At 37.8% G+C, this 57,671-nt stretch carries 56 protein-coding genes and 4 tRNA genes (2 of these 60 cut by a window edge); 18 read left to right on the forward strand and 42 right to left on the reverse strand.

From position 1 onward, the window contains the following. The 4 genes from AW165_RS00510 to AW165_RS00525 all read left to right on the forward strand — a co-directional run. Positions 1-380, forward strand: the 3' end of a protein-coding gene (locus AW165_RS00510; RefSeq protein ID WP_060464678.1) for a methionine ABC transporter ATP-binding protein. Its footprint begins 646 nt before the window's first position; 380 of the gene's 1,026 nt are visible here — the last part of the coding sequence; its start codon lies beyond the left edge, outside the window; its stop codon occupies positions 378-380. Continuing rightward, positions 377-1,072: a methionine ABC transporter permease gene (locus AW165_RS00515; protein ID WP_002119707.1), complete on the forward strand. Its 696-nt coding sequence runs from the start codon at positions 377-379 to the stop codon at positions 1,070-1,072. The genes AW165_RS00510 and AW165_RS00515 overlap by 4 nt, the downstream gene beginning before the upstream one ends. A gap of 151 nt (positions 1,073-1,223) precedes the next feature. Next, positions 1,224-1,955, forward strand: a complete 732-nt coding sequence (gene gloB / locus AW165_RS00520) for a hydroxyacylglutathione hydrolase (protein WP_060464679.1) — start codon at positions 1,224-1,226, stop codon at positions 1,953-1,955. Between the two features lie 361 nt (positions 1,956-2,316). After that, complete coding sequence (locus AW165_RS00525) at positions 2,317-2,520, forward strand: hypothetical protein (protein WP_002119766.1); 204 nt, start codon at positions 2,317-2,319, stop codon at positions 2,518-2,520. A gap of 165 nt (positions 2,521-2,685) precedes the next feature. Here AW165_RS00525 and AW165_RS00530 read toward each other — a convergent pair whose 3' ends face one another. Both AW165_RS00530 and AW165_RS00535 read right to left on the reverse strand, forming a co-directional pair. After that, positions 2,686-3,984: a dicarboxylate/amino acid:cation symporter gene (locus AW165_RS00530; RefSeq protein WP_002119617.1), complete on the reverse strand. Its 1,299-nt coding sequence runs from the start codon at positions 3,982-3,984 to the stop codon at positions 2,686-2,688. Between the two features lie 457 nt (positions 3,985-4,441). Then, entirely contained in the window at positions 4,442-5,002 is a 561-nt protein-coding gene (locus tag AW165_RS00535) for a TetR/AcrR family transcriptional regulator (protein ID WP_014207150.1), read from the reverse strand. Positions 5,003-5,139: 137 nt separating this feature from the next. On the opposite strand from AW165_RS00535, the gene AW165_RS00540 reads away from it, so the two are divergent. Further along, positions 5,140-6,342, forward strand: a complete 1,203-nt coding sequence (locus AW165_RS00540) for an MFS transporter (RefSeq protein ID WP_060464680.1) — start codon at positions 5,140-5,142, stop codon at positions 6,340-6,342. 39 nt (positions 6,343-6,381) lie between these two features. Here AW165_RS00540 and AW165_RS00545 read toward each other — a convergent pair whose 3' ends face one another. The 5 genes from AW165_RS00545 to AW165_RS00565 form a co-directional block, all read right to left on the reverse strand. Beyond that, on the reverse strand, positions 6,382-7,533 hold the full coding sequence (locus tag AW165_RS00545; RefSeq protein ID WP_060464681.1) for a sterol desaturase family protein: 1,152 nt from the start codon (positions 7,531-7,533) through the stop codon (positions 6,382-6,384). A gap of 224 nt (positions 7,534-7,757) precedes the next feature. Continuing rightward, positions 7,758-9,104: a PQQ-dependent sugar dehydrogenase gene (locus tag AW165_RS00550; RefSeq protein WP_060464682.1), complete on the reverse strand. Its 1,347-nt coding sequence runs from the start codon at positions 9,102-9,104 to the stop codon at positions 7,758-7,760. Positions 9,105-9,276: 172 nt separating this feature from the next. Beyond that, on the reverse strand, positions 9,277-9,696 hold the full coding sequence (locus AW165_RS00555) for a PH domain-containing protein (RefSeq protein ID WP_017480817.1): 420 nt from the start codon (positions 9,694-9,696) through the stop codon (positions 9,277-9,279). A gap of 66 nt (positions 9,697-9,762) precedes the next feature. Continuing rightward, entirely contained in the window at positions 9,763-11,592 is a 1,830-nt protein-coding gene (locus AW165_RS00560; protein ID WP_081410502.1) for a DUF1302 domain-containing protein, read from the reverse strand. 101 nt (positions 11,593-11,693) lie between these two features. Beyond that, entirely contained in the window at positions 11,694-12,299 is a 606-nt protein-coding gene (locus AW165_RS00565) for an RBBP9/YdeN family alpha/beta hydrolase (RefSeq protein WP_081410479.1), read from the reverse strand. A gap of 290 nt (positions 12,300-12,589) precedes the next feature. Here AW165_RS00565 and AW165_RS00570 point away from each other — a divergent pair, with 290 nt between their 5' ends. Continuing rightward, positions 12,590-13,600 carry an AraC family transcriptional regulator gene (locus tag AW165_RS00570; RefSeq protein WP_033847517.1) on the forward strand — a complete coding sequence of 337 codons (1,011 nt, stop codon included), beginning with the start codon at positions 12,590-12,592 and terminating at the stop codon, positions 13,598-13,600. A 92-nt stretch (positions 13,601-13,692) separates the two neighbouring features. On the opposite strand, the gene AW165_RS00575 is transcribed toward AW165_RS00570, so the two are convergent. The 8 genes from AW165_RS00575 to AW165_RS00610 all read right to left on the reverse strand — a co-directional run bounded on the left by AW165_RS00575 (position 13,693) and on the right by AW165_RS00610 (position 20,985). Next, positions 13,693-14,703, reverse strand: a complete 1,011-nt coding sequence (locus AW165_RS00575) for a YeiH family protein (protein ID WP_060464684.1) — start codon at positions 14,701-14,703, stop codon at positions 13,693-13,695. Beyond that, positions 14,696-15,004 carry a Rieske (2Fe-2S) protein gene (locus tag AW165_RS00580; RefSeq protein ID WP_081410503.1) on the reverse strand — a complete coding sequence of 103 codons (309 nt, stop codon included), beginning with the start codon at positions 15,002-15,004 and terminating at the stop codon, positions 14,696-14,698. Before AW165_RS00580 ends, AW165_RS00575 begins: the two co-directional genes overlap by 8 nt. 14 nt (positions 15,005-15,018) lie before the next feature. Further along, a complete protein-coding gene (locus tag AW165_RS00585) occupies positions 15,019-15,675 on the reverse strand; it encodes a DsbA family oxidoreductase (protein ID WP_060464686.1) in 657 nt (218 codons plus the stop codon). Further along, entirely contained in the window at positions 15,672-17,021 is a 1,350-nt protein-coding gene (locus tag AW165_RS00590) for an MFS transporter (RefSeq protein ID WP_060464687.1), read from the reverse strand. Before AW165_RS00590 ends, AW165_RS00585 begins: the two co-directional genes overlap by 4 nt. A 116-nt stretch (positions 17,022-17,137) precedes the next feature. Next, positions 17,138-18,190, reverse strand: a complete 1,053-nt coding sequence (locus AW165_RS00595; protein ID WP_060464688.1) for a 3-keto-5-aminohexanoate cleavage protein — start codon at positions 18,188-18,190, stop codon at positions 17,138-17,140. A gap of 59 nt (positions 18,191-18,249) precedes the next feature. Beyond that, complete coding sequence (locus tag AW165_RS00600) at positions 18,250-19,098, reverse strand: TauD/TfdA dioxygenase family protein (RefSeq protein WP_060464689.1); 849 nt, start codon at positions 19,096-19,098, stop codon at positions 18,250-18,252. 11 nt (positions 19,099-19,109) lie between these two features. Further along, positions 19,110-20,096: a quinone oxidoreductase family protein gene (locus AW165_RS00605; RefSeq protein ID WP_032055584.1), complete on the reverse strand. Its 987-nt coding sequence runs from the start codon at positions 20,094-20,096 to the stop codon at positions 19,110-19,112. A 136-nt stretch (positions 20,097-20,232) separates the two neighbouring features. Next, the gene (locus tag AW165_RS00610; protein ID WP_060464690.1) at positions 20,233-20,985 is read right to left on the reverse strand and encodes an aspartate/glutamate racemase family protein; all 753 of its coding nucleotides are present in this window, start codon (positions 20,983-20,985) and stop codon (positions 20,233-20,235) included. A 137-nt stretch (positions 20,986-21,122) separates the two neighbouring features. On the opposite strand from AW165_RS00610, the gene AW165_RS00615 reads away from it, so the two are divergent. The 4 genes from AW165_RS00615 (at position 21,123) to AW165_RS00630 (ending at position 23,532) form a co-directional block, all read left to right on the forward strand. Beyond that, positions 21,123-21,617 (forward strand): GNAT family N-acetyltransferase, encoded by a 495-nt coding sequence (locus AW165_RS00615; RefSeq protein ID WP_032055581.1) that lies wholly within the window; start codon positions 21,123-21,125, stop codon positions 21,615-21,617. 168 nt (positions 21,618-21,785) lie between these two features. Then, positions 21,786-22,358 carry a nuclear transport factor 2 family protein gene (locus AW165_RS00620; RefSeq protein ID WP_060464691.1) on the forward strand — a complete coding sequence of 191 codons (573 nt, stop codon included), beginning with the start codon at positions 21,786-21,788 and terminating at the stop codon, positions 22,356-22,358. Further along, positions 22,325-22,819, forward strand: coding sequence for a chalcone isomerase family protein (locus AW165_RS00625; RefSeq protein ID WP_060464692.1), 495 nt, complete (start codon positions 22,325-22,327; stop codon positions 22,817-22,819). Before AW165_RS00620 ends, AW165_RS00625 begins: the two co-directional genes overlap by 34 nt. A gap of 17 nt (positions 22,820-22,836) precedes the next feature. Then, positions 22,837-23,532 (forward strand): response regulator transcription factor, encoded by a 696-nt coding sequence (locus AW165_RS00630; protein WP_000526530.1) that lies wholly within the window; start codon positions 22,837-22,839, stop codon positions 23,530-23,532. On the opposite strand, the gene AW165_RS00635 is transcribed toward AW165_RS00630, so the two are convergent. The 10 genes from AW165_RS00635 to AW165_RS00680 form a co-directional block, all read right to left on the reverse strand. After that, entirely contained in the window at positions 23,529-24,857 is a 1,329-nt protein-coding gene (locus AW165_RS00635) for a sensor histidine kinase (RefSeq protein WP_057085375.1), read from the reverse strand. The two genes, AW165_RS00630 and AW165_RS00635, sit on opposite strands and share 4 nt — an antisense overlap. A gap of 32 nt (positions 24,858-24,889) precedes the next feature. Further along, complete coding sequence (locus tag AW165_RS00640) at positions 24,890-25,936, reverse strand: SAM-dependent methyltransferase (RefSeq protein ID WP_060464693.1); 1,047 nt, start codon at positions 25,934-25,936, stop codon at positions 24,890-24,892. An 8-nt stretch (positions 25,937-25,944) separates the two neighbouring features. Next, positions 25,945-26,724 carry a DUF1295 domain-containing protein gene (locus AW165_RS00645; protein ID WP_060464694.1) on the reverse strand — a complete coding sequence of 260 codons (780 nt, stop codon included), beginning with the start codon at positions 26,722-26,724 and terminating at the stop codon, positions 25,945-25,947. A 29-nt stretch (positions 26,725-26,753) separates the two neighbouring features. Beyond that, on the reverse strand, positions 26,754-27,953 hold the full coding sequence (locus AW165_RS00650; protein ID WP_060464695.1) for an SAM-dependent methyltransferase: 1,200 nt from the start codon (positions 27,951-27,953) through the stop codon (positions 26,754-26,756). After that, positions 27,950-28,741 (reverse strand): DUF1365 domain-containing protein, encoded by a 792-nt coding sequence (locus tag AW165_RS00655; RefSeq protein ID WP_060464696.1) that lies wholly within the window; start codon positions 28,739-28,741, stop codon positions 27,950-27,952. Before AW165_RS00655 ends, AW165_RS00650 begins: the two co-directional genes overlap by 4 nt. Before the next feature lie 21 nt (positions 28,742-28,762). Continuing rightward, entirely contained in the window at positions 28,763-30,025 is a 1,263-nt protein-coding gene (locus AW165_RS19600; protein WP_060464697.1) for an NAD(P)/FAD-dependent oxidoreductase, read from the reverse strand. Further along, positions 30,022-30,993 (reverse strand): acyl-CoA desaturase, encoded by a 972-nt coding sequence (locus AW165_RS00665; RefSeq protein WP_060464698.1) that lies wholly within the window; start codon positions 30,991-30,993, stop codon positions 30,022-30,024. Before AW165_RS00665 ends, AW165_RS19600 begins: the two co-directional genes overlap by 4 nt. A 119-nt stretch (positions 30,994-31,112) precedes the next feature. After that, positions 31,113-31,676, reverse strand: coding sequence for a lipocalin family protein (locus AW165_RS00670; protein ID WP_060464699.1), 564 nt, complete (start codon positions 31,674-31,676; stop codon positions 31,113-31,115). A 96-nt stretch (positions 31,677-31,772) separates the two neighbouring features. Further along, positions 31,773-33,176 (reverse strand): heavy metal sensor histidine kinase, encoded by a 1,404-nt coding sequence (locus AW165_RS00675; protein WP_060464700.1) that lies wholly within the window; start codon positions 33,174-33,176, stop codon positions 31,773-31,775. Further along, positions 33,173-33,844 carry a heavy metal response regulator transcription factor gene (locus tag AW165_RS00680; protein ID WP_044100947.1) on the reverse strand — a complete coding sequence of 224 codons (672 nt, stop codon included), beginning with the start codon at positions 33,842-33,844 and terminating at the stop codon, positions 33,173-33,175. Before AW165_RS00680 ends, AW165_RS00675 begins: the two co-directional genes overlap by 4 nt. 125 nt (positions 33,845-33,969) lie before the next feature. On the opposite strand from AW165_RS00680, the gene AW165_RS00685 reads away from it, so the two are divergent. Both AW165_RS00685 and uraH read left to right on the forward strand, forming a co-directional pair. Beyond that, a complete protein-coding gene (locus AW165_RS00685) occupies positions 33,970-34,437 on the forward strand; it encodes a GlcG/HbpS family heme-binding protein (protein ID WP_081410505.1) in 468 nt (155 codons plus the stop codon). A gap of 10 nt (positions 34,438-34,447) precedes the next feature. Then, entirely contained in the window at positions 34,448-34,849 is a 402-nt protein-coding gene (uraH, locus tag AW165_RS00690) for a hydroxyisourate hydrolase (RefSeq protein WP_060464702.1), read from the forward strand. Positions 34,850-34,909: 60 nt separating this feature from the next. Here the strand turns inward: uraH and AW165_RS00695 are convergent, their stop codons facing one another. Genes AW165_RS00695 through AW165_RS00710 form a run of 4 tightly spaced genes read right to left on the reverse strand, consistent with a single transcriptional unit; the run spans position 34,910 to position 38,696 of the window. Continuing rightward, complete coding sequence (locus AW165_RS00695) at positions 34,910-35,617, reverse strand: PqiC family protein (protein WP_032052267.1); 708 nt, start codon at positions 35,615-35,617, stop codon at positions 34,910-34,912. After that, positions 35,607-37,274, reverse strand: coding sequence for an intermembrane transport protein PqiB (locus AW165_RS00700; protein WP_081410506.1), 1,668 nt, complete (start codon positions 37,272-37,274; stop codon positions 35,607-35,609). Before AW165_RS00700 ends, AW165_RS00695 begins: the two co-directional genes overlap by 11 nt. Positions 37,275-37,281: 7 nt before the next feature. Beyond that, positions 37,282-38,091 carry a paraquat-inducible protein A gene (locus tag AW165_RS00705; RefSeq protein ID WP_060464704.1) on the reverse strand — a complete coding sequence of 270 codons (810 nt, stop codon included), beginning with the start codon at positions 38,089-38,091 and terminating at the stop codon, positions 37,282-37,284. Further along, a complete protein-coding gene (locus AW165_RS00710; RefSeq protein WP_060464705.1) occupies positions 38,088-38,696 on the reverse strand; it encodes a paraquat-inducible protein A in 609 nt (202 codons plus the stop codon). Before AW165_RS00710 ends, AW165_RS00705 begins: the two co-directional genes overlap by 4 nt. Positions 38,697-39,700: 1,004 nt before the next feature. On the opposite strand from AW165_RS00710, the gene aspT reads away from it, so the two are divergent. Together aspT and AW165_RS00720 are read left to right on the forward strand one after the other, a co-directional pair. Next, positions 39,701-41,386 carry an aspartate-alanine antiporter gene (gene aspT / locus AW165_RS00715; protein ID WP_060464706.1) on the forward strand — a complete coding sequence of 562 codons (1,686 nt, stop codon included), beginning with the start codon at positions 39,701-39,703 and terminating at the stop codon, positions 41,384-41,386. 56 nt (positions 41,387-41,442) lie between these two features. Further along, on the forward strand, positions 41,443-43,041 hold the full coding sequence (locus tag AW165_RS00720; protein ID WP_002116631.1) for a bifunctional aspartate transaminase/aspartate 4-decarboxylase: 1,599 nt from the start codon (positions 41,443-41,445) through the stop codon (positions 43,039-43,041). Positions 43,042-43,118: 77 nt separating this feature from the next. On the opposite strand, the gene AW165_RS00725 is transcribed toward AW165_RS00720, so the two are convergent. Together AW165_RS00725 and AW165_RS00730 are read right to left on the reverse strand one after the other, a co-directional pair. After that, positions 43,119-43,673 (reverse strand): TetR/AcrR family transcriptional regulator, encoded by a 555-nt coding sequence (locus tag AW165_RS00725; protein ID WP_060464707.1) that lies wholly within the window; start codon positions 43,671-43,673, stop codon positions 43,119-43,121. 633 nt (positions 43,674-44,306) lie between these two features. Beyond that, positions 44,307-45,533, reverse strand: a complete 1,227-nt coding sequence (locus AW165_RS00730) for an oxygenase MpaB family protein (protein ID WP_060464708.1) — start codon at positions 45,531-45,533, stop codon at positions 44,307-44,309. Positions 45,534-45,644: 111 nt separating this feature from the next. Between AW165_RS00730 and AW165_RS00735 the strand changes: the two genes are divergently transcribed. Continuing rightward, positions 45,645-46,703 (forward strand): AraC family transcriptional regulator, encoded by a 1,059-nt coding sequence (locus AW165_RS00735; protein ID WP_005306915.1) that lies wholly within the window; start codon positions 45,645-45,647, stop codon positions 46,701-46,703. Between the two features lie 130 nt (positions 46,704-46,833). Here the strand turns inward: AW165_RS00735 and AW165_RS00740 are convergent, their stop codons facing one another. Next, positions 46,834-47,925 (reverse strand): DUF6670 family protein, encoded by a 1,092-nt coding sequence (locus AW165_RS00740; RefSeq protein WP_060464709.1) that lies wholly within the window; start codon positions 47,923-47,925, stop codon positions 46,834-46,836. A 412-nt stretch (positions 47,926-48,337) separates the two neighbouring features. Here AW165_RS00740 and AW165_RS19915 point away from each other — a divergent pair, with 412 nt between their 5' ends. Next, a complete protein-coding gene (locus AW165_RS19915; RefSeq protein WP_032005361.1) occupies positions 48,338-48,571 on the forward strand; it encodes a hypothetical protein in 234 nt (77 codons plus the stop codon). Between the two features lie 148 nt (positions 48,572-48,719). Here AW165_RS19915 and AW165_RS00750 read toward each other — a convergent pair whose 3' ends face one another. Then, positions 48,720-50,555, reverse strand: a complete 1,836-nt coding sequence (locus AW165_RS00750) for a monovalent cation:proton antiporter-2 (CPA2) family protein (protein WP_060464710.1) — start codon at positions 50,553-50,555, stop codon at positions 48,720-48,722. 195 nt (positions 50,556-50,750) lie between these two features. Further along, entirely contained in the window at positions 50,751-51,986 is a 1,236-nt protein-coding gene (gene gltS, locus AW165_RS00755) for a sodium/glutamate symporter (protein ID WP_014207191.1), read from the reverse strand. Between the two features lie 431 nt (positions 51,987-52,417). Between gltS and AW165_RS00760 the strand changes: the two genes are divergently transcribed. Next, positions 52,418-53,569 carry an alpha/beta fold hydrolase gene (locus tag AW165_RS00760; protein ID WP_060464711.1) on the forward strand — a complete coding sequence of 384 codons (1,152 nt, stop codon included), beginning with the start codon at positions 52,418-52,420 and terminating at the stop codon, positions 53,567-53,569. Between the two features lie 707 nt (positions 53,570-54,276). Beyond that, positions 54,277-54,600, forward strand: coding sequence for a hypothetical protein (locus tag AW165_RS19605; RefSeq protein WP_060464712.1), 324 nt, complete (start codon positions 54,277-54,279; stop codon positions 54,598-54,600). Here AW165_RS19605 and AW165_RS00770 read toward each other — a convergent pair whose 3' ends face one another. The 8 genes from AW165_RS00770 to AW165_RS00805 form a co-directional block, all read right to left on the reverse strand. Continuing rightward, the gene (locus AW165_RS00770; protein WP_060464713.1) at positions 54,601-55,071 is read right to left on the reverse strand and encodes an AnBLUF65 family BLUF photoreceptors; all 471 of its coding nucleotides are present in this window, start codon (positions 55,069-55,071) and stop codon (positions 54,601-54,603) included. A 277-nt stretch (positions 55,072-55,348) separates the two neighbouring features. Beyond that, the gene (locus tag AW165_RS00775) at positions 55,349-55,558 is read right to left on the reverse strand and encodes a cold-shock protein (protein ID WP_002115279.1); all 210 of its coding nucleotides are present in this window, start codon (positions 55,556-55,558) and stop codon (positions 55,349-55,351) included. A gap of 436 nt (positions 55,559-55,994) precedes the next feature. Further along, a tRNA-Trp gene (locus tag AW165_RS00780) sits at positions 55,995-56,068 on the reverse strand. 66 nt (positions 56,069-56,134) lie between these two features. Then, positions 56,135-56,219, reverse strand: a tRNA-Leu gene (locus AW165_RS00785). 27 nt (positions 56,220-56,246) lie between these two features. Then, positions 56,247-56,320: transfer RNA gene (locus tag AW165_RS00790), tRNA-Trp, on the reverse strand. Between the two features lie 55 nt (positions 56,321-56,375). After that, positions 56,376-56,460, reverse strand: a tRNA-Leu gene (locus AW165_RS00795). Between the two features lie 92 nt (positions 56,461-56,552). Next, positions 56,553-57,368, reverse strand: a complete 816-nt coding sequence (locus tag AW165_RS00800) for a protein kinase domain-containing protein (RefSeq protein ID WP_060464714.1) — start codon at positions 57,366-57,368, stop codon at positions 56,553-56,555. Continuing rightward, a protein-coding gene (locus AW165_RS00805) for a DUF3336 domain-containing protein (protein WP_005073515.1) crosses the window boundary here: on the reverse strand, positions 57,355-57,671 show its 3' end. It continues 1,192 nt past the right edge of the window; 317 of the gene's 1,509 nt are visible here — the last part of the coding sequence; its start codon lies beyond the right edge, outside the window; its stop codon occupies positions 57,355-57,357. The genes AW165_RS00800 and AW165_RS00805 overlap by 14 nt, the downstream gene beginning before the upstream one ends.

Below are 57,671 nucleotides of genomic sequence, written 5' to 3' on the forward strand. Positions count from 1 at the left end.
CTGGTAAAGTCATTGAACAAGGTTCAACGATTGATATCTTTAGTAATCCTCAACATCCGACGACTAAAAACTTTATTCAAACTGTGTTACATCAACAGTTGCCTGTGAATATTTTAAATCAACTCGAAAATCAGCATCACCATAGTATCTACTGTTTACAGTTTTTGGGCCGTTCTGCTCAAGAACCTGTAATTCAGTCACTTATTAAACAATATGATATTAGTTTAAATATCTTATTCGCCAACATGACTGAAATTAACGGTACTGTCATTGGTCAAATGTTTGTACAGCTTCTAGGTGAGCCACAGTTGATTAAGCAGGCTATCGAGTTTTTAGAAAAAAATGAAGTGAGTGTAGTTCAATCAGGAGATCAAGTATGAGAGATTTAATCGTACAGTGGTTAACTGAACTTACTCAACCTTTCTGGCACAGTTCTCTTTCAATTGACCAGTTTGTAACAGCTCTACAAGAAACATTTCACATGGTGTTTTTTGCGCTTTTATTTGGTGGTATTTGGGGTTTCATTCAAGGGGTTATCCTGCTTGTAACTCGCCCAGAAGGTATTTTGCCAAATAGATTCGTCTATCATTTACTCAACCCAATTGTAAATGCGTTACGCTCTCTCCCATTTATTATTTTACTTATTGCAGTGATTCCTCTTACCAAGTTATTGGTAGGTACTTCAATTGGTACATGGGCTGCGATTGTCCCTTTAACAATTTACGTTGGTCCATATATGGGACGTTTGATTGAAACTTCCCTACTCGAAGTAAATGAAGGAATTATTGAATCTGCTCAGGCGATGGGTGCTACACCTTGGCAAATTATTTACCGCTTTATTTTGCCAGAAGCACGCAGTTCACTCATTTTAAACCTCACAACAGCCACAATCAGTTTGATTGGTGCAACAGCAATGGCTGGTGCAGTTGGCGCAGGTGGTATTGGTGACTTAGCAATCTCTTATGGTTACCAACGTTTTGATACAAGCGTTGTAATTTTAACAGTAATTGTTCTATTGCTCTTAGTACAGATTGTACAGACGCTAGGTAACTGGCTCTCTAAGATCCGTTAAATTACTCATATAAAAAGCTCCCTAAATGGGGGCTTTTTTGTTTTATATACATCATTTTCATAAAAGGTTGAGTGAGTGGCTTAATACCATTTTCTGTTATTATCAAAAACAGTGATTACTTACTCTTTGGATTTGGTTTTAGGATAAAACAATGCGTTATAGAATTCATTTTATTGATGTACAGAATGCCCTCCAAAACTATATCTGGATTTTAGAAGATACTGAAACCCAAGAGGCTGTTGCAGTTGATCCAACAGAAGCTGATCTTGTGACCCAATTTTGTCAAAATCATCAACTCACTTTAAAACAAATCTGGCTCACTCATTGGCATAAAGACCATATCGGTGGTGTAGCAGATCTGACAACAGCTCAGAATATTACTGTCTATGGTCCACGTGATGAGCTCACAAAGATTCCGGGAATTACTCACCCCTTACAACATGACGATCATTTAAAATTTAATGATTTAAAAGTAGAGATTATCGCGACCCCAGGTCACACCTTAGGGCACATTGTGTATTTTATTGAAGAGTTAGAAGCTGTATTCTGCGGTGACACTTTGTTTGCAATGGGATGTGGACGATTATTTGAAGGTACGGCTGAACAAATGTATCACTCAATTAGTCGTTTAGCAGCGCTACCAACACAAACCAAAGTTTATTGTACGCATGAATACACGCTTTCAAATGCCGAATTTGCCTTAACGGTAGAACCGCATAACCATGCCTTATCTGAACGAGCTGAAAAAGTTCGTGAGCTACGTAAACAAGGATCAATCACTCTTCCGAGTACGATTGAACTAGAATTAGCCACCAATCCTTTTCTTCGTGCAGAAAGTGCTGAAGACTTTGCTCATTTACGTGCACTTAAAGATAACTTTTAAAGTTAAAGCTTCTTCTTTTAAGAGATACAGTTTCATTTTAAGAACTGTATCTTTTTGCATAGCGCACGTTGATCGTAATTATTTTTTACATTTACTTTCTTCATATTTATTCATCTTTTTAAAAATTCCCTCAAATTTATATTTTCTTAAAAACACGCCAATAAATAACCTATTAAGTAAAAAGTTTTTATTTTTTAGTTACATAACACCACCATATTTTTATAAAAATGAAAACTGTTCTTTCTCTATCTTACTTTTTTTACAAGTTGCAAAATAAAACAAAGTTTTCCCCCTTTAAAAAATCTAATTAAAACCCTATTAATAAATAAGATGTAATGCCACGGATAGAAGGAGTTCTCACGTGAAAAAGGTTGTTAAAGCTAAAAATTTGATTGCGTTTCGTATTTGGTTAGAAAAGTTAGGGTATTCAGTTAAAAATCTTGCTGATGGAAAAGGTTTTACTTTTAGTTTTAAAAAAGAATATGGTTTAGTGACCTGTGATTTAGCAGGTAATTCATTAGCGATGCAATTAGGTGAAGAGTTTGAGGATCACTTAAAAGCATAATTTTTTACGACTCGATTTTAATTACAGTATGGTCTTTTTTGAAAGATAAGTAATATTGCAGAACTTTAGAATGGTTTAATTAAAATATATTGTTAGATATTAAACAAAAAATCTGTAGCGGGGCTACTCTCCCAAATTGCCCTCAGCTACAGATTTTTTATAAGATTATTCTGCTTTAGGATTCTTTAAAGCTTTATCTAAAAGATCTTTATCTAAAGCTTTATCCCATCGTGCTACAACAATTGTTGCGCAAGCATTACCAACTAAATTTGTTAATGCACGGCACTCCGACATAAAACGGTCAATACCAAGAATTAAAGCCATACCTGCTACAGGAACCGCTGGTACAACCGATAGAGTGGCAGCCAGAGTAATAAAGCCTGCACCAGTCACCCCTGCTGCACCTTTAGAACTTACCATTGCCACAAGAAGCAATGCAATTTGTTCACTAATTGATAAGTCAACATTACACGCTTGTGCGATGAATAGAGCCGCCATAGTCATGTAGATATTTGTACCATCAAGGTTAAATGAATAACCTGTCGGAATCACCAAACCTACCACCGATTTTTCACAACCTGCTTTTTGCATTTTATCCATTAAAGATGGTAAAGCTGCTTCAGAAGAACTTGTTCCTAGAACCAACCAAAGTTCATCTTTGATATAACGGATTAAATGAATAATTGAGAAGCCATTGTAACGGGCTACAGCTCCTAGGATCACTATGACAAACAATACCGCTGTAATATAGAATGTCATAATTAATAGTAATAAATTACCAATTGACTCGATTCCATACGCACCGATGGTAAAAGCCATTGCACCAAAAGCACCGATTGGAGCCAGCTTCATTAACATACCAACAAGGTAAAAAACTGGAGCTGTTAAGTTATTTAAGAAGTCGGTAATTGGACGTGCACGGTCACCCAATGCAGCCAAAGAAATACCAAATAATACCGCCACAAACAGAACCTGCAAAATCTCGCCACCTGCCAGAGGGCTAACTAGAGTTTGCGGGATAATATTCATGAAGAAGTCAGTAATATTTGTTGCATGCGCCTTTTCAACGTAAGTATTTACTTTATCGTTGACTAAGGTAGCGGGGTCAATATTAAGACCTTTACCTGGTTGGATAATATTTGCCACAATCATACCAACCACAAGCGCCAAGCTTGAGAAGGTAAGGAAATAAAGCATCGCTTTACCAGTTACACGGCCGACTCGGCTCATGTTTGTCATACTGGCAATGCCTGTAACAACTGTTAAAAAGATGACGGGAGCAATAATCATTTTAACGATCTTGATGAATGCATCACCAAGCGGTTTTAAACTTTCGCCAAGTTCTGGGTAAAAATGACCAATTAAAATGCCCAAAATAATTGCAAAGATGACCTGTACATACAAAATTTGGTGAAACTTCTGTTTTTTCTGTACTGTTTCTTGGTCAAGGGTATTGAAATCCATTATCTAAATACCTTTTCGATGGGGATAAAAAAATAAAATATAAAGCGTGCACCACAAGCTGCTTTATCAAGGAAAAGCCATTGTAAAGAATAAAAAACGGCCTGTGTTATAAATTTAAAAAATGTCAAATTCAATAATCATTCAATAAATTATATAAAATGATTTTAATTTTCTAGTTTTAAAAAATAAAAAAACAACCAAAATTCGCTATAAAGCATTATTTAATCTTAATATTTTAAGTAAAAACATGCACAAAAATGGCTGTAGAAGTTTAATTGTCTTATACCAGCACAACATTTATTAAATAAATGATTTTATAAAAAACATGTAAATTATAAATTATGAAAATTTAGTTTAAAAATAATAAGAAAAATTGATATATAATTTTTTAACAAGATAAAGTGTCTCGTTCTTGTTAAAAAAATCTCACTAATAGGCTTTAATAAATTAATTCAAATTAGGGAGCGTTAAATAACCGTTCCAATAAAATGTGGACGTAATCTAAGCTTAAGGTACGTTCAGTGAATAAGATGCGAAATAGCATAGGGGCAATAACAGCTTCGATAATTTCTTCATTATTTATAGTGGGTTCATTACGCGATTTAGCTCTGGCTTGAATAATATCAAGTTGTTGAATAATTAAGGTTTCACATTTTCTTGCATTTGAAGAGTCGGCTGTATATAGCACATCACGCAATAATGTTTGACCAACTTCAGAAGAATACTCCTCAAAATATTGTTCAATCCATGCAGTGATATCTAGCTGAAATGAACCTAAATCTTTCGGTTCCATATCAGGTTTAAGTTCATTTAGGGCTACATCTGAAAATAGCTGATTAATATCGCCCCAACGGCGGTAAATTGTCGAAGGTGTTACTCCTGCCTCATGAGCGATCATAGGTATGGTAATTTGGCTCTGCTCTAAGGTTTTTTGAAGCTCTTTTACCGCTTGATGCACCGCAGTTTGAATTCTTTCACTACGACCACCAGGACGTAAGCCAGTAACAACTTTTGCCATTTATAAACTCTGTAAAGGGATCAAAAAATTTATAAATATTTATATCTATATACAAAATACACTAAAGCTAAGGATTTGCTTTAGTGTGAAAATAATGTATAAAAGCTAAATATTCGCTTTTATGTTATTCATCTTATATGAACAATTCAAGTTCAAAACGGTCTGGATCAGTTTTTCAGTTAGATAGTGCAAGTGCATTGACACTCAATACAATCACGCTCATGACCTTTATGGCGGCGTCTAGTGCACCGACTCCACTTTATCGTCTATACCAACAGCTTTGGCAATTTTCACCTGTCACTTTGACTTTAATTTTTGCAACTTATGCTTTTACTCTGCTGGGTTCATTACTGATTATTGGTTCTTTGTCTGACTATATTGGACGTCGTCCTGTCATTATTGCAGCCATTTTTCTGCAAATTATTTCGATGAGCTTTTTCTTATTTGCTTCAGATGTTTCGATGTTATTTATTGCACGGGGCTTACAAGGAATCGCAACAGGGCTTGCTGTCTCGGCTATAGGCGCAGCAATTTTAGATTTTAGTAAGCTTCAGGGTTCGCTTATTAATAGTATCGCACCAATGGTCGGCATGGCTGTTGGTATATTTCTAACTTGTTCTATTTTGCAATTCTCTGCCCAACCGTTACAGCTTGTTTTTGAATTTTTATGTCTTCTTCTTATTTGTGAACTCATTTTAAGTTTTTTTACCCCTGAAACAGCCCAAAAAAGATCAGGTGCACTTGCCTCTTTAAAACCCAATATGGCTATTCCCCCACAAACAAAAAGTGCTTTATTGAGTATTAGTCCTATTAATATTGCGCTTTGGATGGTCAGTGGTTTCTTCCTATCACTTATGCCTTCTTTACTGGCAAAAATTTTCCATACTTCATCTGCATGGCTAAACGGTATTATGTTTATGGCGCTAGCACTCTCAGGTGCGGCAGGTATATTAACGCTTAGAAAGTCGACAAATTATCGTATTTTATTAATAGGTACTCTTTCAATTGCTATTGGTTCAACTGTTTTATTTTTAGCAATTAATCTTACAAATGCAGTAGTTTTATTTCTTGGTTCTATTATTACGGGTGTGGGTTTTGGTACAGCTTTTATGGGCGCAATCCGCACAGTAATGCCGCTAGCTTTACCAGAAGAACGTGCAGGTCTTATGGCTGCATTTTTTGTTGAAAGTTATTTAGCATTTAGTATTCCTGCAATTTTAGCTGGCTATTTTGTTGGGAAAATTGGGCTAATGAGTACAGCAAATAGTTATATTTGTTTTATTATCCTACTATCGTTTGTTGCCCTTCTTTTGATTTTTAAAAACTTTAAAAGTAAATAAGCCTAAAAAAAATAGCCTCTATAGAGGCTATTTTTTATTTCATTGGTCACGCCAAGGTTTTAAAAATCGCTTTACATATTTTTTAAATGGCCATGTAAATTGTTTTATAAAACTATTTGGAATTTTATAACCCACCGTGCCATACACGCTTGCCAGATGATTTGGCATATATACACTTTTGAAGATGACATCATATAGAGGAATAAAAGCTGCGTAATTTTTATCAATCGCAGGTTTTTCTGAAGAGTGATGCCAATGGTGGAATTCTGGTGTAGCGATAATCCAGCGCAAATATGGAAAACGAAAACGCACATTGGAATGAATAAAAATAGCGTGAAACGAAATAAAGATTAAATAAGCAAAAACAGCTGAAGTATGAAAACCTAACAGGAAAATCGGTAAAGTCGCAATAAAGCGAGTCATGAGCACTTCAATGACATGCAAACGAGAAGAAGCTAACCAATCCATATATTCAGTTGAATGATGAATCGCGTGAAAGCGCCATAAGAAATTAACCTCATGCATGGCACGATGTAACCAATACACCGTAAAGTCGACCACGATGAGCAACTCAATAAATTGCAGCCAGATCGGCTGAGCTTGTACATAAGGTACAATTGGATTATCAGGTAGATGTGTAATCCAATATTGAATTGGCATAACTGTTAAAAAACTGAATAATTGGATTCCAATATGGCTGACCATGAAATATTTCATATCGGTCACCCACCCTACTCTTAATATTTTTTGTTCAGGATTTTTAGCAAAAAAGCCTTCAAGCGGAATAAAAATGAACGCTAAAATGAATAAGGTCAGTACAAAATAATCGATACCTGCATAAAACGGTACACTTGGCAAAACGGGTGCTTCAATTACACCACAGCCCAAAACTGCTGCTACAAGTGAAAAACACAGCCCGTAAAATCCATATCGGTTTTGACGGATAATGGCACTAAAAGCTCCAAAACCTGCACTAACAATAATGCCTGTGATGAGGCCATAATAAAAAAGATGATAGTGTTTTGCGTAAATAGGACGGAGTTCTGGGGTAGTTAATACACTGGGAAATAAAAAACATAATGCACCAAATAAGCAAAGTAAGCTGAGTGACATGGAAATAAAGGCGCTAATTTTCCCTAAACCTGCGTTAAGTTCTAAATTCTCAAATTTTGCTCTTAATTGATCGGTCATAATTCATATACAGTTCTTATTGTGTATAACGCGAATGCTATCAAAATTTAATAATAAATTGTAAAAAGAACCAGATTTAATTCAGACTAAAATAGATAGATAAAGGAAACTAACTAATTCACCAAATCTCGGGCAAATTAGTCAGTTATTTTAAAATATTTATTTATCTCATACCGTTGAAATAAAATAAAAATAATGAAGTCATGAAATGAGATTTAGACCATTTATTTTTTATATGGAGTCTCATAAGTCGTCTCTGCAACTGGCGAAACGCGCCAAATCGTATTGCCCACATCATCTGCAACTAACACGGCACCTGAGAAATCAATTGCTACACCTACAGGACGACCATACGCTTTACCTTGGTCGCTGAGGAATCCAGTCAAAATATCTTGCGGTGGACCAGAGGGCTGACCACTTCGAAATGGTACAAAAATGACTTTATAACCACTGTGAGGCTTCCGGTTCCAAGAACCATGTTGACCGATCAATGCCCCACCTCTAAATTGTGGTATCAGTTCGGCTGCATAAAATGCAAGGCCTAAAGAAGCCGTATGGTTACCTAGCGCATAGTCGGGTTTAATTGCACGAGCAACCATTTCAGGATTTTGCGGTTTTACTCGCACATCTACATGTTGACCATAGTAGCTATAAGGCCAACCATAAAAAGCACCGTCTTGAACCGATGTCATATAATCGGGTACTAGGTCACTACCAATTTCATCGCGCTCATTAACAACCGTCCAGAGTTTACCGCTTTGAGGTTGCCAAGCCATACCATTCGGATTACGCAGTCCTGTTGCAAATGGGCGTGACTGGCCACTTGCGATGTCAAACTCCGTAATTTGTGCTCGACCTTTTTCTTGATCTAAACCATTTTCAGCAACGTTACTGTTAGAACCAACGGTAATGTACAGCTTGGTTCCAGCTGGGTTAGCAATTACATTTTTTGTCCAATGATGGTTTAAGGCACCACCCGGTAAGTCCAATACTTTGGTTCCACTGGCTGTAATTTGAGTTTCTCCTTCTTGGTAAGGAAAACGCACCAGTGCATCCGTATTAGCGATATATAAGTTGTTACCGACCAATGCCATACCAAATGGAGAATTTAAGTTTTGAAGAAATACCGTTTTCTGATCGGCAACTCCGTCTCCATTAGTGTCACGAAATAAGCTAATACGGTTTGCACTTGGATGAGATGAGCCTGCTCGTCTCATCACAAAAGACATGATTTTACCTTTAATACCTTTGCTGTCTTCTGGTTTAGGCGGAGCATCTGTTTCGGCAACCAATACATCGCCATTTGGTAACACATAAAGCCAACGCGGATGCTCAAGTCCTTTGGCAAATGCTTTGACCTTTAAACCTTCTGCTGTTTTTGGCATTACCCCACTCGGCCAGCCTTCTGCTGGGGCTATATTAACGGTTGGTAATAGGCTTGATTTAGGCTCAGGAAGTTTTGGGTCTGGCCCATAACTATCAGTAATTGGATATTGAGAGGATGAAGCACATCCTGCAAGTACACATACAACCGTAATGCCTAAAGTTGGCTTCAAAAAATCGTTAAGCATCTTTTATCTCCATTTTATTTATTCGCAATAAATACAGGTTAATGCTTTAGAAGAGAGACTTATAGTTGATTTATTTAACTGTGCTGAGCATTACAGACCGTATTTTTCAAAAATCTAATACATAACTGAGTATTTATTAGGCACTTAATTTACTTTCTTCATTAACTATCAATTAGAACTTGGTCCCAGAACTATTGTTTAAAGTATTTAAAAAGCTCTCTTTATCTTTGGGCGAGATCATTACTGTAGCCATTCTTCCATCTTTCATATAATAAATTTTAAGTCGATCTAGCGATAATGCTGGAGAAGAAAGTGGATTATGGGTAGGTTCTATTTGAGTAATATCATTGATATTAATTTTCCATCGAAATACCAAGCTCTTAATGATTAATGTGTTGTTTTCTACTACGTAATACGTGTTAAAGACCGGAAGCCAAATAACCAAAATGACTAAACTATAAATGACGAGGTGTGGAAAATTTGAAGCTAAAGAATAATGATAATTTGCTTCATAAATTTTCATAACGATATTGGCAGTGATCACAACAAATATTAATAAAAGCCACCAATCAATTTTTGATCTAAATTTCAAAGTTATCCTCCACGTATAAATATCATTTATAACGAGCCTTTCTATATTTTTTATAAAATAATTGAACTAAAAATTAGCTTTAAATGTTAATGATACAAAATCTCGATCATCTATCGTGCTAAATTCATTAGAACCAAAAAAGTTATTATAGGCAATCTCTGTTGTATATTTTTGCTGATAAGTCATAGATAACGCCGCAGTTACACTCATTTGCCCTTCTTGAAAGTTTTGGCTATACCCATAAACATCGTGTCTAAAACTAAGACTTGGCGTAATCACGGTAGAAGGTAAAATATCTTGGTAATTTAATGCTCCACGTAATCGGTAGCCAAATGACCATTCATTAAAAAAACCGTTTTTATTACAAAAGCGTTCATTTAAATTGTCTATTTCTGCATTGGTAAGATGGGCTGTACCATACGGCGTACATTTAAAGTCGCCTGTTTCAGGATTATAAGCACCTGTTGAAAGCTCACTACGGCCAAATGCACCAGTCCGACCAATCCGATGATTACCAATATCTGCAATATGGTTTAAGGCAAACTCTGTAGACCATGTCATCGAATTCGCGCCCCAAATATTGAATATGCTATCAGTTGCTCCAACCGAAAATTGTGTTACGGGTAAACGTACATATCCTTGGATATATTGACCCAATCCAACAGTTTTTCCCGGCGGCGCAAATGGTGTTCCTTCCAATAGCACTTGAGCATAGACAATGTCTGTGCCGTTTAGCTGCAAAGGTTGATTAGGTTTGTGGGTTAATTCACTAAAAATGGTTGTTGTTCCAACTTTCCCAGACAGACTTAATCCAAACATTTTGATATTTTCAGGATAGATAGAAAAATAACTTGCGCTATTAAAATGTTCGGGTCCTGCTGCTGTTACAGCCGTTCCATCAAAGTTTGCATTACGGCTATGGTAGTTCGCATAGTAAATACCTAACTCAGCATTATTTAAACTGGCTAATGTCTGTTTTAAAGCAATACCATATTGGCCATTATCCTTTGCTTTTCTACTTTCTGCACGTGGAATATAGGTACGTAAACGAATTGCGGTATCTGATAATTTATCTCCACCTCCAGCAATCAGAACTGGACCTGCGTTTTCGGGGACAAAGTCTGAAATCTCAAAAAAAGTTCCGTTACCATCAACAACTGAAGGTCTAAATTTAAATTGATAGAACCCTTCTATTTTCAAATTTTTATTAATGCTTGTGTCGAACGAAAACATTTCGGTTGGAATGATTCTTTCTTTTGCATCACCACCCGGTCGGTTAATTGCAGCAAAATCAAAAGCACTCACCGAATTTAAACCGTTTTGAAAAAACTGAGATTTCCCCCAATTTAAAGTCTGTTTGCCTAATTTTAAATTGATGCTTTTTCCATCGTCTAATTCACAATCTTTCCATATATAGGCATTCCATAAATCGATACCTTTGAACTTTGCGAGCCTTGGCCACGCTGAATCATTAAAAGGTTTAAAGTCTCCTTGCCCTGTCTCATAGGCATGGTCATACCAGTATTTAGTGCTAATAACCGCACCCTGCTGTTTTCCATTTAGCTTAACTTCAGTTATGCCTCTGATGATCTGTGAAATGGCATCATATTTACTAAAATTCATACGCCCATCATCACCATTTACATCAATGCTAGCGCCTTGTTTGCCTATTTCGTTTGTATCTGGCCGATAAAGTAATGAAACGGATGGATCTTGCGTACTCCAACTGGCTCCTAAGCTTAATGTCGTTTTTGTATTAACCTTCCAGTCTTTATCAATATCAAAACTGGCTGTATTTGCTTTAGACATAAATAAAATTAGGCTTAATGAAACACCTATTTTTTGAATATATAAAACGTGATTATTTCTTTGTTTTAAATAGACGTAATGACCCATCATATTATCTCCCTATAAATATGATTTTTTTATTTATTGCTTATTACTCAAAGCCATCCATTGGCTTTTAAATGGTTTACATAAGCAGGTATTTTTTTGCACTAGGCTGGTTGTTCGACCTGATCTAACTGTTGAATGAATTGTTCAGCTAAAGGCCAATAGCCAAAGCCAGATGCAGGGTTTAAATGTCCCACTTCACCTAAATTTACGAGTCGACTACCCCACTTTTCTGCCATTTCACTGACAGCTTCATAACGAGCTAAATGGTCATTGGTGCTTGCAACCAAAATGCTGGGAAAAGGTAGTTCTTGATCTGGTAAAGGACTCCATCCTTCTTGATGAAGTACAGTTGGGCTTGGATAATTTTCTGGCCAGCTTTCGTTTAAGTCAGGTGGAGCCACAAGTAGAGCTCCTTGAATTGGTCGTTGATATTTTGCAGCCCAGTGTATTGTCATCAGCACACCAGCGCTGTGTGCGACCAAAATGACAGGCCCTTGTATTTGTTCGAGTTGTGCCTGAATAGCAGCAACTCTATTTTCACAATTGAGTTTATTAGTTTCTACAGGTGGTACAGAGCGAACCTTTGCTAGCTTTGTTTCTAAGATCGTTTGCCAATGCTCGGGAACATGATCGCGTAACCCCGGAATAATTAAAATTGTTGCTTTGGTTTGTATTTTTTCCATTTCGACGCCTGTGAATTTTGCCATCTAGGATGCATAAGAATTTTTATAAAACTCTATTCACAATAAAGGCTCATTTCAGTTAATGGTGTACATAAGGCGTCACGGACTTTTCATTTGACGACACATCTTTTTAAAATTTCGTAAATTAATTAAAATAGTTTTTGTAATTACAAATGCATTAAGAGAACAGCTTTAAAATTAAATCGACATCATGATTAGGCGCTTAAATAAAAGCTTTTGTAATGTGGATATTTTAGTTATAACTAGATATGAGCTGTAAGGAATATGGCTGATTAAGAACAGGAGATAATAAAATGGTGCCTCTTGCGCATACCGCCTCTTTAAAAAATTATTTGGCAGTTGCTCAGCAATTAGATCTAAATCCCTACCATTTATTATCACGTGTTGGGCTTAGCCAAACTCAATTGAATGATCTTAAACAACGTATTCCTGTAGATAAAGCCATTACCTTGCTTGAAGACTCAGCCCAAATGAGTAATTGCGATGTTTTCGGTTTACATATGGCAGAGCAACGCGAAATCGCGGATTTTGGTGAACTGAGCTTATTATTAAGCTACCAATATACCTTGAGAGAAGCGCTACAAACGATTGTTCGTTATAGGAATTTACTCAATAACTCACTTGAAATATATATAGAAGAAATTGACGATACAGTAGTTATTCGAGAAGAAGTTGTGACAACAACTTGCGGATATAGTCGCCAAGCGACGGAACTTGCTTTAGGAATCACCCATCGTTTTTGTGCAGCACTCATGATGCAAAAATGGCGGCCGTTAAGTGTACACTTCACTCATAACTCGCCTAGTGATTTAACTTTGCATCGGCGGATTTTTGGCTGTGCACTAGAGTTTGGCAGTGACTTTAATGGCATTGTTTGTACAGCAGCCGAACTTGATACAACAAACCCTCAAGCAAATCTGGCGATGGCTAACCATGCACAGCGTTATTTAGATATTTTGCAGAATAGTAATGAATCGACCATGATTTTTGATATTCGTAAAAGTATTTATCTTCTTTTGCCAATGGGCCGCGCTACGATTGATCAAGTCGCTCAAACACATGGTATTCACGTGCGGACTTTACAGCGTCGATTAGAAGAAGCTCAGACGAGTTTTAGTGATTTAATGAATGAAGTACGCAAAGATCTCGTATTTCGTTATTTAAAAAATCTAAATTATTCACTTGCTCAAGTGTCTGATATTTTAGGTTACTCAATGCCGAGTTCTTTTACCCGTTGGTTCATTAGCCAATTTGGTATGTCACCGAATATGTGGCGTAGTCACAATAAAGCCCTGCTCAATTAATTTCTCTTTATGTGAAGCCAAATGAAGTCATTTAAAATATAAGGAAGCTGGAGAACCATTCCACAGCTTCCTTAAAAATCTAATTTTTAAAATTAAAACCACAAGCGCATAAGCCCAAGAACCAATATCACTAAAAAGATGCTTTCACCGATCATTAAAAGAATCGGTTTAATGCCGACCGATGCTAATTCTTTTAACTGAGTTTTCATCCCTAAAGCACTAATTGCAATGACTAAAAACCAGCGTGATAAATCATTGATTCCATTTTGAACCATCGCTGGTACCCATCCTGTACTGTTAATACAAGCGAGTAGTAAAAAGCCAACGGCAAACCAAGGCAGCAATGGTGGCCGCTCCCCTGTTGAATCTGCACCTTGCATACGGGTAATCATGGCTGCACAAACAATTACTGGAAGCAGCATTGCCACACGCATGAGCTTAACTACAGTCGCTGTATCACCTGTTTGAGTGGACATGCTATAACCAGCGCCGACCACTTGCGCCACATCGTGAATCGTAGCACCAAGAAACACACCAGCCGCTTGTGGCGATAACTCTAGCCACTTCGCAATCATCGGATAGACAATCATTGCAAAGGTTGAAAGTGCCGACACGCCAATCACGGTAAACAAAGTCGCCTTTTCTTTTTGCGGATGATTTGGAAAAGCAGCCGATAGCGCCAGTGCGGCTGAGGCACCGCAGATTGCCGTTGATCCACCAGTGAGCATGCCAAATAGTTTTTGGAAGCCTAAAATTTTAGCGGCAATAACAGAAACTGTAATTGTGACAACAACCAAAGTGATAACTAACGCAACTGGTTGCCAACCTAGTGCGGTAATTTGTCCTAAAGTTATACGCATGCCGAGTAACGCGATGCCCATCCGCAGCACACTACGTGCGGTAAACTCGATACCTGCCTTACATTTACTTTCAGCAGCTAAAAAATTCACGCTCATGCCGAGCAGTAGTGCAAATAGCATAACTGGCGCGCCATAGTGCTCTGATAAGAAACAGGCGGCCGCTGCAACGACCGAACTGACCACAAAGCCTGGTGCTAATTCTCTTGTACGCTGGGAAAAATTTTTCAAAACTAAACTACTCATGATTTTCCCCACAACCCATCACAATAAATACTTTGTCCTCGATCACTTCTATGGGATAGGTTGCAACTTTGAGATGAGCAGAATTAACTAAACAGCCATTTGTTAAATCAAAGCGTAGACCATGGGCACAGCACTGAATCACTCGTCCTTCTAGACGTCCACTAAATAGCGATGCGCCCTGATGAGGACAGCTGTCATCGATCGCATAAAATTGAGTCGCAATGTTAAATAGTGCGAGAGTTTTATCTCCAATTTTTAAAAAAGCCCGCTCACCTGAATTGGGAATTTTTTCAAAAGGCACTTCAAATCGGTTGGTCATATCAACTCTCCTTGTGCCAGCATTGCCTCTTGCATCGCTTGATAAAGTGCATCTGCTGACTGCGCGCCCACTAAGGCAGAAGCCCTATCAAAAATAAAGTAAGGCACGCCATTACCTCCTGTACTTGCAGAGATAAAATCTTGATGATCTTGAATAAGTAAATCTTTGATAAGCTCAGGTGAGAAGCCACAACGTTTCGCGATTTTGTATAAAGTAGTGGTATTTCCGATGTCTAACCCATCATAAAAATATGCAGCAAAGAGTTGTTCTAACAATGCATTACACTGCTCAGGAGTTCCTATCTTTAAAGCTTTATCAAATAAGCGATGAGCTTTGGCCGTATTTGGCATCCGTTTAATTTGATCAAAATCGATCTTAAGCCCAACTTTATTTGCAGCTTTATTGACTTGTTCTTGTCTCATACGAACTGCTGTCACGCTACCTAACCGTTTCAAATAAAACGTTTGAAAAGGTACCCCTTCAATTGCCAAGTCGGGTATGAGCTGAACACCTCGCCAGCGCACGATAACTTTGACTTTGGGGTGAAGCTGATAAAATCTATTTATAGCGATCAGTAACTGACGTTTTCCGATCAAACACCAAGGACAAATAAAGTCAAAAAATACATCAATATGTAATTGCCGAATCATCATTTGTTATTCATCCCGCATTTTTGTATTTGGTTATCTGAATGATTTTTAAGCTCAGTTATTACTTGCTGCTCAAAGCGTGAGATATCTTTGTGATAATGGCGTTTGGCATAAAAAAATACGGCTGCAGCTGCAATACTGACCAACGGCATGAGTTGAAATGCGCTGTGTAAACCAATCACATCAGATACTTTGCCAACCACCAAAGGACCAAGCGCTAAACCAAGAAAATTGTTAGCTAAAGTGAGTGTTGCAAATGCAGAGCCATGAACTGAGTTATGTGTGAGATTGGCCACCATGGCACTAGATGGCCCATTGGTTCCTAGGGCAATAAACATTCCTAAGCAGATGAGAAGTAACTGATTAAGTCCCGCAGGCGCAGCAAAAGCAATTAATAAAAGAACACAACCGAGCAAGCAGTATGTAATCGCTAAACTGACCTTACGATCTGGACAGTTACGGCCCAAATAATCACACAACATGCCGCATAGAATTGTGCCTACTGCACTACATAGCAAAATGATCGCTGCCATTACGCCTGCTTTGTCGGTACTCATGCCGTAATAGCGATTGAGATAACTCGGCATCCAGACAATCACTGTGCCACCAACAAATAATTGCAGACCACTACCAATGTAAGTGGCAATGACTGAACGACTTGAATATAAAGTTTTTAAAGGGCTTTTTATGTGCTGGGTTTTACTACGAATTTTATTTTGAGGTGTTGCGTTTATTCTGTTTTCTTTCACTAAAATTGGATATAGAAAAGCCAAAATGAGACCAAATAAAGCAATGCCTCCAAAAGCCCAACGCCAACCGAAATGCTGTGCGAGTACACCACCTAAAGCCACACCCAAAAACGAGCCAAATACGCCACCCGCCATAAAAGCACTGGCAAGTGTTGCACGCATTTCTCGTGGAAAAACAGCCACAACCACTGCTATTCCAACGCTGCCATAAGCAGCCTCACCCACACCAACCATAAAACGAGCAATAAACATCTGCTCATAATTTTCAGCAAGCGCACATCCTAAAGTCGCTAAACTCCATAACGTCGCCATAATGGCCAAGCTTTTAACTCGTCCAAAACGGTCTGCCATTAAAGACAACGGCAGAGTCAATAAACCCACCATTAACGCCACAATGCCACTGAGCAAACCTAACTGGCTATCGCTGAGCAACCACTCATTTTTAAGTAAAGGAAAAACTGCGTTTAAGACTTGTCGTGACATGTAATCTGAAATGAGCAGACCAAATGTCAAAGCAAAAACAAGCCATGCATAACGACGAGGTATACTGATTGACGTATCAACATCGCTCATCTGATCTGAATACTGATGTGCATTCATACGACCTCCTTGTATTTTTATAATTTCTATTTAGCTAGTGCAGCAACGCACTTTTAAAATCAAAATGAATAAGCTGCACTACAATTGAGGTCTAAATTCCGTTAGACCCTGTCACATTATTTACGCTGCGGCACGCCCTTTTGCCCAGCTTTACGGTTGGGTGCCATACCATTTGCGATTAGGGTTTCTTCAATACTGTTGTATTGCACCCCAATACGATAAATTTCACGGGCTTCTTTTCCTGAGGCAATTTCACGGCCTAGTTCATGAGCGATTCGAACGGTTTGCTTAATTTGCTCTACAGATGAAAAACGACGTCCATGATGATCAATGATCGTGTCTTCATTACCTACACGCGCATGTAAACCCATTGCCATCGACATGGTGTTAAAAGGCAACACATTTTTGAGTAGAGATTCTGATGTCAAAGTACACCCATCAGGTACACGATGAATAAAATTAAAGAAATTAAATGGATTTGGACCATCAAAACCACCGCCGATTCCAATCCAAGTTAAGTTTAACGGCCCCATGTACAATCCTTTACGTACCATACGTTCTAACGTCTCAAGGCCATGCATACCCGTTAACTGAAAGTGCGGTTGAATATTGTTTTTACATAAGCGCTTGATGTGTTCAGTGACCCATGCAGGACCTGCTGGCACAGTCATCTCTGCATATGCTGCCTGAGTCGCAGGATGTGCCAATGAAGTCCCTTCTAAATATTCAGGATAGAGCAATTCCATAATATTCATTTGTGTGGTGTTAATTGCCACCGTAACCTGATCGGGCTTTGGAGTGAGTTCAGCCAACATATGTCGAGTGTCATCACTTAGCCATAGAGCCGCTTCACCTTCACTCTCTGGTGCAAATGAAATCGAACCACCCACCTGAATAATCATGTCAGGCACAGCCTCACGAACACCTGCGATAAGCTCATTAAACTTTGACAAGCGTTTAGAGCCTTTGCCATCAAGCTCACGGACATGTAAATGCAGCACCGTCGCGCCCGCTTCATAGCACTCAACCGCTTTTTGTATTTGCTCATCCATGGTCACTGGAATATCTTCGGGAAAGTCTTCTGGCATCCATTCGGGACCATACGGTGCAACCGTGATTACTACTTTTTCCATATTTTCTGGGTGCATTGAGTCGTCAAAGAATTGCATGTGCATCTCCTGATATATTTATAGAATTTTCATTTAGATAAAATTATTAACCTATAGATTTAATAGGTTGCGTCACCAATAATGCCGGCCCGTTCCATTTTTCGGTGGCAAGGTGGATAATCCATGACTGCATAATGTTGTGTGCTGCGGTTATCCCAGATGGCAATGCTGTTAGGCTTCCAACGCCAACGCACTTGAAACTCAGGAATATAGGCTTGAGAAATTAAGTAACGCAGTAGTTCAGCTGCGCCCGGATTGGCATCTTGTCCAAATCTGACTCGCTCTTTGGTGTGATAGTTACTGAAGTGAGTTGTGAACGCGTTGACGTATAAAATTTTCTCTCCCGTTTCAGGATGAGTACGTACCACTGGGTGCTCAGCATCGGGAAACTTTGCTTTTAAGTCCAAGCGTTTTTCAAGTGGCATAGCCGCACCAAAACTCGCTTCTATGCTGTGGTAGGCACGTAAGTCTGCAATCTTAGCCTTAATATCGTCGGGTAAAGACGCATAGGCCATGACCATATTGGTCCACATGGTGTCACCACCTACAGGTGGGCATTCGACACAGTGCAGCACACATCCCATCGGTGGAACCTTGCGCCAGCTTGCATCGCTGTGCCAAGCATTTTCATAACGATCGACAGGACTTTCAGGATGTTTATAGATCTGCACCAAACCCGGATGATCAGGATGGCTGCCTACCGCGGGATGATCTTCTAATTGTCCAAATTTTTCTGCAAATGCGACATGATCCTGACGGGTTAAGTGCTGATCTCGTAAAAACAACACACGATGTTTAAGTAGTTGTGTGCGAATTTTAGCAAATAATCCATCATCATAAATCGCATCAGCAAGTTTGACGCCACTGAGCTCTGCACCAATATTGCAAGTTAACTGTTCAATTTGCATAAGAAATCCCTTCAAATTACAAAGATTGATGAACCTATTGTTTTACGTGCTTCCAAATCACGATGAGCTTGCACGGCATCCTTTAGCTCATAGCGCTGATTAATTTCAATTTTGATTCGCCCATGTCGAACATGATCAAATAATTCATTTGCCAGTTCTTTCTTCTCAGCAGGATCTGCAATGTAATCTGCCAAAGCTGGACGTGTGACAAACAATGATCCTTTCACGGCGAGTAATACCGGATCAAAAGCAGGGATTGGACCAGACGCTGTTCCCACGCAGACCAACAAACCACGGCGTTTGAGAGAGTCTAATGAACTCATGAAAGTGGCTTGGCCAACACTATCGAAAACGACATTTACACCCACGCCGCCTGTTAACTCACGTACACGCTCAGCAACATTTTCATGACTGTAGTTAATGACATGATCACAACCATGAGCTCGCGCTACGGCAGCTTTTTCTTCTGAAGATGTGGTCCCGATAACAGTTAGGCCAAGTAATTTAGCCCATTGAGAAACGATCAGCCCAACACCACCTGCGGCTGCATGTAATAAAATTGAATCGCCCGCTTTAAAGTCATAAATGCGGCGCATTAGATAAGCAGCGGTCAACCCTCGCATGGTCATGGCTGCCGCTGTTTCACAAGAAATTTCTTCGGGTAATTTAATTAAAGCATTTGCTGGAATTAAACGGTGGGTGCTATATGCACCTAACGTATTTAAAAAACCTGTATAGGTAACTCGATCACCTACTTTAAGCTGAGTTACTCCTTCACCTAAAGCTTCGATAACACCAGATGCTTCGACGCCCATGCCATTAGGCATTGGAATTTGATAGGTTCCATTACGAAAATATGTATCGGCATAATTTAAACCGACTGCCACATGACGTAGGCGTACTTCCCCTGCTTTTGGATCTCCTACTTCTACATCTTCATAGCGCAATACTTCTGGCGTTCCTGTTCCATAGAAACGTATAGCTTTCGTCAACGTCATGTCCTATTCCATATTTTGGTTTTTTATTGAGTGCCTATAAAAGCAATAACCAAAATTACAACAGTTAGGATATGGGCCACTTTACATTTGACGACACAAGCTTAACGTTTAATGACAAAGGATATTCCAAATATTGCTAAACAGTATTCCCAGAAATTGCAGCAGATATATTTAAATTGGTGCTATGAAAATTCTTATTTTCATTCAAGCTAAAACTCACCGCCTCTTTTGCATGAATGGTGGTCGTATCAAATAAAGGAACCGAGAATTTAAGCTCACCAATTAACATACAAATTTCGGTACAACCTAAGATAATTCCTTGGGCACCTTCAGCTATAAGCCTCTCTACAATAGCAATATACTTTTGCTGAGAATCGGGGTTAATCACACCTAAACAAAGTTCTTCATAAATAATGCGATGGACTGTCTTTCGATCTTCTTCATTTGGAATAACAACATCAATTCCATGATCTTGTAATCGAGCTTTATAAAAATCTTGCTCCATTGTAAAAGCAGTCCCTAACAATGCAACTTTACCAATGTTTTGACTCAAAATTTCTTTTGCAGTTGCATCAGCAATGTGTAAGAAAGGAACCGTAATTGAATCTTCAATCTGTGCAGCAACTTTATGCATGGTGTTAGTACACACCAAAATACAATCTGCCCCTGCTTTTTCTAAATTTTGTGCTTGCTCAGCTAAATATGTGCCAGCTTCTTGCCATAAACCCTTCGCTTGCAAGGCTGCTATTTCTTCAAAATCAACACTATTAATAATGACCTTAGCTGAGTGCAATTTTCCTAATTTATGATGAACCATTTTATTAATTTTCTGATAATAAAGCGCTGTCGATTCCCAACTCATTCCACCTAATAAGCCGATTGTTTTCATTATTGAATCCTTCTATTTATGTAAAATTTATCTATATCTCTTATGGGTAAAGCGCAGCTAGAATAAAATTGCTTTCTTTATTGAATTATTATTCATCTTATAAGCTATAATTTTTTAAACTATTTAATAAGAACTCTATGTTAGAAACAGAACGTTTAATTTTACGGCCATTCCTTGAAGAAAACTTACCTATTATGTTGGAGATGTTTCAAGACAAAGATTTTATGGCTTTTTCACCTCATGGTGCCTTATCAACTGAGGCAGCAACTGATCGTTTTTTAGAAATTTTGGAGCACTATAAAAATCATAATTTTGGCAAGATGGCTATCGTTTTAAAAGATACCCATAAAATTATTGGTTATTGTGGTTTTGAAACTTGTGAGGTTGATAGCAAGACAGAAGCTGAACTAGGTTTTAGACTTATTAAAACTGAGCGAAATAAAGGTTATATTGTTGAAGCTTCACTTAAGTTACTAGAAGACATGCAAAGTCGAAAATTTAAGCATGTGATCGCTTTTTCAGAAAAAGATAATTTACCTGCCCACAACCTATTAAATAAACTTGGTTTTGAAAAAACAAATTCATCTAGTTACATGAATATGGATGTTATCTTTTTCAAAAAAGATCTGTAATTTCTTTGATAAAAAGTAAAGCATTACTATAAAAAACTTTAAGTTAGTGAAGATCTATTTGCCTCAAAGAAACCAGCATTAAATCCCAAATCATAAAACATAAGAATTCACGCAAAATTCACGACCAGCTCTTTAATTTGATCTTATAAAGTTGGCTTGGATATCGACATGAAAATTATAACTATAGCCCTAGGGTTGGTTACTTTGGTAGGTTTAACGGCGTGTAAAAGTGTGCCTAGTTACTCAGGTGACTATGGCAAAGCTGAACAAAAAATTACTGGTATAGAATTAGATGATCAACAGGCGTTAGATATCGGCAATCGTTTTGTCGCTGCATTTAATACGCTCGGCACCCCTTCTTTTGTAAATAATGCCAGTAATCTTTACGCTGATCAGCTCTATATCAACGATACACTCTCACAGTTCTCTCAAAAGAAAGATCTCATTAAGCATTTTGAAGGCATGAATGCCCGAGTGAGTAATGTCACTGTAAAACTCATTAGTGCAACTCATCACCAAGATACAGCCTACATCCATTGGTACATGACCTATGACTTTAAAATGCTAGGTCGCTCAAAAACCATGGCTTCTTATGGAATTAGTCAAATTAAGATTAATGAACAACAAAAAATTATTTTCCAGCAAGATTATTGGGATCCAGCGAATGGCCTCTACCGTTCTTTACCCATATTCGGAGGAGTATATAAATGGGTATTACCGTTCAAAAAAGTCAAATCTTGATATTTCTGGGAATCTTAATCGTATCTCAAGCGCATGCGGCTGAACTAAAAAAATGCAGTTCAGCTCCTTTAATGGTGACGGGCAAGAAAGTGGGAAATGTCAGTTACTTTGCTGAAGATTGCCTAAAAAATTGGCAGAGCCAAAGCATCAAAATGGACTTTAGCTATAACCGCGATATTCCCGAGTGGGCATTTAAACGCGCAGCAACCCACTTTTTGAAGAAAAATGTTAGCGGCTTTGATGCGAAATCCCCGCTTAATCATATTAATGAACTATATAGGCCAATTAAGAGTGGAGATCTCTATAGTCTCTACTATCAACATGAAAATCAAAAACTAGAATTAAAATTAAACCAGAAGCTGCTCGGCTCTTTGAACAATCCGAATGCAAATCAATATTTTAAAATCTGGTTTGGTAGTGAACCGTTTAATGCTAAATTAAAACAACAACTATTAAATTAATGGCTTAATAAAATCTCATGGGTAATCACTTTATCCTCATGGTTGAGGACCATTTTGAACTTGCAGCAACAGTCTGCGAATTTCTTGAAGTGCATGGTTATGTTGTCGATCATGCACGTAATTTAGATGCTGCACGAACTTTTCTCAAATCTCAGCATTATCATCTTTTGTTGCTTGATATAAATTTGCCCGATGGCTCGGGTTATGACCTATGTAACTGGCTACGTACCGAACAAGGCGTTGATATTCCCGTTCTTATGCTCACAGCAAGAGATACTTTAGATGACAAACTTAAAGGTTTTACTGCTGGCACAGATGATTATTTGGTAAAACCTTTTGATTTTAATGAATTAGTGATGCGGATTCGTGCATTAATAAAAAGAGCAGCTGGCGAAGTCACTCACCATAAAATTCAAATTCACGACTTAATTCTTGATAGCGCAACTCAAACCGTGGTTCGTGCCGGAAATAATATCGAGTTACCCCCTATTCAATTTAAACTATTAAAAATTTTGATGCGCCAGTCTCCAAAAGTGGTGACCAAGCAAGAACTGATGATGGAATTATGGGGTGATGAAGAGCCTGAAAGTGATGCGTTACGCAGTCACATTTATAACTTAAGAAAAATGGTTGATAAACCTTTTGACCCAAAGCTATTACATACAGTGGCAGGTGTCGGTTTAAAAATTGCTTTGGAAGATTCCGCGACTTAACTTAAATAGACCACAACAATTAAGCCTGTGGTTGGCTCCAAATCGAGTTCAGGATGAGTGGTTAAATAATATTGTCGATCAAACAGCTCCACTCTCCATCCTAGTTGTTTGCAAAGCTTTTGTACCAATTGCAAACCAATTCCATGGCCTTTAGCCTTTAAGGAAAGTTGTGTGTCGCTTAGCTCTTGCACCTTTACATCGTTAGGTAAAGAAATTCCAATTCCATTATCTGCAATAATCAGGCTGTTTTTTTGTTGAATAATGTCGATTTGTGAGCCTTGAGAATAGTTCAGCGCATTACGTAAAATATTACCTAAAACCATTTGAGTCATCGAAGGATATAACCAACGTGGCTGCTCAGAAACATCAGGTTGAATATTAATTTGTATCCCTTTACCTGCACTTACCGCTTCTAAACTTTCAACAAGATCCTTTACCGTTTTCGATAATAAATTTTTCTCAGATGGCAAGCTCTGTACCGTATTACGTGCAATCGCAAGTAAGGTATCAACGAGCAGCTGCATATCTTCAATTGTGTTATGAAGACGGACTAAAGATTTATCGTCTCCATATTTCGCCTGACACAGTTGCACATTACCTTTCAAAATGGTGAGTGGAGTGCGTAACTCATGACTCACATCTCCAGTAAATTCTCTTTCACGTCGAATAAAATCACTTAAAACTTGATGATATTTTTCTAAAGCTTGTTTGAGATATTCGGCTTCCATATTGCCATTGGTATTAATATCTCTAAAAGGAGATGCCTGAGTATCTTGATGTGCCCAATCAATATTTTCTAAAGCGTTCGCTAAGCGCGTAATTGGAGAAAAATAGCGTCTTGCTCTTCGGTTTGACCACCACAAAAAGCTATATAGAACAGATAAGCTGAACATGAGTGGAGCAAGGCCAAATAACCAGATCAGCTTATTAACATTGCTTTCGCCAAATACCAATAGAACATGTTGACCATTACGCTCACCATAGACCGTCATTCGTTCTTTACCATCAACGAATACTCGGTGTACGCCGCTTTCTAAATGCATGCCGCGAAAAGGTTGAGGCGCGACCTGTGTATTCCACCGATATCCATATAAATTTTTAGTATCTGGTAAGTCTGCATTTGGATTACGTTCTATGCGTAACCAGTAATGCTCCATTTCCTGTTCTAAAGCGGTTTTAAGTAAAGAGCCTTTAATTACCCAAGCACTACAAGCCAACCCGACCACGATCGATAATGCAATCAGACCAATCTGCAACCAGTAATATCGATTGAACATTTGGGCTAATGGATGACTCGCTTTGCCATCATGTCGAGTTTTTATCATATCTTTATCGCCGGGATAGGCTATAGAAATTACTATGATCGCTTTTTAAATAAAAAGTGACCAATGACCCATTCTTGACCTTGCTCAAAACCAAATAACTCAGCACAAGCCATGAAGAAAATACGCCAGCGTTGCCACCAAATATTGGCATCTTTTCCATAGATTTTTTTAAACAGTGGCTTCAGTTCGACTTCTTGGTTATCCATGTTATCAAGCCAAGCATTTGCCGTTCTCATATAGTGCTCACCCGACCACTGCCACTGTTGAGCCAACTCTAAATGCTCTTGAAAATGCAAAAAAGTCGAAGTCGAAGGCATTAAACCGCCAGTAAAGAAATACCTGGACATCCAATCATAATCTGATTTCACTTCAAAAGGATAATGTAAAAAGCGATGGCAAAAAATATGACACCAAAGTAAGCCGTCTGCTTTTAACCAGCCCTGAATTTTTTCAAAAAGACGTTGGTAATTACGAACGTGTTCAAACATTTCGACCGATACAACACGATCAAACTTGTCTTGGTCTAATTCAAGTACATTCACATCACAGGTAAGCACTTCAACATTGGTTAAACCCCTCAACTCTGCTTGCCGAAGAATATGCTTTTTCTGAGTAGCAGAATTTGAAACAGCCGTAATCTGTGAGCGTGGATAGTTTTCTGCCATCCACAAAGTTAAAGAACCCCAACCACAGCCTAACTCTAAAATGTGTTGACCGTTTTTAAGCTGTGCTCTTTCACAATAAAGCTGAAGAGCCAGCTCTTCTGCCTGATCTAAAGTTGTGGTTTTAGTCGGGAAATAGCACGCACTATATTTAAGTCTTTTTCCAAGCACCGCCTGAAAAAACTCGGTCGGCAATTCATAGTGCTGCTCGTTTGCCTTATCCGTTTCAACCGCGATTTCGCTCTTCTTCAGCATATTAAGCACATCCATGTAGCGCTGTGCCCCTTGTTCAGGGTCATAACGGCCTTCTTGGATTAAGCGCTTTTTACTTAAAGCACGAATTGCAGCTCGAATTGCATGATCTGGAATCACACCACTTTCAACAATTTTTAAAGACTGATGAACAATAAAATCCATATGCGCACCTATTTTTTGGGTTTTCGCGGAATAAACATTGACGTTTTTTGTTGATAATCAAGATAATTTTGACCGCGACTTTTAATTGCTTGTTTTTCACTAAATGGAATACCCGTGACGTAATATAAAAATAGCCACATCAGTAACGGATAAATCCACAATAAATATTGGCCTGCCGCTAAACCAATAATTGGATAGGCAAACCAGTGTAACCATTCAAAAAAATAATTGGGGTGACGTGAATAACGCCATAAACCCTGATCCATCGTTTTGCCATGATGATCTGGATTTAATTTAAATCGGTATAACTGCTGATCAGCGAGTTGTTCTCCAATGAAAGCAATTGCCATGATGACAGCAGCAATTACTAAAGCGACTTTATATCCACTACTCCATTCAGTTGCCTCTACATTGAGGAGCATCCACATCGGCAAAAAGAACAAAAGCACTAAAAGTGTTTGAAAGATAAAAAAGAATAAAAAGCCAATATGCTGAAACTTACCCATCGCTTTACGCATGCTCGCGTAACGGCCATCTTCTTTTTGTTCAGATTGATAACGTCTTAACAGGTGCCAAAATAATCTTAAAAACCATAAGCCGCTAAAAATACCGATAAAAAGACGCACTTCAACTGGGGCAACTGAAATGAGTAAAGAAGACACGATAATGTTTACTGCCAGACAGAAACTCCATGCAGCATCTACAATTCCAGCTCGGCCATTTAGAGTGGCAAGTAGCCAGCTCAGCAACATGATCATTAAATCTAGAATCAGTAAATTCCAAAACATGAGCAGTCTCCTTACTTGAGCTGTTTGATTTAGTAACTAGTACTTTCAAACAACAAGTGAACATTGCTTATCACGCCTTCTTTAAAACCACCTTCGCAATAACATAAATAGAAATCCCACATGCGAATGAAACTTTCATCAAAACCTAGAGCCAATACTTGTTCCCGCGCTGCTAAAAAACGCGCTCGCCAGTGATGAAGTGTTTGTGCATAACTTAAACCAATATCATTTAAATGTTTTAACCTTAAACCACTTTCAGAAGCAGTTTGAGTTAATACACTTATGCTAGGAATGAAGCTACCCGGAAAAATATAGCGCTTAATATAATCAACTGTATTTAATGCTTTTTTATATCGGAAATCTTCAATGGTAATGGCTTGAATAAATGCCAAACCTTTCGGTTTTAAGAGTGCTTTACATTGATCAAAGTATGTCGATAAATATTGCGCACCAACGGCCTCAACCATTTCAATTGAAACCAGCTTATCGAACTTTCCTTCGAGCAAGCGGTAATCTTTCAGTTGCACATCAATTCGATGAGCTAAGCCAGCTTCATTCACACGAGTAACGGCTTCATCATATTGAGCTTGTGAAATGGTAATGGTGGTTACTCTACAGCCATAATGTTGAGCTGCATAAATGGCAAAACCACCCCACCCACTTCCAATTTCAACTAAATGATCTAGTGGTTTTAAATCTAACTTTTTACAAATGATCTCTTTTTTTAAATCAGATGCTTCTTCGAGGGTCATGCTTTCATTTTCAAAAACTGCGCTCGAATACATTAAAGACGGATCTAAAAATAATTTAAAAAAGTCGTTGCTTAAGTCGTAGTGTTCGGCAATATTTTTACGGCTACCACTTATAGAATTCTTTCGATTTTGATACCAAGCTTTAAGAAAAAACTGGCTCGCTTGAGCAATAACATTCTGGTTGATTTGGTCCAATACAGCTCGGTTGCGCGCCAAGATCTGGATCAACTCGACAAGGTGCTCGCTGCTCCAGTCACCACGGATGTAGCCTTCTGCTGCTCCCAAAACACCATTTTTTAAAATAAGATCCATCAATAAAGGATTGTGAACTTCAATCACAGCATGTAAGTCTGAAACTTCACCGACCGTCCCATTCCACGTGCCCTGAAAAGTGATTTGTCCATGACGTAGTTTGAGAAGACTCTTGAGCAGTAACGGTAGTGAGTCATCTTCACCATAAAGAAATGTTTTTATCATGTCTTATCTACCTTGATCTTTTTAGGATGACGATAAAATGGAACTTTTTTTCGCCACAACTTAAATGCCTCTAAATATATTGAAAACAACATTTTAAAAGGCGCTAGGCTGTTTATAAGAGCATATCGATATTGCTGTGAAGGAAATGTGATGGGCACAAGCTCAAAACGCATAGTGGCATCAAAGACTTGTTTTTGCTCTTCAAAAAGCTGCATGTGAATGACATTCTGCTGATCTGAAAAACTAAATCGCCAACGGTAAGTCAGCTGTATGGGCATGAACGGCGAAACATGAAATGATTTTTCAAAGTTAAAATCGAAACTTTGATAGTCACCTACCTGACCTTGTTGTTTTATACAGTCATGTGTATAGACTTTTCGTTCATTCCACGGGGTATTGGTAATTTCACTAAGAATAAATAACGGTTTCCCGGCTTTATTTAAAACAAAATAAAATACGACTGAATTAAACCGAAAACCTAAACAACGAGGCAAAGCCAACACTCGGATTTGCCAGTCTGGCCGAAGATGTAAGTGATTATTTTGCAGTATCGCTTTCTCTACTCTGTCTCTTATAGAACCGTGATACATGTTTAAAAAATCATTTTTAGATAGTTTTAATACATTCCAATGATCGGTCGACCAGAGTGAACAATCGTTTGTAATATCAACTAATTGATCTGGATCGAACCATAAATAATTTAAGGTCGATGTAAACTCATGCGGTTTAGGGCTATAACGCCGATGACGAATAAGCGCAGGAGCGATAGCAAGTTTATTTAATAACATTTGAAAGCTCCTTATTTATTCTTATAACGCTAAGAGTTGCTCAACAACACGTGCTGCACTGCGGGCGCCGTCTTCATGAAAGCCCCAGCCCCAATATGCTCCACAAAATGAAGTACGATTTTGCCCATTAATTTCGCGCCAACGAGATTGAGCTTTAATCGCTTTTGCATCAAATACGGGATGTCGATATTGCCGCTCAACCAAGATGTCTTCGGCTTTGATTTTCATATTCGGATTTAAAGTAGAAAAAATTTGGGTAGCGCAGGATAAATTCTGCAAATTATTCATCCAGTAGGTAAAACCATAATGTATGTCGGACTCATCGTTTTGAACTTGAGATGTTGGCGTTACATGCACATGCCAGCTTGCCCACTGCAAACGGCTTTTAGGCATAATTGAAAGATCACGATGGACGACCATTCGATTATCTTGATAACCAAATTGGCTTAATATTTCTTGTTCAAGCTCCGACGCATCTTTAATTAAACTTAGGCTATCGTCAGCATGGCTTGCAAAAATTACCCAGTCATATTGTGCTTGCCCTTCAACGGTTTCGATCAAAACTGTTTCTGGTGAACGACTCACAGCTTTTACTTCTGCAAACTTCCACTCAATGGATGGGCAATTCTTTTGAATAGCACGAATATAGCTTGCTGAACCGTGTTTAACCGTTTGCCATTGCGGCCGCTCTTTTAACTGCAACATGCGGTGATGCTGAAAAAAGCTCACGACAAATCGATATGGAATTTGGCCTACCTGCTCAACGGGTGCCGACCATAAGGCACCGCACATCGGATAAAGATGCTCATAACGAAACTCATGACTATATTTGTGAAGGTCCAAATACTCTTCAATCGATAAATTAGGATCGATATCTGTAACATCTATATCTTTATTGTCATCATAAAAACGCAGCAAATCTGAGAGCATTTGCAGAAATTTTCGGTTTAAAAAGTTCTGCGGACGGGCAATGAGCGACCATTTTTTTGAAGGGTTATATTGAAGTCCACTGACCAGATTATTCACCGAAAAACTCATATCGCTGCTTTGAGTTTCTACGCCTAATTTTTTAAGCATGTCAGTAAATAACGGATAGTTATAGTCGTTAAACACAATAAAACCACTATCTACCGCGACTTTAGTGCCTTCTATCTCTAGCTCGTGAGTGTCAGTATGACCGCCAAAATAGTTATTTTTTTCATACACAGTGACTTGATGTTGTTCTGACAATCTCCAAGCTGCGTAAAGTCCAGATATACCTGAACCAATAATGGCAATTTTCATAACACTTCACCGTTTTCAATTTTTTCTATCGATAGGTTTTTAATCTTTTTATATTGATAAACCTTGTCTGGTACTGGTTTTAGCCCCCACACCAAACCAAATAGAGACATCAGTTTAAGCACATAAAAGGTGATATCAATCTGCCACCAATAAAAGCCTTGTCGCACACTGCCTGCGTAAAAATGATGGTTGTTGTGCCATCCTTCACCCAATGTAATTAAAGAAAGTAGGAAGTTATTACGACTATCATCTGGGGTATTAAACTCTCGTGAGCCATAACGATGAGCGAGTGAATTAATACACAAGGTTGCATGCGTTAATAAAACTGTGGAAATCACAAATCCCCACACTAAAAGCTGTAAGCCATTCGTGCCCAACTCAGGAAAATGTTGTGCAAGCCATGAACCGAAACCATAAATTGCTAAGGCCGTCAAAATCACAATAGGCAAACTAAATCGGTCTAGCCAAATCAGCTCAGGATATTTCAACCAGTCTTTAATGACTTTTTTTCGAGTGGCAAAATTCTGCTCATTTAAAAACCAGCCTACATGCGAATACCAAAAGCCTGCTTTCGCTGAATGCGGGTCCTGATCGGTGTCGGTAAAATGATGGTGATAACGGTGATGTGCTGCCCACCATAACGGCCCGCGCTGCGCACTCATCGTCCCGATCAGTACAAAAATAAATTGAACAATACGTGATGTCTGAAAAGTTTTATGCGAAAGATAGCGGTGAAAAAAAGCGGTAATTGCAAACATGCGAATAAAATAAAACCCCAGCATGAAAACAACCGCGAACCAAGATACGCCCACCCAAAGCGCTGCTAAACAAGCGATATGTAATAAAATAAAAGGAATAATTCTTAACCATTGAATGTTCTTTTCAATGACATATTCGCTAGAAGCACCCACTTGCGCATTTTCTGAATCTGACCAGCTATCGATCCAGCGCAGAAAAAATTTAGACATTGATTCTTCCTGATCTAAAGCATTTCTTTTGGTTCTAATTTAGAAAATGCGCAATGAATTTTATGTGAAGTTCACTCGGTTACGAGATAAATATAAGCATCTACGCAACCAGCATTTCACTATTTAGACTGTGTTGTCTTAACGAGTTTAGAAACGTCGTAGCCATAGCTTTTTGCGGTTTGCAGATAAGACTGATATGTCACCTCATCAAGTTGAGGGCTACGAGAAAGAATCCATAAATATTTATGGCTTGGGCCACCCACTAAAGCAACCTGATAATTTGGGTCAACTCTTAAAACCCAGTAATCGCCTTTTGTAAAAGGAATCCATCTAAGGCCAGAGGGTAAAAAGCTCACCTTCAATTTACTGTTGCCTTCATTTTGCGGATAGGCCACACCTTCAGATGAGATCATTTCGCCTTTTTTAGTCGTACAGCTATTTAAAACACCAACGGTTTTGTCCGCGTTAATAGAATAGTTTGCAGTTGTATTGGCTACACAATTACGCTGAAAAAACATAGGTAAATGCGCAATTTCATACCACTTACCTGCGTATTTATTAATATCGATAGAATCAACAGCGACAGGTTTAGTATTGGTGTCGGCAAAGGTGCTCAAAGGAAGCATTAAACTGACCGCTGCAAGGCTGCTGCTAATGACAAGTGATTTAAATAATAATTTCATGATCGCCCTCTTCTGTTTATTTCATACGTTTAAACATACGTCAGAGGGCTGTGAACAAAGTGTGAATTTTAAAAATTAAGGAACATTAATAAGGATTTAATTGTATTTCTTTGCAGCATCTGCAACTGGAAAATCAAGCTCAAAGCACACCCCCTCAACCGTGTTATAAACTCGATAGAGGCCATCATGTAGATCCATAATTGAAGCAACAATCGACAAACCTAATCCACCTGTTTGATTCTGATCACTTCGACTTGAGTGACATTGGTAGAATCTTTCAAAAAGATGCTCAAGTTGATGATCTGCAATTGAAACACCTCCCGTTACCACAGTCAGGCTTACCCATTGCCTACGTTCAATCATCTTATGTTTAGTTGCGATGTAAATAGTTCGCTTGTCACCACCGTGAACCAACGCATTTAAAATCAGGTTATAAACGGCTCTTTGAAAAAGCTCAGGATCTGCAAATAACTTTTGAGTTTCTAAGTTAAAACTAAAATGACAGTCTTGTTCCTCGGCCTGATATTCAAAAATCTGGCATAGCCCATCTATAACATCTTTGAGGTTTATTTCTTGTTTGTTTACAAGCACCATTTTCTGATCGGCTCTTGCCAAGAAAAGCATGCTATCAATCATGCGTTTTAATCTCTGGTAATCGTCTAAATGAGAAACCAGTAAATCTTCATATTGTTCAACCGAACGTTCTCCAGTTAAAGCAATCTCGGTTTGCCCAATCAGATTATTTAAAGGTGTGCGGAACTCATGAGCGATATCTTCAGAAAAACGGTTGAGCTGCGTATAGCCCTTTTCAATACGCTCAAGCATGTGGTTTATATCTTTTGAAAGCAGATCAACTTCTAAAGATGAATTTGGGAGGTTTAATCGGTTCTGTAGCTGATTTGCATTAATAGAATGAGTTTGCTTGCGAAGCTGTTGTAGCGACCGTAAACCAAAATGACACGCTAAAATGCAAAGCACAAAGATTGCAAACACGCCCCCGACCACATACAGCAAGAGACTTTCTTGAAAAGGTAAAAGAATATTAATGCGTTCCGACCACTGTTTACCTGCAATGAGCAGATAAGGTTCGTTATTAATTTTTATGGATTTCCAAGCAATGCGCGTTGGATATGTGTTGTTAGCTAAATCTTGAAATTGAAGACTGTCGCGCTGTGCAAGTTCAGGCAGTTGAATGTGGAGCGGATTGATATTAATTAAAGTTTTGTCTTTATGGATGAGCAGAAACAAGTTGTCTTGGTTGCCGAGCATGTTTTGATACAGCTTGGGACGCGCAATAATTTGCTCTACATTTTCGCTATCTTGCAGCAAAATTTCCAAACGATTAATTCTGTCTGCTAAAGCTTTATCTTGCTGCTTCAATAAAATCTGGTTAATACCCAAATAGGTCATAAAGCCGACGGAACATAAAATTAAGGCAGAACAAAGCGTGACCATTAATGTAATACGGACTTCAAGAGAACGTAGAAATTTAAAGTTCATAAGCTAACCGAAATTTTATAGCCCAAGCCACGTATGGTATGAATGAGTTTTAATTCATATCCTTCATCAATTTTGCTTCGTAAACGGCGTACCGCAACGTCAATAAAGTTGGTATCGGTATCAAAGTTAATATTCCAAACCTCTGAACCAATTTGTCTGCGTGTCACAATTTGCTCTTTGTTGAGCAATAGATAGCGCAACAAATTAAATTCGGTTTTGCTCAGCTCAATTAAGTTGCCACTACGCCATACTTTATGACTGACCACATCCATCTTTAAATCACTAATAGATAGCTCATTTTCTTGCAGATATTGCTGTCGTCTTAATAGACTTTTAATACGTGCCAACAGTTCAATATAGGAAAAAGGTTTAGCCAAGTAATCATCTGCACCCAACTCTAACCCTTTCACTCTATCTACGACCTGATCTTTTGCCGTTAAAAAAATCACCGGAATTTTTGAAAACTGGCGTAGTACTTGTAATACGCTCCAGCCGTCTATGTCTGGCAACATCACATCAAGAATAAGCAAGTCATATTGATCTCTTTTTAGCATTTCCAAACCTTGCAGCCCTAAGTGAACACACTCCGCTTGATATCCAGACTCTTTTAATCCTTTAACCAAATAAGTGGCGATCTTGATCTCGTCTTCAATAATAAGGATACGCATTTTGTAGAGACTCATTTGAAAGATGACAACTTTGTAATGTGATTGTCATGCTTGAAATTAAGCAATTTGTTTAAGATTTTCAAAGCGACATAGAGGCAATCATCATGAAAAAATTGAACTGGCTGATGTTAGCAACCGTGCTATTCGGTAATAGTACTTTTGCACAGCCCCCTGCTTTGAATCAAGTTTATTCGTTAGATCTTCAAACTGCCCACCTTCTAGCCGACAGTGCAAAAGAGGCATGCAAAAAATTAAATCAAAACATTGCGGTTGTTGTTGTAGATCGCGGTGGTAATCCATTAACTGCCGAACGGCATGAGTTGGTGGGCCCGCATAACTTAATGGCTGCCGAGAAAAAAGCCTATACCGCGTTATCTACCAAAACATCGACCTTAGTTTTAAGCCAAAACAGTAATCAAAACCCCGATGCAAAAAATTTAACTACCGTAGCAAATTTACTTTTGTTAAGCGGTGGCGTACCTGTCCGTTTTGAGAACCAAGTGATCGGTGCTATTGGAGTTGCGGGTGCTGGCGGCGCACAGAATGACAATCAATGCGCAAGCAAAGCCATTGAAACCGTTTTTCATTCATAAGGAGTTCATCATGACTAAATCATTTATTGCTTTATCTTCATTATTTATAGCTTCAGCTACATTTGCACAAACTAATCCACTAAGTGTACATGTGTTAAACCTAGAGACGGGTTTGCCCTCTTCTCAGGTTGAAGTGGTTTTAGAGAAAAACACCAATAACCAGTGGATTAAACTTAATCAGCAAGTGACCGATTCAAATGGTCGTATCACTGCGCTCTATCCAGAAAATAAAAAACTAGAGCAAGGAGTTTATAAAGTTACCTTTAAAACTGAAGACTGGTTTAAAAAGAACAAACAACAAACTTTTTTTGCCGAAGTTCCTGTAATTTTTAAAGTCGATGGAAGCGTAAATCACTACCATATTCCGTTACTACTTAGCCCTTACGGTTATTCAACCTATCGAGGCAACTAAAATAAAAAACCCCTTTATCTGTTGTGCTCAAGTAAAGGGGTTGATTAAAAACGATGCGTTTTACGAACAAACACCATTGCTAATAACCGATTTTTTGTTTGAATCTAGCGCCACAATTGAAGAAGAAACCGTATTAATGATTTGAGTCATTGCTTCACTTGAAGCATTCACAATACCTTCCATCTTTTTAGCTTTCTGATCAATCGGCTGCTTAAAAGCAATTCGACAATTGAGCTGAGATCCTGCATTCGTGATGACTTTTGCATTATTTGACTCTAATTGAGTGGGCGGTATTTGACGCTTCACTACCCAAGACACCGCAATATTAATATAGCTTTTATCTACAATATCAAAATGAGAAAAGTCTGTAGAAACTCGATATAAAGGCTGATTGTTTCCAGCTAGCCCGCTGCTATAACTGTCAATTGCCCCTAATTTTTGCTGTAAACCCGCCGACAAGGTATCGCGTAATTGCGTACCCATGGTCGATGTCCAGCGTTCATTGTTTAACACCGTAGACTTACCACTACTGTCTTGGAGTACCAAAGGCGCACGGTCCAATCGGTCTGGAATCCCGACGGGTAATACCTCAATCACCTGCACAGTTGATTTTGTAGCCGCAGTAATTTTAGGGGACATCGTATAATAATTTGGCGTTGGGGAACTTGAACATGCCGTCATGGCAACAGCCGTTAAAAACAGGCCGCTCCCAAGCAGCCATTTGGCTGCTTTAGGATGTTGAAAAGATAGAGTGTTTTTATTTTTCATCATCGGTCTCTGGTGTCTTACCACGAATAATTGATTCAGGATGTTGCTCAATATAGTCTGCCATTAACTGTAATGAAGCAGCTGCACGTGTCATTTGCTGCAATGCTTTACGTACGTCTTGTTGTAACGGCGCATCGCTCGACAAAATAGACTCTGACGATCTTACAGTTTTACGAACATCGTCTAAGGTTGCTTGTAAACCAGGTGCAACTTTTCCATCTAACTGTTTAACCAGTTTGTCGGTAGACTCAATGGCTGTGTTCATATTGTTGAGCGTTTTACGTACATCTTGCCCAATTTCAACTAACGGGAATTTAGTTAATTTATCAGCAATCTGAGAAACTTGTGCTTGTAAGCCACTCAATTCAGTTGGTGTAGTTGGAATCACCACACGGTCATCACTCAAAATTTGTAATGTGGCTGGCTTAGCTTTAGGGAACTTATCTAGGGCAATATAGTTTTGGCCCGTGAGAAGGTTGCCTGTTCTCATTTGAGCACGCCATCCATGTTCAACAAAATCTTTGAAAATATTGCTGTTTGGATTGAGTGCTTGACCATTTTCAACACGTGAAGGATAAATAACCGCCTCAACACGCATACGAATCTGCTTATAGTTGTTATAAAACTCTGCATTAATCGATTTAACATTACCAATTTCAATACCCATGAAATCAATTGGTGCGCCAACAGACAGTCCACGTAATGAATGATCAAAGTACATAATCACACCACGAGGTTGCCCATCCGGTTCTTTTAATGCCTCAGATTTCGAGTCCCAAAGATTAAAGCGACTATGATTTGCCGCTGTAGTAGCACGCGAGCTTTCAGGGATTCCAAAAGCAATACCGCCCGCGACAATGCTTGCCAGCGATTGAGTATCTAAACTAAATCCTGAAGCATTTAAGCTCACATCAATACCACTCGCTTGCCAAAAACGTGCATCGGTGGTGACAAACTTGTCATATGGTGCACGGATAAAAGTTTGCAACTCTACAGTTTTACCATCATTTGACAATTTATAGGCTGTAATTTGGCCCACATTAATTCGACGATAATAAATTGGGGAACCGACATCTAAAGACCCCAAGTCATCTGCATTTAAGAAAAATTCTTTACCCGGCACATCGGAAGTAATCACTGGCGGTATTTCTAAGCCAGTAAATTCAAGCTTTTTCTCTTCTGACTTGCCGCCATCCACTTCAATATATGAACCTGACAATAATGTGTCTATTCCTGAAACCCCACTCGTCCCAATACGTGGTCGCACGACCCAAAAGCGTGAATCTTTTGCGGCAAAGTTACTGGCATCTTTGCGCAAATCAATTCTGGCAATCACTTGTGAACGGTCTTCTGAAAGATCAATCTGGCGTACTACACCAATATCCACCTGTTTATAACGGACCGTTGTTTTACCTGCGACCAATCCCTCAGCCGTCCTAAAAGACACGTCAATGGTCGGGCCGTGAGACAAGAGCGCTTTTATCGCTAATGAAAGCGCGATTAAAAGAGCAACCAATGGAATGAGCCAAATTAAAAGAGGCTTCCACCGACTTTTCTTTTCTTGGGGTTCTGGCAAATCATTCACGCTATCCAGTTCAACATCTGGATCACGACGATCTGAGTTACCAGGGGTTATTTCATTTTCAGACATACTCATTGTTCTTTTATTGACTGGGATTAATGGAATCATTATTCAACGGCGGGTGTTCAGCCTGAATAATCTTGGTTTTGTTTGAGGCAAAAGTAGAAGGTTTATTTGTATTTTGAGATGCGTAGAAGTTATCCCAAATAAGTCGTGGGTCAAAACTTAAAGATGCAAACATGGTTAACACGACAACCGCACCAAAAGCGATCGAACCCGGCCCTGCTAAAATGGTAGCAAGCGATTGAATCTGAATGAGCGCTGTTAAAAGTGCCACCACAAATACGTCAATCATTGACCAACGGCCAATAAACTCGACAACTCGATATAATTTAACGCATTGCTCAGGTAAAAATTTCCATGCTGAAGATTGCTGAAGATATACCGCCACCAATAAAAAATACAAAATCAGTAGCTTTAACATGGGAATAAAAATACTGGCCATGAAAATGACTACTGAAACCAGATAGTCTCCACTTTGCCAAAAGTAAATGACCCCACTCATGATGGTATCTTGCTGACTACCCAACAGTGAGTCAGTCACCGTCATTGGAAGTACATTGGCGGGAATATAGAGAATGGTCGCAGCCACCACTAAAGCAAAAGTTCGATTTAAACTCGCTGGTTTACGTGAATGCAGAACACTATTACAACGAGTACAACGTAATACCTGATGGCTTTGGTTGAGTCGTCTCTTTTCATTTTGAGCAGAATTTACAACCCCACAACAGTGACACACAATTAATGAGAGATCTTTGGCTCTTGGGTATTGCTTAAGCATTGACCCTTGCTGCGAGCTTTGTGTTTGGGTCACATTTTTTATCGTTTTCATGGCAGTGACCTATCAATTTCGTTCCATATATCACTCACCTTGATGGAAGTAATATAAACCAACAATACACTCAAGATCGCAAATGCCCATAACGCAATCTCGGGAATCACCAACACCATTCCCATTAACTTCACAAGCGTGACCAAGATTCCAATTAAGAACACCTCAACCATTCCCCACACTCTCATAAAATAAAGTGTACGTAAGGCAAACACTAAAAATGTGGGTCTTTTCTTCAATATACTTACTGTGCCCAACACATAGGAAAGTAATAAAAGATAGGAAAGCGGCACAATAAAAGTGGTGATTAAAATAAGAATGCCAACGAAAGCCCGATCATAATGAAACATTACCCAGACCGCACCCAGTAAGGTAGTTTCAGAGATGTTGCCCTGCAATTCAATTTTTACAATAGGAAAGCTATTGGCAATAACAAATACGATCAACGCCGTTAAGATTAAAGCCAACAGTGTCGAAAAAGGTTTGGTGTGCCGATAGAGTTCAGCACCGCAGCATAAGCAATAAGCTCTTTTCCCATAAGCAAGCGGGGTTCTACGATAGACAGTATCGCATTCCTCACAACCTGCTAATTCTTTAAGCTTCATAGTTATACTCTGAGATTTATAGTTTTAACTGTGTCACACAAAACTCTTTTTATTACTAAGGTAAATTAAAATATAAATCAATCGAAAAACTACCCAAGTCATCATAAATTTTGAGATGAAAATTACCGTGTACTGTTCAATATATTATTGAAACTGCTGAATAATCTGTACAAATTCTGTGGCCAAATTAAAATAGAACCTAAAAGTCAAAGGCTTAAGCTGAGATAACCCAGTTTTATGACCAAAATATCTGAGATCAGCATGTGACAGCACAGAATCATCAAAAATTTAGCATTTCTGAACAGTACGGCATGTGAGTCATTGGGAAACCAGTACGAAAGAATAGCGTATTAGTTATACACGCGGACAGAGATTTACTTAAAAGTATGAGCGGTCATAGAGTAGTTAAAGTTTTTTAATAACCATAAACCTCTCTTTTTAATATGATAATTTTAATTAAGATATAAAATAAAAATATTAATCACTTTCACATTCAAATATACATTCCATTTAAGAACGGCAATTTCAAATCTTATATTTTTCTTTAAAAATAAATGTCATTATAAAGATTAATTTAAATATATTAAAAATTAATTTATGCGACACAATTATCAAAAAACCAATTTTAAGTAGATTGTTTTTTAATTTATATAAAAATTAGGACCAGCCTAACAATTAAAAATTAATCACTTAAATATCAATAAACTAAAAACTTGTTTTCAAGATTAGATATAAGCAAGACGCTTTAATTTCATAAAATATTCTTTATATTATTGTAAATAAATTTTATCTATGATTAAAAAATTAATAGTTGATTTAAACACTCAGAATTACCACCACCCCTTAGATCACAAGCATTTTAAACTCATTAATTCTTATAATTAAACTTAAAAAAACCACCAAACTTAAAGGTTTGCTTAAGTAATTTTCATATTGTATTTTAAAAATGAAAAATAAATAAATTTATATATTAAAGATAGATCTAATAATAAAGTGAGATCAAAATGATTGAATGGTTACAAGGTGTTTTAAAGCACAGCCCCGAAATATTATTGTTCTTATCACTCGCAATAGGCTTCTGGATTGGACAATTCCAGTTTGGAAAGTTTCAGTTTGGCGGAGTCGCAGGCTCCTTACTCGTCGCAGTTGTTTTAAGTCTTATTGGCGTACCTGTCGATAACGGCGTTAAAGCAATTTTATTTGCTCTCTTCATTTACGCAGTCGGCTTTGAAAGTGGTCCACAGTTTTTTAAATCACTGGGTCCACAGTCCATAAAAGAAATTTTATTAGCAGTATTCATGGCAGTGTGTGGTTTAGTCACTGTTTTAGTAATGGCTAAAATTTTTCATCTCGATAAAGGCTTGGCTGCGGGTCTCGCTGCGGGCGGCATGACTCAATCAGCGATTATTGGGACTGCGGGAGATGCAATTTCTAGACTCGATCTCCCACTCGCAGAAATTCAAAGACTTCAAGCAAATGTCGCGATTGGCTATGCGGTCACTTACATTTTCGGTTCATTGGGAGCAATTATTGTCTGTGTGAATATCTTGCCTAAATTTATGGGTAAAGAAATTCACGACGATGCTTTAAAAGCTCAGAGTGAGCGGCTAAAAGGTGCTTTTGAATTAGCCCCAGGCCAAGAACTGGCAATCCCGGAAATTGTTGGCCGTATTTATAAAGTTAAACAAGCCAATGGGCAAACTATTGCGGAAATTGAAGCAAAAGAGCCGAGTATTACGATTGAACGGTTAAAACGTAAAGATCAGTTTATTGATGTCGCTCCCGAGCTAACTTTACAAACAGACGATGTCATCTTATTGGTTGGTCGCCGTGCCAGTGTGGTTTCAGTTGCCGAGCAAATCGGTAGCGAATTACAGTCATCGCAAGGTATGGAAATGATTATGGATACCAGTGATGTCATCCTAAGAAATTCCAAATATCTCAACCGCACCTTAGGAGACATTAAGGCCAATACGCCTGCGTATTTAAAGCACGGTATTTATGTACTTGCAATTAAGCGTAAGGATGAGCCACAACCTTTAAGTGATGACACTGTTTTACGACAAGGCGATGTGGTCACTGTATACGGAACAAAAAGCGACCTCGACCGCTTGGTGAAAGAAGCAGGTAAAGCCCTACCTGAAAGCTTAAAAACGGACTGGATTTTCCATGGTGCAGGCCTTGTGGTCGGTTTGGTGATTGGTCTTTTTGTGATTCGTTTGGGTGATGTGCCATTAACGCTAGGAGCAGGTGGCGGAGCTTTACTATCAGGTCTTCTGTTTGGTTGGATTCGAAGTCGAAATCAAGTGCATGGCAATATGCCTTTAGCGGCTTCACAGCTTCTTAAAGATTTGGGTCTTGCAGGCTTCGTTGCTGCCGTCGGCTTACAATCAGGTTTACAAGCAATTCAAACCATTAAAGAAAGTGGTCTTTCACTCTTTATGATAGGAGTTGTGGTAACACTGGTTCCTCTCCTACTTTCCATGCTCTTTGCTCGTTATGTTCTGCGTTATGACAACGTTGCAGTAATGGCAGGTGCACTATCTGGTTCACGCAGTGCAAACCCTGCATTTGGTGCAATTTTAGACAAAGCAGGAAACTCGATTCCGACCGTTCCATTTGCAATTACCTATGCCCTAGCAAATGTGTTCTTAACCCTACTCGGACCACTGATCGTAGGCTTGGCCTGATTTTATACATTGAATTAGAAATTTTATTCATCCCACTATAATTAAGGAGACGTCCCATGGGGAAAGTCGATTATTCTAAATACGCAAAACTCAGCCCATTTGAACTAAAAGATAATTTAATAGAATTAGCTCAAAGCAGAACTGACCGAATGATGCTAAATGCTGGGCGTGGTAATCCAAACTTTCTTGCTACCATCCCACGTAGAGCGTTCTTTCAACTGGGTTTGTTTTCTGCGACCGAATCCGAATTTTCATTTTCCTATATGCCGGAAGGTTTAGGTGGCTTCCCGCGCCCCGTTGGACTCCAGTCACGTTTTGATAACTTCATTTTGGAAAACCGTGACAAACCCGGTGTGGTCTTTTTAGGCAAAGCCGTATCTTATGTGCGCGACCAGTTAGGCTTAGATCCAGATCTTTTTTTACTTGAAATGGTTGAAGGGATTTTAGGCTGTAACTATCCAGTGCCAGACCGAATGCTTCGAGTCAGTGAAACGATTATTAAAGAGTACGTCTTAAGAGAAATGGGCGTACAAGGCATGCAAAAAAGAGACTTAGATTTGTTTGCGGTCGAAGGCGGAACAGCCGCAATGGCCTATATTTTTAACTCATTAAAAGAAAATAAAATTATCAAAAATGGCGACCGTATTGCCATTGGTAGCCCTATTTTCACGCCATATCTTGAGATTCCAAAACTCAATGACTACCAGCTTGAAGAAGTATTAATTGAAGCCGACCCTAAACTCGGTTGGCAATATCCAGAGTCGGAGCTTAGAAAGTTAGAAGATCCGTCTATTAAAGCATTCTTTTTAGTCAACCCAAGTAACCCACCATCGGTGAAAATGAGTGATGAAGGACTTGCGATTTTGGCCGATATCGTCAAAAAGCGCCCTGATCTGATTATTTTGACCGATGACGTTTACGGTACGTTTGCAGATAACTTCAAATCACTTTTTGCAATCTGTCCTGACAATACAATTTTGGTTTATTCATTCTCTAAATACTTTGGTGCGACTGGTTGGCGACTCGGTGTCATTGCACTTTCAAATAACAATGTGCTTGATAAACAAATTGCGAACTTATCGAAAAAAGAGAAGAAAGAGCTTGAAGAGCGCTATTCATCTTTAACTACCGACCCAGCAAGCATTAAGTTTATTGACCGTTTAGTTGCCGATAGCCGAAATGTTGCTTTGAACCATACCGCTGGTCTGTCTACCCCGCAGCAAGTTCAAATGGTTTTATTTGCACTATTTAATATGATGGACTCACGCCAAAGCTATAAAAAAGCTGTTAAATCTGTTGTTCGTGAACGCGATGCAGCACTTTATAGACAGCTTGGTGTCGAGGTTCCAACAGATCCGAATGCTGTGGACTACTACACCCTAGTCAACCTTGAAAACACATCACGGACTCTCTATGGAGATGAGTTTGCCGATTGGGTTATGAAAAATAAAAATCCGACCGAGCTATTATTTAGAGTAGCAGATGAAACAGGTGTGGTTTTATTACCCGGTTCTGGCTTCGGTGTGCAGCACCCTTCTGCCCGTGCATCTTTAGCTAACCTGAATGAATACCAATATGCTGCAATTGGTGATTCTCTAAGACGCTTTGCAGATGAAGCTTATGCAGAGTATTTAAAAACTAAAAAAGGCAAATAAGCACCTATATACAGTGAGGCTCTAGCAGCCTCACTTTTTCCTTTCTGTTCTTTAATTTGCTATTTCAGTTTTTCAATTTAAGCATTTATTTTTAAAAAGTAAGTCAGCAACTGATCAGGCTCTTCATTTTGGCTTGAATCTAAAAGACCAAAAATCGCACCATCAATCATAAATACAAAAATATCTGACTCTTCATACGTAGCCCTTTTTTTAGATTCTCGCAGAACCCAGAAAATTTCATTTTTAAGCCATCGCCTATAGCGAATTGCGGTTTGATATGCATTTGGATAAAGCTGTTTAATTTCAAAAATCGCTTTAAACAACAGATAATACGCACCTTTTAAGTCCGCATGTAAAAGGTAAATTTGTCTAAGCGTAAGAGACAAATCTGGATATTGACGAGATTCACTTACCGCTCTCACTTTTTCTTTTAAGTGTTCTTTTTGAACCAACAAACACATTTCAATTAATCTTTCTTTGGAGTGAAAGTAATTGTAAAAAGTGGCTTTAGTCATCTTGGCTTCACTAACAATTCGGTCTACCCCGACCTTGTTAAAGCCATATTGTTTAAATAAATCTGCTGCTGTATAAAGCGCTCGAGTTGCTCTAAATGAAACTTCTAAATTTTTCATGTATACCGCTTAAAATAATTTTTTGTTGTATATAAAAGAGATAGAAATACCGTCACTCTTAAAATGAGTGCTAAATACAGGCATGCAAAAGCCCCACAATAATGGTGTGCTCACCTATCTCTGGTTTATTGTTGCTATGTTTTAGTCGTAACGATTCTTAAGGTGTAGAAACCTAAAGTCGATTACGTCGTTTTAAAGACTGTTTAAGCGGTATGGGTAGAGAGAATTTGGCAAAGGCCAATAAAGAAAAAGAATTAGTACGCATAGAGGACTCCTCATGTCTAAAGAAGTTCTACCGAATTACTGTCAAATAATTATGGTGGCAGAACGAGAGAAGGTTGACAGACTGGTTAGACGCCAGCACACCCGAAGGTGTCCCTCTCCCGTCCTACCGCAACGGGAGGAGACGAGAAGCTTACACACAAGAGTATTCCTCAGAAGGAATATTCTGATGCGGTCTAAAACAGCCTGTCAAAGCCGGCTGGCAATGTAGGCCAGCAGGCAAAGGATAGTGCTCAACACTATTACAGTCAAGCACACAAAATGACATCTGTTTTAAATTAGATCATTAAAAAAGTAAGGATAAATAATTAAAATTTATTATTAAATTTGGTTTATACAACTATTTAATCATTATCCCCTCTCATAACTAAGATCAGCCTGAGTATTTTTAATGATTTGTTGCATGAACTCATTGCGTTGTTTAGCTTTATATTTACCTAAACGATCAATACCATTAGGTAGAACACGTGCAACTGAAGTGACAACAAAATTCTTAGCAAATGAACCACCGACTAGTGCGATGCCTGTCATTGATTTTTTTGGGAAAGTTAATGAGCTTGCGATCTCTTTACCAAGCATTAAATGAGCAAGAGTACTAATATAATCTTGGGTCATTTTTCTTTGAATACGGTCTATAAGTTTATTTTGATCAATGCGTATTATTTCATCTAAGGATTGCCACAGAGCACCTCCTAACATGGCAGATGTCTCATCAGGGATAAAAACTTGATGTAATTCGATCCAAGTTAAACGCCAAATATCTCGTTCATTCGTTGGAACAAGTGAAGGATGCACCCCAACAACATGTGCTATTAAACGCCACAGGTGAAAAATATCTTCACGCTCCTGTTTCGCATAAAGTACTCCTAAAATATTTGCACCCAAAGTTGCAAGTAAGGCGAATGGTAAAATTGTTGCAGTGTAAATAACTTGATGAATAGGTTCATCCCACTGATCAAAATTCCAGTCATTTTTGGATTTCATAGCTTTGCGCATATGTGCATGGATCATTCTTATTCGTATACATGCCTTATATCCCGGACTAAAACGACTAGACATACCATTCGGAGCAGTGACATCATTAAACCAATTTAATGTTTCTACAGCACGCTTTCCTGCTTTTTTATAAAGATCTCCCGATCTTAATAAAACGTGATTGGCAACTGGAGCGACATAACTCACAGCCAAACCAGGAATAAAAATGGCAAAAGCTTCTTTACCTATTAATTGATAAAAACGAGTAGCACGCTCCAGCCTTTTATGATCTACCCAATATGGGAAGTCATCCACTACAGCAAAAAAATCTATGAGTTCTTGAGGTGGGTTATCGACAGTCTCAATTCCATATTCAAGAGCTTGATTAAACATATGCCTAGATGAAGATCCAACTCTATGCATACATTCAACTAAATTATCTGCTATAGGATCACCAATTTGTCTAAAGCAATTAAAGGATGCTATCTGTGCTTCTGTAGCGTTCGGTGCATCTTTATTAAAAAATCTAGAGGCTACATTGAAAGGAAACTGTTTCATTGCACTTGGATTTTCAACAATTGCATAAGAATATTTATCCAGCATCTGGGAACTCAAAATGATCAAATATTATTTTTATAAGTTATTAAAAAAACTCTTCACACAATAGGTGTAGATATGCCATATTAATGATCAATTTAGGCCAAGACTAAATATATGCAAGATCCTTTTGGATTATTTCATGAGACCATATCCATTTCTTATGCCCGTCTTTTATTAGAGATTTGCGAAAAATATGATATTAGTGCTGCGATTCTTCTAGAAAATACAGGACTATCCTTATTAGACATCAAGCAATATGATGCAAAGATGAGTGCACATCAATGGTCTAAATTAGTAGCCAATGCACTTCGGCTGACTGGTAACAACCGTCTAGGAATAGAATACGGATCAGCTTTACGACCAACGGCCCATGGCTCATTAGGTTTTGCTTTTTTGAGTTGCGTAGATGTAGAAACAGCTCTAAATCTTTGCCAACATTTTTTCTGTACACGTATTCAAAGTTTCATACCTAATTGGACTTTCGACGAAAAACTTGTATACATTTATCTAGACGATGTTCATCCAGTAAAATTAGGTGATGAACAGCAGTCTCAACAACTAAGAGCATTTTTAATTGAAAGTCTTTTATTTGGTGGAATTCATTTATTAGAACTACTTATTCAAGAAAATTTAGAGGAATGTGAAATTTTTCTAGATTGGTGTGAATCTTCAGATTATGAAGAGATTTTAAATAAAAATATAAAATATCATTTTAATAGTAAGCGGAATGCTATAGCTTTTCCTTTAAAATATTTAAAACAGTCCAATCCACAAGGTGATTTAGTTGCCTTCCAACAAGCTATTCAATACTGTGAAAAAGATAAAGGTTTAATAGTAAAAGATGCCACACATCATTTGCAAAACTCGATAAAGATGGAACTTTTACATAATTTTAATAAAAACTATCCTTCTCTTCCCGAGATTGCTAAACGTTTAAATATGTCTGAAAGAACGATTAAACGCCATTTACAGACACAAGGAACTAGCTTTCTTCAACTTCTTAATGAGATTCGTTTCAAGGAAGCAAAAAAACTTTTAGCAAAAGAACAATATAATATTCAAGATATTGCAAACTTGATTGGATATGAAGAGTCTACTAACTTTGTTAGGGCTTTTAAAAAATATTCAGGTATAACTCCTCATCAATATAGAAAAAAATTAAAGTCTGAATAGGCTGTACATTCAGAAAACAGAATGCACAGCAAAATTAGCTTCGTCTAGAGTTTCTGGACAATAAATCCCATCCACTGATAAACCTGATCAACTTACCTTGCTTATTTGGCAAGTTAAAAGCAATAAGTTTCTACCTTCGGTCGATATATTCTAAGTAACCCCTTCCCACTAATGGCTGATCATAGAATTCGCCTTGCCATGCATATGAAGAAACAAAACCAGCTGCCAATCCGAAACAATACGGGGTATCTACATGTGCTGAAATATCTAAAACCTTTTGATTGTTGTGATAAGCAACCCAGCAAAAAGTATTTGGTACATTCATTGAAAAATTATCGGGAGTAATCTGCGGTTCTTCTTGAAGACTCGTTACTTCAAAAAGTATATCTCCATTATATTGAATTGACGTTCCATCAATATGACGATAGTAAACAGAAGTCAAAATGGGTTGGTCTTCATAGCAAATAAAAGCCAGCAATAACTGCTGTTCGTGGTCAATATTAATAACTTGATAGCTAAAGACTTTTACAGGAAGTTGAATATTCTCAACTAACCATTTGTTTTTGAGCATTGAGGTAGCTACAGCTTTCCAAGACTCCAACGTGCAAAGTCCTTTAATACTCTTACTATTGCCTTTTTGTTTAATGTAGCCGTCATAATGCATCAAGACACTAAAATGTTTATAAAAAGCACTATAGGCAAACCATGAAATAGCTTTGGTAGGCTTTAAATGAAGTTCTAGTTCTAAATCTTCTCTTTTAGTAATTAATATAAATCCATCACCATCCTCATGCATGACACTCTGATTGTCAAAATTAATAGCGAAAGGAGTTTGGTTAAACTTGATATCATTTTTGATTGAAAATGTTCTGTAGGCCTCAGGCGTTGTCGATAATGCTGTTCCATGTACCAAAGAAGCTGTATCCCCTTTTCCATCTTTAGACATTTGATAGTTGGTATCTGTAATCGTAAATCCAACATAACCTAATACCGAAGCCCAAGATAAATATCGAAATGGTTCAGGTAAGTCAGGAATCATGACCCCGTAATGTGTACTACCAAAGCGCTTATAAAGAGTATGAGGACTGAGTTCAAACTCTTTTGGCAATGTTGCTTGTCGCTCTGATGTAACAGCTCCCAACAATGAGCCTGAAAGTTTGGCAACCTTTTGATTGGCTCTGTCTTTAAAACTTTTTGGTAATCTATCGCTTGAGATTAACATTTTTAAGATCCTTTATTTTTATCTACTTAAAAAATGAAGTTCCATATTAGAACTTGATTATTTGCAATTGAATGTTAATAAAGGACATCTTGATCTAAGCAAATGCACTAAAACAAAAAAGCCAACTCTTTCGAATTAGCCCTAATTACCTCACGACCACGTCTGTGAAAATTGCTTTTGATTTTATTGTTCGCAACAATCTTCATCATTTTTGTTATGAGTCTAAATTAGCCTTTCTTTATGACATTTCGATTAAAAAAACATCCAAAATCTCTCCTAAACAAACTTCATACATAAAATATGTGTTTTAGAGAACTACATCACAATTTATATACCTGTACATTTTAAAGGCATATTCCGCTAAACGACTAAGTCTATTATGCTTAAGTCATCTAATTGTTAAGTATGTATGATGGAACAGCAAACTTTATTACAAGAACTGAACTCACTCATTGAATACTACTCAAAAAGAACCGATTGCCCTCCTACTCGAATACGCATCGGCTATAGGGCGTATGCAAAATTGATGCAGTGCCCGCCTTTTGCAGATGAAGTGATGAATTCAGCCCTAGATCCAAATAAGCGAAAATATAAAAAGTTAAAAATTAAAATTACAAAAGATGATGACCAATTAGAGCTTGAGTAAGTTTTTAAGAGTTCAAAATAAAAAGTTCTTCACCTCTTCTATTTGCGATTTTATTTATATAACACCCCAGTGAAATGTACAGCTTGAGAGCATTTATAGTCATTCCGTAAAAGCTCTTCTAAACAGAACTTTTACAGATATTTTTATACTAATTGAGACTTTCATTATCTGAGGCGTCTTCTTTATTTAAAATCCGCCCTTCTTGTTTTGGTCGAATCAATGGCGCAGTTGGTCTTGGATGATGAGTATGTGTATATTGCATACCTACTCCTGCATTGACGTCATCTGCCGCAATTTCAGTTTCAAAACGCTCATTATCCAAATCTCGAATTTCTTCGGTAATTCTTTCTACTTCGTCTTCATCCACACCAAGTTCTTGCAAAATCACGCCGCCAAACTTAATGGCAGATTCAAACGTTTCACGAATCATAAAGTCCACTTTTTGTTTAACTAAATGCAGTGAATGCTCGCGGTCATATGAACGCACTAATAATTTCGCTAAAGGAAATTCATGGGTCACGAGTTCTACAATTCTATTGGTCGTTTCCTTGCTATCGACACACACCACAATCGCTTGTGCTGTTGCGGCCCCAGACGCATGCAGGATATCTAAACGGCAACCATCGCCATAATAAATTTTAAAACCAAATTTTTCGGCGTTTCGTATCATGTCGGTATTATTATCAATAATGGTGACATCGACACCTCTTGCTAATAATAATTGACTGGTGACCTGTCCAAAGCGCCCAAAACCGATCATTAAAACACTACCACTTAGCCCGTCGGCAATGTCGATGTTTTCTAATGAAACCTTCGTTTTTGCTTGAGTAAAACGTTTAAAAATAATACCGACAATTGGGGTCAACACCATTGAAAGCACAACAATGGCGGTTAAATTAGATTTAACGGTACTATCAATAACTTGTGCACTTAGCGCAGCCGAGAAAAGTACAAAGGCAAACTCTCCACCTTGAGCCATAAGTAAAGCGCGATCCAACGCTTCTGTATGAGGGCTTTTCGTTACTCGGGCGACTATATAAATCATCAGCGCTTTGACAAACATCAGGGCAATTACGCCACTCACAATAAGCTGCCAGTTCTGAGCAACTACCGATAAGTCCAATGACATACCGACCCCAAGGAAAAACAGTCCCAGTAATATTCCTCGGAATGGTTCAATATCCGCTTCAATTTGATGTCTAAAGGTCGATTCAGATAAAAGTACGCCCGCCAAGAAAGCACCCATTGCCATAGTCAAACCACTGACTTGCATGAGTAACGCCGCGCCCAACACAACCAATAAAGCCGCGGCAGTCATGACTTCTCGGGCTTTAGCAGCGGCCAACAGTCTAAATAATGGGTTCAGTAACCAATATCCTGCCGCAATAAGCCCTGCAATTGCGAGTAAACCAATTCCTATATTTTCTAGACGCACCGATGTGCTTTCAACCACATGATTCGGTGCCATAAAAGCAACAATAGCCAGCAATGGCACAATGAGTAAATCTTCAAAAAGTAGGATGGCTACAATTTTTTGCCCACGTGGCTGAGTCAGATCACCCCGATCACCCAAGAGCTGCATCACAATTGCAGTCGAGGTTAAGACGAACCCTGCGGCACCAATAAATGCCACTTGCCACGTAAAACCAAATAACAGCCCAACGCCAGTCAAAGCCAGCGCACAAATGATGATCTGCAATGTACCAAGGCCAAAAATTTCGCGTCTAAGGCTCCACAAATGTGAGGGTTGCATTTCCAAACCAATCACAAACAGGTACATCACGATTCCCAACTCGGCAATATGCAAAATTGCTGTGGAATCTTGAAAAAAAGCAAAACCGAATGGGCCAATAATTAGACCCGCAATTAAATAACCTAATACCGAACCTAAACCAATACGTTTAAAAATAGGAACTGCAATGACAGCAGCCGCCAACAAAACCACGGGGGCAACCAAGCTAATTGAATGTGCTTCTGAGCTCATACATTTCTCATTTTATTTATCTGCAATTTATTCTATGTGAAACGAGGTTTAAGGGCGATTATTAGTTTTGAGAAAAAGCATCCTAAAAATAAAATGGCTTGAGTCATACGAAAATAAAAATTGAGCCTATAAATAGGAATCAAATATTCATAGACAAACACCCATAAAAAAAAGCCCTAACGGGCTTTTTTCAAATTAAGCAATGAATTTCAACATGAGCTGAATAACCGTTGCATTAATTAAGTCGACAAAGAATGCACCACAAAGCGGAACAATCAAGAAAGCCTTATGCGATGGACCATACATATTAGTAATGGCCTGCATATTTGCAACGGCGGTTGGAGTTGCGCCCATACCGAAACCACAATGGCCTGCTGCTAACACTGCTGCATCATAGTTTTTGCCCATAACGCGGAACGTCACGAATGCTGCATATAAAGCCATCGTAATGGTTTGCGCACCTAAAATTACAACTAACGGGCCTGCTAGGTCGGCAAGCTGCCAAAGCTTTAATGAAAGCAATGCCATTGCTAAATAAAGCGATAAAGACGCGTTACCAAATACATCAATCGCACGGTCAAAAATATCAATTTTCAACACACTTTCTAAAATGTTTCTTAAGATTACACCGCCACCAAGTGCCCAAACGAAAGTTGGTAACTCGAACCAAGTTCCCTTACTAAAGCCAGTCATAAATTCAGCAAACGCTAAACATGCTGCAAACATACCCAGTGTAGTAATTGCATTATCGGCAGTAATTAAACGAACTTGATGCGGATTTTCAAACGGAGCAAGATCATCTGAATTTTGTTCAAGATGTGTGTCACGATTTTGGATTTCAGCATTGGTTTTTGGTTGAGCAAGACTGTAACGATTAATAAGTAATTTCGCTAAAGGCCCACCAATCACACCACCAATAATCAAGCCAAAGGTCGCACTCGCCATACCTAATGCTAAAGCACCCTGAATACCATGCTGACTTTCTAAAATTTCACCCCATGCGCCAGCTGTACCATGACCACCGGTTAAGGTAATTGAACCAGCAATCAAACCAATAAGTGGGTCAAGACCTAATAATGTCGCAAGACTCATACCAACAGCATTTTGCACAACAATAAATGAGGCTACACAAATTAAGAAGATGATTAAAGCAGTACCACCTTCTTTAAGCTTCATAAAATTGGCACTTAAACCAATTGAAGCAAAGAACACGAGCATAAAGCTGGTTTGTAATTCGCTACTAAAAACAATACTGTATCCCCACAATGTGTGGACAAGTAAAGAAACTACAGCAGCAACCAAACCACCAGCTACAGGTTCAGGGATATTATAACGTTTTAAAAAATCAATACGATTAACAAGAAAGCGGCCCAACAATAAGACGATAACCGCCGAAATTAGTGTATAAAAACCATTAAAAACAAATTCCATATATACTACTTTCTGATTACATTCCTAATGGATTGTAAAATAATTATATTTTATTTTTTATTATTTAAAAAAAACACAAACAAACTTTACAAAAACCCTCTTTATTTAATAATAATCATATAAATCAATTTGTTATTTTGAGTATTTAGTAAAAAATCACAATGTATCTTCTCCTAAATTTCTATCTTGCTTTGATAATTGTTTTTTAAAGATTTAAATGCTTAAGTGATGAAATCAAGACATCTGGTTGCCTCAATCTTATTACTCATTTTTTAAGCAACAGTATATTTAGCTAAGCTAAGCTCTACTTGATACATTTAAAGAAAAATCCTGTCTTTTGGGTCACTGAACTTCCCTCTCATTCACTTTAATATCCTTCAAAGACCAGCTCTTTATTGCTCTGGGCAACATCTTTATAGGTTTTATATTCAATGAGTTTATTGCTTAAAGTTCGTCAGAACGTTCCACAGCTACAATCTATTAAAAAATCTCTTCAGACACGTGCTGGTCAAAAAATACCTCACATGCTGATCAATGCATCAGATCTCTTTTTCAGAGGCCCTCAAATAGCTTTGTCAGGAAAAACACCTTTTGATGTGATTCATAAGCATGAAATCATTACCTTACGCCATTATAAAAATGAGACTGATACCTTCACTCCTAAACACCGCGTACCTTTAGTTATTGTTCCGCCACTAGCAGTGAACATGCTCATTTACGATTTGTTCCCTACTCGTAGTTTTGTACGTTTCTTTTTAGCCCAAGGGTTTGATGTTTACTTAATTGACTGGGGCATACCAACCCGACACCAAGCAAAATACAACTTCGGTACTTATATTAAAGTTTTCATGCCAGAGATGTTAAAGCAAGTTCGCCTACACAGTGGTCAGCAACAGCTTTCTTTGCATGGTTGGAGTTTAGGCGGCGCACTTTCGCTGTGCTATACCGCATTGTTTAAAGATAAAGATATTAAAAATCTAATTATTCTCGCTTCCCCTATCGACACACACAAAGCAGGTTATATGGGGAAACTATACGGTAGTCTTACCAAACCTACCGAATGGGTTCGCAAACATACGCCATTTCGTATTCGTCATCATGTACCAAGTGAAGCATTTCATATTCATGGTTGGCAAAATACCCTTGGTTTTAAATTAACTGACCCGATTGGAAATCTGAAAACATATTGGGAACTTTTTAAGAATCTAGATAACCGAGAGTTTATTGTCGACCATGCAACCTCAAGCTCATTTATCGATAATATGTTGGCCTATCCGGGCGGTGTCATGCGCGATATTATTCTCCGTTTCTGGATTGATAATGAACTGTCTAAAGGTGTAGTTAAATTTGGTGAACTTACCGCCTATCTAAAAGACATTAAATGCTCTGTGTTAGCTGTCGGTGGTAACACAGATATCATTGTCACAGCTGATGCTGTTAAACCACTCATGGATTTAATTAGTAGCCAAGACAAAACATTTAAGGTGGTACCAGGTGGTCATATGGGCGTAGTTTCTGGTAGTCAAGCACCCACTACGGTCTGGCCAGAAGTAAGTACTTGGTTAGCTACTCGTTCAGAATAATTAATTCAAAATCAGTAAAGCCAGTGTAGTCAGTTCTATGCTGGCCATAATTCAAATTTTATAAATCTGATATTCTAGTTTCATTTATATTGCAGTAGTTTTTTCTCTTAATTCAAAAGCAGCTCATTACTAGATGACACAAAAATATAAATATAATTTCCTCACTATTAATCACATTAAAAACCCTTCAACACATAAATTTTATTTATTAGAAATATAATTTAATAAAACAATATTTTATCAAATGTTAAAATTTTTTAAATAAATTAATTTTCTCTTATTAATATTTATAAATTTTAAGAAAAGTACCTCTTAAAGTTGATGTTACTTTTTGTTATTTATGTAAAGCTCATATAAACAATATATTTACTTAAGTTATTGTTAAACAAATTTTTTTATAAATTTAATTTTGTAAAATTCGATCATTATTTATACAAATGTAGGCAATCTCTCACAATTATGTAAGCCAAAGCCTACAACCCAAATGATTGTTTTTCTTATAATTAATTTCAGTACATATAAGCACTCTTTACTATTAAATAGAAAGCTGAATATTAATAAAGAGATCTGGAGAAAATGATAAAGTCATCTTTATTAATATAAAAACTCTTAATAATAGAAAAAGAATCTCAAAAATTAATATGTACTATCTTTCCTCTGGAAACAGAGGAAAGATACTTTTTTAATCATCAGATAGGGTATAGAAAATGTTTATTGCAAAAAATATATTTGTATATTTACTATCAATGTTAGCTTTATGCTTACTGATTATTTTCTTTAATTACATAGGAATGAACGAGACGATTAATCTTCTTCTCTCTTCTGCACTGTTTGGAATATTTATTACTTGGTATTTTAAAGGTAGTGGACTCTGTCTCGCCCTATTTAGCTTTTTTTATTGGGCTATGTTTGTCATTAGTCAAAGTTTAGAAGTGATATGGATGCTCGCAAGTTCAGTTATTGTATATTTAGTCATGACTAAAATATTACCTAAACTCAAGACCATCTATATTGGCGTGATAGCCAAATAGCTAAAACGGTTTCACCCCACGATTCACCATACCCACTTTCTTAACTGTGTTAATTTTAGTTTGTTCGGCAATGACTAATTCATTGATGAAAGCTTTTAAGTTTTGCTCATCAAGACGAATAGGATTAAAAGTACTTTCTCCCATTTTTAGAAAGAAAGATTCGATATTTGTATTACGTTGTACATATTTCATTGACCATCGTTGAAACGAGTTTTGTTCAATGGAATATGTACACAACCATTTAACATTGTGGTGTCTTTTATCATTTGTAATTTTTTCAAATAATCGTTCAACCACCTCTCGTTCACCTTCCAAGCATTGAAAGAAAGCATTATCGGCATAATAGAGCACCCCACAGATCTGATTCAAATCATTGAAATCTCGTGCTTCTGTCAAAATATCACGTAAATCTTGCAACAAGTCTTCATTTTTTTCGTTCCGTTGACTGGCATAACACAGGCGAACGTTCATTAGCAATTCCGTGAAATATAAAATTTCTTTATTTAAAGATTTTTTAATCTACCATATCTCTATTACTAATAATTTATATTTCACACATATTCTAAAGTTTATATTAAAAATATGTTCGATTATTAACTATAAGAGCTTAATAACTAATGATTTATATTAACAAGAAAATAAAAAGCCCTACTATTGAGGGCTTCTAATGCTCTAAAAGAACAATAAATTGCTTTAAAAGCTAAAGTAAAAAAAGCACTAAAAAGTGCTTTTTTTACTTGCTGTTATATTATTGTGGAATAATATTTACAGCATTTGGGCCTTTTTGCCCTTGAGTAACGGTAAATGTTACGCGTTGACCTTCATGCAAAGTTTTGAAACCAGAACCTGCGATTTCTTTGAAGTGAGCGAACACATCTGGACCGTTGTCTTGTTGAATGAAACCAAAACCTTTAGTTTCGTTAAACCACTTTACTGTACCACTTACTGTATTAGACATGATATATCCTACTGATTTCTAATATTTTAGAATCATTAAATAATGACCCTATCATAACTTTGAAAAAAGAATAACAAATTGAGCTTAATATCTTAAAAAACGAAGGATTATGACTAAAACTACGATACTTAAAAGAAGATTTACTAACAAGTCTTTTTTCTAGTTAACAGCATCATACATGAAATAAAATTGTATTCAAGGCTTTTATATAAATAATTTCCAAAACTTAAGTTAAATAAATATAAAACAATAGCTTAATAAAAAGATTAAGAAATTCAGTATATTGCTTAATTAAAAAACAATCTATGATGTGATAAAAACATTGAAAAGCAACTGCTATAAAAATATCTATTTAGAAAATTGCTTGAGCACGAATGAAAAGTTATTTTTAAAAATATAGATAATAAAAAAACTCCTGAATAGGAGCCTTATTTTATGGCAGAGGATCAAGGACTCGAACCTTGACGAACGGTTTTGGAGACCGTCATGCTACCATTACACCAATCCTCTATATTCATGATTAAACACTCAAGATTTAATCACAAAAAAAGCAAGATCATAATCTTGCTTTTTTAATGGTGGGGGCGAAGAGACTCGAACTCTTACACCTTGCGGCGCTGGAACCTAAATCCAGTGCGTCTACCAATTTCGCCACGCCCCCATCTGGGACATTTATTTAAAATAAATGTGGCAGAGGATCAAGGACTCGAACCTTGACGAACGGTTTTGGAGACCGTCATGCTACCATTACACCAATCCTCTTCCAAGATCTAGATGACTTAACATCTACATCAAACTTTAAGTTATTAACTTAAAGTGGTGGGGGCGAAGAGACTCGAACTCTTACACCTTGCGGCGCTGGAACCTAAATCCAGTGCGTCTACCAATTTCGCCACGCCCCCGATGGCTGTGTATATTAGCGATAAGATCTGACAGTGACAAGTGTTTTTTTTCTAAAAAAAACTAACCGTGTAAATTGTATACAGATACTAGATCAATGATTTTTATCAATTTGAATCTCTTTTAAGCAATTTATTGCTTCATCAGCATTTGAAAACCGATTTTGCTGTTGTTTTTGTAATAAACCTGCAAGTAAGGGATAAAAAATCAAAAACTGCGTGGGTAATTGAATGTTTAATTTTTGACAGTGCAAGACTGCCCAATCACGATAACTACCAGCTTCTAAGCGAGTTTGTGTTAACCATTCATATAGAACGATGCCAAATGCATATAAATCGCTTTGTATTCCCTTATACCCTCCTCTAAATAGCTCAGGAGCCATATAACGAGGTGTTGCATCCATGACTGTATCGCAACTTGAAATCGGTCTCGTTTTCTCAAAATCAATTAAATAAGGCTTTTGCTGAAACTTTCTAAAATGCTCTGCCTTAACGTCTCCATGAATCCAGCCAAGTTCATGAAGTTCTGCAAGCTTATTTATTGCGAACCAAATCTTACGATATACATCAGTTAAATCACTTTCATGAGTCAATGAACCGAACCACACATCACTATCAGGTAAAATTAAAACCTTACCTAAAGAATGGCCTAGCTGAGGAATTAAACTGACCTCAATCAATTTATAAGGTAAAAGCCATGCAGGTTTTTTAAGGTGAATTTCTTTATAAAATAGTTGCTCATGCATGAAATCTTGCTCATTTTGAGCATGGGTTTCAGGCAAATGATATTTTAACCAGTAATTCTTGGTATCTATGGTACATGTCCATAAACACCGTCCTAATGCTGCACTTGTTGGCTTTGTTACACATGTTAAGTTTTCTATATGCGAAGCAAAATCATGCTTCAGCATAATAAGACTCAGGCTGTTGTTTCTTTTCTTCAAAGCGCAAAACTTCTAAACAATGCTGAATTGTCTTACCAATACGAGCATGGGTCTCAATTGAAGAAATTTTTGGCCAAGTTGCACGTTCCCCTTCTCTTTGCAAACGCTTAAACAGATGCGGACGCGGGTTTTGCAAAGTATAGGTATAGTGACTTAGGCTATATTTAGCAATGATATTTACATCACCATAATAACGCTGTCCCATTACGCCATAGCCATGATCCAACAATCTTCTAACTGGGGATATAGAACCAAGTCGTTGACGCGTAA

Origin of the sequence: Acinetobacter sp. LMB-5 (genome assembly GCF_001541635.1) — a bacterium.
GTDB classification, from domain to species: domain Bacteria; phylum Pseudomonadota; class Gammaproteobacteria; order Pseudomonadales; family Moraxellaceae; genus Acinetobacter; species Acinetobacter pittii.

Excerpts from the sequence above, each read along its gene's own strand:
- AW165_RS00515 (WP_002119707.1), top strand. The coding sequence starts at position 377 with ATGAGAGATTTAATCGTACAGTGGTTAACTGAACTTACTCAACCTTTC.
- gloB (WP_060464679.1), top strand. The coding sequence starts at position 1,224 with ATGCGTTATAGAATTCATTTTATTGATGTACAGAATGCCCTCCAAAAC.
- AW165_RS00530 (WP_002119617.1), bottom strand. The coding sequence starts at position 3,984 with ATGGATTTCAATACCCTTGACCAAGAAACAGTACAGAAAAAACAGAAG.
- AW165_RS00535 (WP_014207150.1), bottom strand. The coding sequence starts at position 5,002 with ATGGCAAAAGTTGTTACTGGCTTACGTCCTGGTGGTCGTAGTGAAAGA.
- AW165_RS00540 (WP_060464680.1), top strand. The coding sequence starts at position 5,140 with ATGAACAATTCAAGTTCAAAACGGTCTGGATCAGTTTTTCAGTTAGAT.
- AW165_RS00545 (WP_060464681.1), bottom strand. The coding sequence starts at position 7,533 with ATGACCGATCAATTAAGAGCAAAATTTGAGAATTTAGAACTTAACGCA.
- AW165_RS00550 (WP_060464682.1), bottom strand. The coding sequence starts at position 9,104 with ATGCTTAACGATTTTTTGAAGCCAACTTTAGGCATTACGGTTGTATGT.
- AW165_RS00560 (WP_081410502.1), bottom strand. The coding sequence starts at position 11,592 with ATGGGTCATTACGTCTATTTAAAACAAAGAAATAATCACGTTTTATAT.
- AW165_RS00565 (WP_081410479.1), bottom strand. The coding sequence starts at position 12,299 with ATGGCAAAATTCACAGGCGTCGAAATGGAAAAAATACAAACCAAAGCA.
- AW165_RS00570 (WP_033847517.1), top strand. The coding sequence starts at position 12,590 with ATGGTGCCTCTTGCGCATACCGCCTCTTTAAAAAATTATTTGGCAGTT.
- AW165_RS00575 (WP_060464684.1), bottom strand. The coding sequence starts at position 14,703 with ATGAGTAGTTTAGTTTTGAAAAATTTTTCCCAGCGTACAAGAGAATTA.
- AW165_RS00585 (WP_060464686.1), bottom strand. The coding sequence starts at position 15,675 with ATGATGATTCGGCAATTACATATTGATGTATTTTTTGACTTTATTTGT.
- AW165_RS00590 (WP_060464687.1), bottom strand. The coding sequence starts at position 17,021 with ATGAATGCACATCAGTATTCAGATCAGATGAGCGATGTTGATACGTCA.
- AW165_RS00595 (WP_060464688.1), bottom strand. The coding sequence starts at position 18,190 with ATGCAATTCTTTGACGACTCAATGCACCCAGAAAATATGGAAAAAGTA.
- AW165_RS00600 (WP_060464689.1), bottom strand. The coding sequence starts at position 19,098 with ATGCAAATTGAACAGTTAACTTGCAATATTGGTGCAGAGCTCAGTGGC.
- AW165_RS00605 (WP_032055584.1), bottom strand. The coding sequence starts at position 20,096 with ATGACGTTGACGAAAGCTATACGTTTCTATGGAACAGGAACGCCAGAA.
- AW165_RS00610 (WP_060464690.1), bottom strand. The coding sequence starts at position 20,985 with ATGAAAACAATCGGCTTATTAGGTGGAATGAGTTGGGAATCGACAGCG.
- AW165_RS00615 (WP_032055581.1), top strand. The coding sequence starts at position 21,123 with ATGTTAGAAACAGAACGTTTAATTTTACGGCCATTCCTTGAAGAAAAC.
- AW165_RS00620 (WP_060464691.1), top strand. The coding sequence starts at position 21,786 with ATGAAAATTATAACTATAGCCCTAGGGTTGGTTACTTTGGTAGGTTTA.
- AW165_RS00625 (WP_060464692.1), top strand. The coding sequence starts at position 22,325 with ATGGGTATTACCGTTCAAAAAAGTCAAATCTTGATATTTCTGGGAATC.
- AW165_RS00630 (WP_000526530.1), top strand. The coding sequence starts at position 22,837 with ATGGGTAATCACTTTATCCTCATGGTTGAGGACCATTTTGAACTTGCA.
- AW165_RS00635 (WP_057085375.1), bottom strand. The coding sequence starts at position 24,857 with ATGATAAAAACTCGACATGATGGCAAAGCGAGTCATCCATTAGCCCAA.
- AW165_RS00640 (WP_060464693.1), bottom strand. The coding sequence starts at position 25,936 with ATGGATTTTATTGTTCATCAGTCTTTAAAAATTGTTGAAAGTGGTGTG.
- AW165_RS00645 (WP_060464694.1), bottom strand. The coding sequence starts at position 26,724 with ATGTTTTGGAATTTACTGATTCTAGATTTAATGATCATGTTGCTGAGC.
- AW165_RS00650 (WP_060464695.1), bottom strand. The coding sequence starts at position 27,953 with ATGATAAAAACATTTCTTTATGGTGAAGATGACTCACTACCGTTACTG.
- AW165_RS00655 (WP_060464696.1), bottom strand. The coding sequence starts at position 28,741 with ATGTTATTAAATAAACTTGCTATCGCTCCTGCGCTTATTCGTCATCGG.
- AW165_RS19600 (WP_060464697.1), bottom strand. The coding sequence starts at position 30,025 with ATGAAAATTGCCATTATTGGTTCAGGTATATCTGGACTTTACGCAGCT.
- AW165_RS00665 (WP_060464698.1), bottom strand. The coding sequence starts at position 30,993 with ATGTCTAAATTTTTTCTGCGCTGGATCGATAGCTGGTCAGATTCAGAA.
- AW165_RS00670 (WP_060464699.1), bottom strand. The coding sequence starts at position 31,676 with ATGAAATTATTATTTAAATCACTTGTCATTAGCAGCAGCCTTGCAGCG.
- AW165_RS00675 (WP_060464700.1), bottom strand. The coding sequence starts at position 33,176 with ATGAACTTTAAATTTCTACGTTCTCTTGAAGTCCGTATTACATTAATG.
- AW165_RS00680 (WP_044100947.1), bottom strand. The coding sequence starts at position 33,844 with ATGCGTATCCTTATTATTGAAGACGAGATCAAGATCGCCACTTATTTG.
- AW165_RS00685 (WP_081410505.1), top strand. The coding sequence starts at position 33,970 with ATGTTAGCAACCGTGCTATTCGGTAATAGTACTTTTGCACAGCCCCCT.
- uraH (WP_060464702.1), top strand. The coding sequence starts at position 34,448 with ATGACTAAATCATTTATTGCTTTATCTTCATTATTTATAGCTTCAGCT.
- AW165_RS00695 (WP_032052267.1), bottom strand. The coding sequence starts at position 35,617 with ATGAAAAATAAAAACACTCTATCTTTTCAACATCCTAAAGCAGCCAAA.
- AW165_RS00700 (WP_081410506.1), bottom strand. The coding sequence starts at position 37,274 with ATGAGTATGTCTGAAAATGAAATAACCCCTGGTAACTCAGATCGTCGT.
- AW165_RS00705 (WP_060464704.1), bottom strand. The coding sequence starts at position 38,091 with ATGAAAACGATAAAAAATGTGACCCAAACACAAAGCTCGCAGCAAGGG.
- AW165_RS00710 (WP_060464705.1), bottom strand. The coding sequence starts at position 38,696 with ATGAAGCTTAAAGAATTAGCAGGTTGTGAGGAATGCGATACTGTCTAT.
- aspT (WP_060464706.1), top strand. The coding sequence starts at position 39,701 with ATGATTGAATGGTTACAAGGTGTTTTAAAGCACAGCCCCGAAATATTA.
- AW165_RS00720 (WP_002116631.1), top strand. The coding sequence starts at position 41,443 with ATGGGGAAAGTCGATTATTCTAAATACGCAAAACTCAGCCCATTTGAA.
- AW165_RS00725 (WP_060464707.1), bottom strand. The coding sequence starts at position 43,673 with ATGAAAAATTTAGAAGTTTCATTTAGAGCAACTCGAGCGCTTTATACA.
- AW165_RS00730 (WP_060464708.1), bottom strand. The coding sequence starts at position 45,533 with ATGCTGGATAAATATTCTTATGCAATTGTTGAAAATCCAAGTGCAATG.
- AW165_RS00735 (WP_005306915.1), top strand. The coding sequence starts at position 45,645 with ATGCAAGATCCTTTTGGATTATTTCATGAGACCATATCCATTTCTTAT.
- AW165_RS00740 (WP_060464709.1), bottom strand. The coding sequence starts at position 47,925 with ATGTTAATCTCAAGCGATAGATTACCAAAAAGTTTTAAAGACAGAGCC.
- AW165_RS19915 (WP_032005361.1), top strand. The coding sequence starts at position 48,338 with ATGGAACAGCAAACTTTATTACAAGAACTGAACTCACTCATTGAATAC.
- AW165_RS00750 (WP_060464710.1), bottom strand. The coding sequence starts at position 50,555 with ATGAGCTCAGAAGCACATTCAATTAGCTTGGTTGCCCCCGTGGTTTTG.
- gltS (WP_014207191.1), bottom strand. The coding sequence starts at position 51,986 with ATGGAATTTGTTTTTAATGGTTTTTATACACTAATTTCGGCGGTTATC.
- AW165_RS00760 (WP_060464711.1), top strand. The coding sequence starts at position 52,418 with ATGAGTTTATTGCTTAAAGTTCGTCAGAACGTTCCACAGCTACAATCT.
- AW165_RS19605 (WP_060464712.1), top strand. The coding sequence starts at position 54,277 with ATGTTTATTGCAAAAAATATATTTGTATATTTACTATCAATGTTAGCT.
- AW165_RS00770 (WP_060464713.1), bottom strand. The coding sequence starts at position 55,071 with ATGAACGTTCGCCTGTGTTATGCCAGTCAACGGAACGAAAAAAATGAA.
- AW165_RS00775 (WP_002115279.1), bottom strand. The coding sequence starts at position 55,558 with ATGTCTAATACAGTAAGTGGTACAGTAAAGTGGTTTAACGAAACTAAA.
- AW165_RS00800 (WP_060464714.1), bottom strand. The coding sequence starts at position 57,368 with ATGCTGAAGCATGATTTTGCTTCGCATATAGAAAACTTAACATGTGTA.